Source organism: Thalassotalea sp. SU-HH00458 (assembly GCF_040362795.1).
In the GTDB taxonomy this organism is placed as follows: domain Bacteria; phylum Pseudomonadota; class Gammaproteobacteria; order Enterobacterales; family Alteromonadaceae; genus Thalassotalea_H; species Thalassotalea_H castellviae.
On record NZ_BAABWW010000008.1, the window covers coordinates 1 to 57,671 of the forward strand.

Annotated in this window: 52 protein-coding genes and 1 riboswitch (1 of these 53 running past the window's edge); of the genes, 21 read left to right on the forward strand and 31 right to left on the reverse strand. The window is 37.9% G+C overall.

What is annotated here, in order from left to right; genetic code table 11:
- Positions 1–74 precede the first annotated feature (74 nt).
- The 5 genes from gmhB to ABXH06_RS12935 all read right to left on the reverse strand — a co-directional run bounded on the left by gmhB (position 75) and on the right by ABXH06_RS12935 (position 7,378).
- Positions 75–611, reverse strand: a complete 537-nt coding sequence (gene gmhB, locus ABXH06_RS12915) for a D-glycero-beta-D-manno-heptose 1,7-bisphosphate 7-phosphatase (protein WP_353518505.1) — start codon at positions 609–611, stop codon at positions 75–77.
- Between the two features lie 115 nt (positions 612–726).
- Complete coding sequence (locus ABXH06_RS12920) at positions 727–1,488, reverse strand: SDR family oxidoreductase (RefSeq protein ID WP_311582959.1); 762 nt, start codon at positions 1,486–1,488, stop codon at positions 727–729.
- Positions 1,489–1,603: 115 nt separating this feature from the next.
- Entirely contained in the window at positions 1,604–2,740 is a 1,137-nt protein-coding gene (locus tag ABXH06_RS12925; protein WP_353518506.1) for an enoyl-CoA hydratase/isomerase family protein, read from the reverse strand.
- Between the two features lie 42 nt (positions 2,741–2,782).
- Positions 2,783–3,820 (reverse strand): oxidoreductase, encoded by a 1,038-nt coding sequence (locus tag ABXH06_RS12930; protein WP_353518507.1) that lies wholly within the window; start codon positions 3,818–3,820, stop codon positions 2,783–2,785.
- 177 nt (positions 3,821–3,997) lie between these two features.
- The gene (locus ABXH06_RS12935) at positions 3,998–7,378 is read right to left on the reverse strand and encodes a methylmalonyl-CoA mutase family protein (protein ID WP_353518508.1); all 3,381 of its coding nucleotides are present in this window, start codon (positions 7,376–7,378) and stop codon (positions 3,998–4,000) included.
- Positions 7,379–7,585: 207 nt separating this feature from the next.
- On the opposite strand from ABXH06_RS12935, the gene ABXH06_RS12940 reads away from it, so the two are divergent.
- Positions 7,586–8,506 (forward strand): AraC family transcriptional regulator, encoded by a 921-nt coding sequence (locus tag ABXH06_RS12940; protein ID WP_353518509.1) that lies wholly within the window; start codon positions 7,586–7,588, stop codon positions 8,504–8,506.
- Between the two features lie 16 nt (positions 8,507–8,522).
- Here ABXH06_RS12940 and ABXH06_RS12945 read toward each other — a convergent pair whose 3' ends face one another.
- Entirely contained in the window at positions 8,523–8,933 is a 411-nt protein-coding gene (locus ABXH06_RS12945; protein WP_353518510.1) for a hypothetical protein, read from the reverse strand.
- A gap of 132 nt (positions 8,934–9,065) precedes the next feature.
- Here ABXH06_RS12945 and ABXH06_RS12950 point away from each other — a divergent pair, with 132 nt between their 5' ends.
- On the forward strand, positions 9,066–9,743 hold the full coding sequence (locus tag ABXH06_RS12950) for a hypothetical protein (protein ID WP_311582940.1): 678 nt from the start codon (positions 9,066–9,068) through the stop codon (positions 9,741–9,743).
- A gap of 88 nt (positions 9,744–9,831) precedes the next feature.
- Here the strand turns inward: ABXH06_RS12950 and ABXH06_RS12955 are convergent, their stop codons facing one another.
- On the reverse strand, positions 9,832–11,016 hold the full coding sequence (locus ABXH06_RS12955; protein ID WP_311582937.1) for an acetyl-CoA C-acyltransferase: 1,185 nt from the start codon (positions 11,014–11,016) through the stop codon (positions 9,832–9,834).
- A 226-nt stretch (positions 11,017–11,242) separates the two neighbouring features.
- Between ABXH06_RS12955 and ABXH06_RS12960 the strand changes: the two genes are divergently transcribed.
- From ABXH06_RS12960 to ABXH06_RS13005, 10 genes are all read left to right on the forward strand, one after another.
- Complete coding sequence (locus ABXH06_RS12960) at positions 11,243–11,635, forward strand: MerR family transcriptional regulator (protein WP_311582934.1); 393 nt, start codon at positions 11,243–11,245, stop codon at positions 11,633–11,635.
- Positions 11,636–11,682: 47 nt separating this feature from the next.
- A complete protein-coding gene (locus ABXH06_RS12965) occupies positions 11,683–12,852 on the forward strand; it encodes an isovaleryl-CoA dehydrogenase (RefSeq protein ID WP_311582931.1) in 1,170 nt (389 codons plus the stop codon).
- 86 nt (positions 12,853–12,938) lie between these two features.
- Positions 12,939–14,546, forward strand: a complete 1,608-nt coding sequence (locus ABXH06_RS12970) for a carboxyl transferase domain-containing protein (RefSeq protein ID WP_311582928.1) — start codon at positions 12,939–12,941, stop codon at positions 14,544–14,546.
- Between the two features lie 8 nt (positions 14,547–14,554).
- The gene (locus ABXH06_RS12975; RefSeq protein WP_311582925.1) at positions 14,555–15,391 is read left to right on the forward strand and encodes an enoyl-CoA hydratase/isomerase family protein; all 837 of its coding nucleotides are present in this window, start codon (positions 14,555–14,557) and stop codon (positions 15,389–15,391) included.
- Between the two features lie 43 nt (positions 15,392–15,434).
- Positions 15,435–17,450, forward strand: coding sequence for an acetyl/propionyl/methylcrotonyl-CoA carboxylase subunit alpha (locus tag ABXH06_RS12980; RefSeq protein WP_311582979.1), 2,016 nt, complete (start codon positions 15,435–15,437; stop codon positions 17,448–17,450).
- Entirely contained in the window at positions 17,447–18,349 is a 903-nt protein-coding gene (locus ABXH06_RS12985) for a hydroxymethylglutaryl-CoA lyase (protein ID WP_311582922.1), read from the forward strand. The genes ABXH06_RS12980 and ABXH06_RS12985 overlap by 4 nt, the downstream gene beginning before the upstream one ends.
- A gap of 32 nt (positions 18,350–18,381) precedes the next feature.
- Positions 18,382–19,089, forward strand: coding sequence for a CoA transferase subunit A (locus ABXH06_RS12990; RefSeq protein ID WP_353518511.1), 708 nt, complete (start codon positions 18,382–18,384; stop codon positions 19,087–19,089).
- 10 nt (positions 19,090–19,099) lie between these two features.
- Positions 19,100–19,756, forward strand: coding sequence for a 3-oxoacid CoA-transferase subunit B (locus ABXH06_RS12995; RefSeq protein ID WP_311582916.1), 657 nt, complete (start codon positions 19,100–19,102; stop codon positions 19,754–19,756).
- 128 nt (positions 19,757–19,884) lie between these two features.
- Positions 19,885–19,978, forward strand: a riboswitch (cyclic di-GMP riboswitch).
- Positions 19,979–20,041: 63 nt separating this feature from the next.
- Positions 20,042–20,401, forward strand: coding sequence for a DUF3718 domain-containing protein (locus ABXH06_RS13000; RefSeq protein ID WP_303451871.1), 360 nt, complete (start codon positions 20,042–20,044; stop codon positions 20,399–20,401).
- A gap of 222 nt (positions 20,402–20,623) precedes the next feature.
- The gene (locus tag ABXH06_RS13005) at positions 20,624–21,775 is read left to right on the forward strand and encodes a patatin-like phospholipase family protein (protein WP_311582913.1); all 1,152 of its coding nucleotides are present in this window, start codon (positions 20,624–20,626) and stop codon (positions 21,773–21,775) included.
- Between the two features lie 58 nt (positions 21,776–21,833).
- Here ABXH06_RS13005 and ABXH06_RS13010 read toward each other — a convergent pair whose 3' ends face one another.
- Positions 21,834–23,801, reverse strand: a complete 1,968-nt coding sequence (locus tag ABXH06_RS13010; protein WP_353518512.1) for a monovalent cation:proton antiporter family protein — start codon at positions 23,799–23,801, stop codon at positions 21,834–21,836.
- Positions 23,802–24,060: 259 nt separating this feature from the next.
- Here ABXH06_RS13010 and ABXH06_RS13015 point away from each other — a divergent pair, with 259 nt between their 5' ends.
- Complete coding sequence (locus ABXH06_RS13015) at positions 24,061–24,951, forward strand: GGDEF domain-containing protein (RefSeq protein ID WP_353518513.1); 891 nt, start codon at positions 24,061–24,063, stop codon at positions 24,949–24,951.
- Between the two features lie 31 nt (positions 24,952–24,982).
- On the opposite strand, the gene ABXH06_RS13020 is transcribed toward ABXH06_RS13015, so the two are convergent.
- From ABXH06_RS13020 to rnm, 16 genes are all read right to left on the reverse strand, one after another.
- The gene (locus tag ABXH06_RS13020; protein WP_353518514.1) at positions 24,983–25,654 is read right to left on the reverse strand and encodes a hypothetical protein; all 672 of its coding nucleotides are present in this window, start codon (positions 25,652–25,654) and stop codon (positions 24,983–24,985) included.
- Positions 25,655–25,656: 2 nt separating this feature from the next.
- A complete protein-coding gene (locus ABXH06_RS13025; protein ID WP_353518515.1) occupies positions 25,657–26,964 on the reverse strand; it encodes a DEAD/DEAH box helicase in 1,308 nt (435 codons plus the stop codon).
- A 277-nt stretch (positions 26,965–27,241) separates the two neighbouring features.
- On the reverse strand, positions 27,242–28,645 hold the full coding sequence (locus ABXH06_RS13030; RefSeq protein ID WP_353518516.1) for an alanine/glycine:cation symporter family protein: 1,404 nt from the start codon (positions 28,643–28,645) through the stop codon (positions 27,242–27,244).
- A gap of 29 nt (positions 28,646–28,674) precedes the next feature.
- A complete protein-coding gene (locus ABXH06_RS13035) occupies positions 28,675–29,550 on the reverse strand; it encodes a 1-acyl-sn-glycerol-3-phosphate acyltransferase (protein ID WP_353518517.1) in 876 nt (291 codons plus the stop codon).
- A gap of 137 nt (positions 29,551–29,687) precedes the next feature.
- On the reverse strand, positions 29,688–31,091 hold the full coding sequence (pntB, locus tag ABXH06_RS13040) for a Re/Si-specific NAD(P)(+) transhydrogenase subunit beta (RefSeq protein WP_353518518.1): 1,404 nt from the start codon (positions 31,089–31,091) through the stop codon (positions 29,688–29,690).
- An 11-nt stretch (positions 31,092–31,102) separates the two neighbouring features.
- On the reverse strand, positions 31,103–32,638 hold the full coding sequence (locus tag ABXH06_RS13045) for a Re/Si-specific NAD(P)(+) transhydrogenase subunit alpha (RefSeq protein ID WP_353518519.1): 1,536 nt from the start codon (positions 32,636–32,638) through the stop codon (positions 31,103–31,105).
- A 292-nt stretch (positions 32,639–32,930) separates the two neighbouring features.
- Positions 32,931–34,199 carry an extracellular solute-binding protein gene (locus tag ABXH06_RS13050; RefSeq protein ID WP_353518520.1) on the reverse strand — a complete coding sequence of 423 codons (1,269 nt, stop codon included), beginning with the start codon at positions 34,197–34,199 and terminating at the stop codon, positions 32,931–32,933.
- A 12-nt stretch (positions 34,200–34,211) separates the two neighbouring features.
- Entirely contained in the window at positions 34,212–34,715 is a 504-nt protein-coding gene (locus ABXH06_RS13055; protein WP_353518521.1) for a YcgN family cysteine cluster protein, read from the reverse strand.
- Positions 34,716–34,735: 20 nt separating this feature from the next.
- Entirely contained in the window at positions 34,736–35,785 is a 1,050-nt protein-coding gene (locus tag ABXH06_RS13060; RefSeq protein ID WP_311582880.1) for a lytic murein transglycosylase, read from the reverse strand.
- A gap of 20 nt (positions 35,786–35,805) precedes the next feature.
- The gene (locus ABXH06_RS13065) at positions 35,806–36,093 is read right to left on the reverse strand and encodes a YcgL domain-containing protein (protein ID WP_353518522.1); all 288 of its coding nucleotides are present in this window, start codon (positions 36,091–36,093) and stop codon (positions 35,806–35,808) included.
- Between the two features lie 59 nt (positions 36,094–36,152).
- Entirely contained in the window at positions 36,153–37,298 is a 1,146-nt protein-coding gene (gene rnd, locus ABXH06_RS13070) for a ribonuclease D (RefSeq protein ID WP_353518523.1), read from the reverse strand.
- Positions 37,299–37,348: 50 nt separating this feature from the next.
- Positions 37,349–38,212: a 23S rRNA pseudouridine(2605) synthase RluB gene (gene rluB / locus ABXH06_RS13075; RefSeq protein WP_311582870.1), complete on the reverse strand. Its 864-nt coding sequence runs from the start codon at positions 38,210–38,212 to the stop codon at positions 37,349–37,351.
- 87 nt (positions 38,213–38,299) lie between these two features.
- Positions 38,300–38,875: an SMC-Scp complex subunit ScpB gene (gene scpB, locus ABXH06_RS13080; RefSeq protein ID WP_353518524.1), complete on the reverse strand. Its 576-nt coding sequence runs from the start codon at positions 38,873–38,875 to the stop codon at positions 38,300–38,302.
- Complete coding sequence (locus tag ABXH06_RS13085) at positions 38,862–39,677, reverse strand: segregation and condensation protein A (RefSeq protein WP_353518595.1); 816 nt, start codon at positions 39,675–39,677, stop codon at positions 38,862–38,864. Before ABXH06_RS13085 ends, scpB begins: the two co-directional genes overlap by 14 nt.
- A 93-nt stretch (positions 39,678–39,770) precedes the next feature.
- Positions 39,771–40,391 (reverse strand): L-threonylcarbamoyladenylate synthase, encoded by a 621-nt coding sequence (locus tag ABXH06_RS13090; protein WP_311582864.1) that lies wholly within the window; start codon positions 40,389–40,391, stop codon positions 39,771–39,773.
- A 12-nt stretch (positions 40,392–40,403) separates the two neighbouring features.
- The gene (rnm, locus tag ABXH06_RS13095) at positions 40,404–41,273 is read right to left on the reverse strand and encodes an RNase RNM (RefSeq protein ID WP_353518525.1); all 870 of its coding nucleotides are present in this window, start codon (positions 41,271–41,273) and stop codon (positions 40,404–40,406) included.
- A gap of 347 nt (positions 41,274–41,620) precedes the next feature.
- On the opposite strand from rnm, the gene aroF reads away from it, so the two are divergent.
- The 7 genes from aroF to trpA are packed head-to-tail and all read left to right on the forward strand — an operon-like array spanning position 41,621 to position 49,502.
- The gene (aroF, locus tag ABXH06_RS13100; protein ID WP_311582858.1) at positions 41,621–42,637 is read left to right on the forward strand and encodes a 3-deoxy-7-phosphoheptulonate synthase; all 1,017 of its coding nucleotides are present in this window, start codon (positions 41,621–41,623) and stop codon (positions 42,635–42,637) included.
- Positions 42,634–44,271, forward strand: coding sequence for an anthranilate synthase component 1 (locus tag ABXH06_RS13105; protein ID WP_311582855.1), 1,638 nt, complete (start codon positions 42,634–42,636; stop codon positions 44,269–44,271). Before aroF ends, ABXH06_RS13105 begins: the two co-directional genes overlap by 4 nt.
- On the forward strand, positions 44,271–44,969 hold the full coding sequence (locus tag ABXH06_RS13110) for an aminodeoxychorismate/anthranilate synthase component II (RefSeq protein WP_311582852.1): 699 nt from the start codon (positions 44,271–44,273) through the stop codon (positions 44,967–44,969). Before ABXH06_RS13105 ends, ABXH06_RS13110 begins: the two co-directional genes overlap by 1 nt.
- Positions 44,962–46,005, forward strand: coding sequence for an anthranilate phosphoribosyltransferase (gene trpD / locus ABXH06_RS13115; RefSeq protein WP_311582849.1), 1,044 nt, complete (start codon positions 44,962–44,964; stop codon positions 46,003–46,005). The genes ABXH06_RS13110 and trpD overlap by 8 nt, the downstream gene beginning before the upstream one ends.
- Positions 46,005–47,393 carry a bifunctional indole-3-glycerol-phosphate synthase TrpC/phosphoribosylanthranilate isomerase TrpF gene (gene trpCF, locus ABXH06_RS13120; RefSeq protein WP_353518526.1) on the forward strand — a complete coding sequence of 463 codons (1,389 nt, stop codon included), beginning with the start codon at positions 46,005–46,007 and terminating at the stop codon, positions 47,391–47,393. Before trpD ends, trpCF begins: the two co-directional genes overlap by 1 nt.
- A gap of 1 nt (position 47,394) precedes the next feature.
- Complete coding sequence (gene trpB, locus ABXH06_RS13125; protein ID WP_311582841.1) at positions 47,395–48,636, forward strand: tryptophan synthase subunit beta; 1,242 nt, start codon at positions 47,395–47,397, stop codon at positions 48,634–48,636.
- Entirely contained in the window at positions 48,636–49,502 is an 867-nt protein-coding gene (gene trpA, locus ABXH06_RS13130) for a tryptophan synthase subunit alpha (protein WP_311582838.1), read from the forward strand. Before trpB ends, trpA begins: the two co-directional genes overlap by 1 nt.
- Before the next feature lie 122 nt (positions 49,503–49,624).
- Here the strand turns inward: trpA and ABXH06_RS13135 are convergent, their stop codons facing one another.
- From ABXH06_RS13135 to ABXH06_RS13145, 3 genes are all read right to left on the reverse strand, one after another.
- Positions 49,625–50,347, reverse strand: a complete 723-nt coding sequence (locus ABXH06_RS13135) for a class I SAM-dependent methyltransferase (RefSeq protein WP_353518527.1) — start codon at positions 50,345–50,347, stop codon at positions 49,625–49,627.
- A 323-nt stretch (positions 50,348–50,670) separates the two neighbouring features.
- Complete coding sequence (locus ABXH06_RS13140) at positions 50,671–51,339, reverse strand: peroxiredoxin-like family protein (RefSeq protein ID WP_311582834.1); 669 nt, start codon at positions 51,337–51,339, stop codon at positions 50,671–50,673.
- Between the two features lie 102 nt (positions 51,340–51,441).
- The gene (locus ABXH06_RS13145) at positions 51,442–52,314 is read right to left on the reverse strand and encodes a DMT family transporter (RefSeq protein ID WP_353518528.1); all 873 of its coding nucleotides are present in this window, start codon (positions 52,312–52,314) and stop codon (positions 51,442–51,444) included.
- A 167-nt stretch (positions 52,315–52,481) separates the two neighbouring features.
- Here ABXH06_RS13145 and ABXH06_RS13150 point away from each other — a divergent pair, with 167 nt between their 5' ends.
- Positions 52,482–52,718, forward strand: a complete 237-nt coding sequence (locus tag ABXH06_RS13150) for a LysR family transcriptional regulator (RefSeq protein WP_311582829.1) — start codon at positions 52,482–52,484, stop codon at positions 52,716–52,718.
- A 103-nt stretch (positions 52,719–52,821) separates the two neighbouring features.
- On the opposite strand, the gene ABXH06_RS13155 is transcribed toward ABXH06_RS13150, so the two are convergent.
- The 4 genes from ABXH06_RS13155 to ABXH06_RS13170 all read right to left on the reverse strand — a co-directional run.
- Positions 52,822–53,391, reverse strand: a complete 570-nt coding sequence (locus ABXH06_RS13155) for a hypothetical protein (protein WP_353518529.1) — start codon at positions 53,389–53,391, stop codon at positions 52,822–52,824.
- Between the two features lie 205 nt (positions 53,392–53,596).
- Positions 53,597–55,267, reverse strand: coding sequence for a glutamine--tRNA ligase (glnS, locus tag ABXH06_RS13160; protein WP_353518530.1), 1,671 nt, complete (start codon positions 55,265–55,267; stop codon positions 53,597–53,599).
- Between the two features lie 215 nt (positions 55,268–55,482).
- Positions 55,483–56,736, reverse strand: a complete 1,254-nt coding sequence (locus ABXH06_RS13165; protein ID WP_311582822.1) for a lytic murein transglycosylase — start codon at positions 56,734–56,736, stop codon at positions 55,483–55,485.
- A gap of 153 nt (positions 56,737–56,889) precedes the next feature.
- Positions 56,890–57,671 carry the 3' portion of a DUF1835 domain-containing protein gene (locus tag ABXH06_RS13170; protein WP_311582819.1) on the reverse strand. 13 nt of this gene lie beyond the right edge of the window, so only the last 782 of its 795 coding nucleotides appear in the window; its start codon lies beyond the right edge, outside the window — the gene reads right to left on this strand; the stop codon is at positions 56,890–56,892.

Consider the following 57,671-nt stretch of genomic DNA (forward strand, 5'->3'; position numbering starts at 1 on the left):
TTTCTGCGCTCAGGTCAAGCCTTTTTTGAAGATTAATTAAAGATTTCGAACTGTTCGATTATTAAGTAAACAATTTACTTAATAAGTGAGCACGCTTGAGTGATTTTTTCAATATATTGGGCTTTTACATGTGAGTTATCATCATATTGACTGGCTAATAAAATACGATTATTTATTCCTGCAGCTGCTGCGGCCTCCATATCTGAGCCTTTATCGCCAATAAATACACTGTGCTTTAAATCTATATCATATTTCTTTGCTGCTTTTAAAATCAAACCTGGCTTAGGCTTACGACATTCGCAAACTTTTAAATACTCATTTATCCCTTTTGTCGGATGATGAGGGCAAAAGTAAACATCATCAATATCAATGTTTTTTGCTTTAAATTGATCAGTCATCCAATGTGTTAACTCTTTAAATTGGTCAACCGTATATTTACCACGGCCAATACCGGACTGATTAGTGATGACAATTAACTTGTACCCTTTATTACTGGCTTCTAAGCATAATTCGAAAATACCATCCGTAAATTCAAAGTTTTCTTTTTGATAAACATAGCCGTGATCAACATTAATAATGCCGTCTCGGTCTAAAAATAAAGCTTTATTCATATTTATATAAATTGTCTGTTTTTGTAAGGATAATAGAAAAAAGCGAGTAAAACTCGCTTTTTATGATATTAACTATTGATGTAATGTCTAAAACTAACGTTACAAAACAATAGAATTACATACATAATCCACCGTCAATTTCTACAACACGGCCGGTAAAAAATTCATTCTCAAAGATATATTTTACCGTATGAGCAATTTCATCCGCTTCACCTAAACGCCCTACTGGTTTCATTTTCTCTAAACGGTCACGCATTTCTGGTTTCATCGCATCAGTCATCGCAGTTCTGATAACGCCTGGGGCAATTGCACCAACACGTATACCATGACGACCTAATTCTCGAGCCCAAGTTACTGTCATAGCAACAACACCTGCTTTTGAAGCAGCATAATTCGTTTGTCCCATATTACCACCGCGAGCAATAGAGGACATGTTTATAATCACGCCTTTTTTGCCAGATTCGATCATATGAACAGCAGCTTCCCGACCACATAAGAAAACTCCCGACAAATTAACATCGATAACTGATTGAAACTGATCTAATGACATTTTCTTAGTTACAACGCCATCTTTTGCTTTGACGAACATTCCGTCACGAAGGATCCCTGCATTATTAATCAAGCCATCAATACCATTAAAGTCCTTGTTGATTTGTGAGAACGTTGTTTCTACGTCTTGCTCAATGGTTACATTGGCTAAATAGTATTTTGCCGATGAGCCTGTTGCTTCTACAAGGCTAACAGTTTCTTTTAATAATTCTTCATTTAAATCGATCAAAGCAAGTTTAGCACCTTGCTCTGCTAAGTTGATTGCCATCGCTCTGCCAAGGCCTTGACCACCACCAGTGATAACAATTGTTTTATCGTTAAGATTCATAACTTACTTTACCCTTTTTCTTAAATTTTTTGCCTAATTTTTTTTGTTAAATCAGACTTTATTGTTTTATCGGTTTAAATAACCTTCAATGATTAAAGATTATTGATGGCTAAATTTATTTTTCAATTGACGTAAAAAACCATGCTACTTGCTGATTATCAACCGTCTCTATATTTTTATATAACCAATTAGGCTGTTTGTCTTTATCCACCAATAGTGCTCTTACACCTTCGGTAAATTCAGAAAACTGACAACAGCGAATAGACAAATTAAACTCTTTTTCAAAACATTGTGCTAATGTTAACGTCTGACAATTCTTTAATTGCTGGTAAATAATATGTGCACTTAATGGACTACCTTGGTTTAGCTTTTGCTGAGCCTTGTTAAACCAAGCACTGCTTGTTTTTTCGTTGACAATCGCGTGGTATATATCAACGACATTATCATAAGCGGTAACCTTTTGTATCTTCCTTATTTCATTATCAATTAAGCCAACATTCTGCACTTTACTTTGCACACTATAGCTATTCAACAATGCCGAAACTCGTTGATGGTTATCACCTTCATTCATCGTTAATTCAAGCTGAAAAAGAGCATTGACTAAAACATCAATATGCTCACTATCAATAACATAGTCAGCCAGTTTTAATCGCTTTGCATCCGCGCCATTAAAAGTCATGCCCGTTAAACCGAGAAATAAGCCAACACCTTTTGGCATTTGATTTAAAAACCAACTTGCGCCGACATCTGGATATAAGCCAATGGTGATTTCTGGCATTGCCATCACTGTTTTTTCGGTAACAATACGATGACTTGCCCCTGCAACTAAACCTATGCCGCCTCCCATAACGTAACCGTTCGCTAACATTACTATCGGTTTGCTTGCATTGTGAATGAGTTGATCTAACTGATATTCTTTAGTGAAAAACTCCACACCTAAACACGCTGAAATTTCATCATCGTTTAAGGTGTTTCTTGCGTTATTTTTATGTTTAGTAATAAGGTCACGATAAACACTTACCACGTCTCCACCTGCACAAAAGGCTTTATCTCCAGAGCCTTGAAAAACAATAACAGCAACGGCATCATCAGCTAACCAAGCTTTTAATTGCGGCAGCAATAAATCAATCATAGGTAAACTAAGGGCATTTAAACTTTTACCCGCATTTAACGTAGCAAAAGCAATTTTTATCCCGTTGTCTACAATATGCTCGGTTAAAATTACAGGTAATTCATTCGAAGGCTTTATCATGTTTTACCTATCATCTTCTCTATGAATTCAATATTAAATAACTTATGCAAGCGTATCATCGATAGCAAGAACGGTTCTTCCTGTGACACTTCCTTGAACATAAGCATCAAAAGCATTCGGTAAATCAGAAAACGCGATCGTTGTTGGCGAGATCACATCAAGTTTGCTAGGTTTTAAATCAGTTGCTAAACGTTGCCACGCTTTAGTACGAACAGAAACAGGCATTTCAACAGAGTTAATACCAAGTAAACTAACCCCTCGTAAAATAAATGGCATTACGGTGGAATCTAACTTTATCCCCCCCGCTAAACCGATAGAGGCAATATTGCCCCAAATATTTGTGGTACGAGTTAGCCAAGATAGTGTTTCACCGCCGACATTATCAACAGCGCCTCCCCACTGAATACTTTCAAGTGGTTTCGTCCCCATTTCCACATCATGACGATTTAATAAACGTGATGCCCCCAGCGATGTTAAATAGTCTTTTTGCTCTGTTTTACCCGTAAAGGCCACGACTTCGTAACCAAGTTCAGCCAGCATATTGATCGCAAAACTGCCGACACCACCTGTCGCACCGGTAACAAGAATAGGACCAAACTCTGGCTTTTGGCCATTATCTTCCATGCGTTGAATGGCTATTGCCGCAGTGTAACCTGCTGTACCAAGCGCCATTGCGTCACGCAAACTTATCTCCTCAGGTAAGTTCACCACAGAATTAGCTTTTACTCGGGCATATTCACTGTAACCACCATCATATAATTCGGAAAGCTGTGCACCACAAACCAGTACTTTATCGCCTTGTATAAATCGACTATCACTTGACGTAACAACAACCCCCGATAAATCAATACCGCCAACAAGCGGATAAGTTCGTAAGATCCGCCCTTTACCTGTAGCCGCTAGCGCATCTTTATAATTAATATCAGAGTAAGCAACTTTGATAACCACTTCGCCTTCAGTTAAATCATCCAGACTTATTTTTTCAAAGCCGCTAGTTATCGTTTTGTTATCACCATTAATATTTTGATGAATACGAAAGGCCGTAAATTTTTGTGGCATGTTTTTTATCGATGGGGTCATATTCTTGCTCTCAAATAGATTGAAATTGCCAACTAACATAACCTGCCAAAAGCAACACAGATAGTCGACTTTAGTCCTAGAACCAACATTAACATTTTGTTCATGACTCACGCTAAAATTAATTAAAACATGCTTAATTATGTTTTAGCGTGAATTATTTGATTAATAGTCCACTAATTACATATTACGGCGGTACTGACCGCCCGCTTCAAATAATGAGTTAACAATTTGTCCAAGAGAACAGACTTTACAAGCGTCCATCATTAATTCAAAAATATTTTCATGATTAATTGCCGCCGTTTGTAAACGCTTTAATAATACAGTTGTTTCGACTTCATTGGCTTTATGTAAACTTGCTAACATATCAATTTGATAATTTTTTTCTTCCTCTGTCGCTCGTATTACTTCATCAGGGACAACCGTTGGAGAGCCTTTTGAGCTTAAGAAAGTATTCACACCTATAATCGGATATTCGCCAGAATGTTTTAAGTGTTCGTAATGAAGACTTTCTTCTTGAATTTTTCCGCGCTGATACATAGTTTCCATCGCACCAAGCACACCACCACGTTCGTTAATTCTGTCGAATTCCGTCAATACCGCTTCTTCAACTAAATCGGTTAATTCTTCTATAATGAAAGCCCCTTGAATTGGGTTTTCATTTTTAGATAAGCCTAATTCGCGGTTAATGATCAATTGAATTGCCATGGCGCGACGAACACTGTCTTCAGTTGGTGTTGTGATCGCTTCATCGTACGCATTAGTGTGCAAAGAATTACAGTTATCATTGATGGCATAAAGTGCTTGTAACGTTGTACGAATATCATTGAAATCAATTTCTTGTGCATGTAACGAGCGTCCAGAGGTTTGAATATGATATTTCAACATTTGCGCACGAGCATTCGCGCCATATTTGTTTTTCATCGCTTTTGACCAAATACGACGGGCAACACGACCAATAACCGCATATTCAGGGTCGATACCATTTGAAAAGAAAAAGGATAAATTTGGTCCAAATTCGTTAATGTCCATACCACGGCTTAAATAGTATTCTACAAACGTAAAGCCATTAGCTAACGTAAGCGCTAATTGCGTGATAGGGTTCGCACCTGCTTCAGCAATATGGTATCCAGAAATAGAGACTGAATAGAAATTACGTACACCTTTTTCGATAAAGTATTCTTGAACGTCACCCATTAAACGCAAGGCAAACTCTGTAGAGAAAATACAAGTATTTTGCGCTTGATCTTCTTTTAAAATATCCGCCTGAACTGTGCCTCGCACTTGCGTTAAAGTTTTAGCTTTGATCTCTTGATATATTGCTGGGGGTAGAACTTGATCGCCTGTAACTCCTAACAGCATTAAACCTAGGCCGTCATTTCCTTCCGGTAATTCGCCTTGATAAGTAGGACGTTCACAGCCTTTATCTTTATAAATTTTAGTAATCAACGCCTGAGTTTCTTTTTCTAAACCATGCTCAGTAATATAACGTTCACATTGTTGATCAATAGCCGCATTTAAAAAGAAACCTAACAACATCGGCGCCGGCCCGTTAATGGTCATAGATACCGAAGTCATAGCATCTGCTAAATCAAAACCTGAATACAGTTTTTTCGCGTCATCTAAACAACAAATAGACACACCGGCATTTCCGATTTTTCCATAAATATCAGGACGAATAGCAGGGTCATTACCGTATAACGTTACCGAGTCAAATGCGGTTGATAACCGTTTTGCCGGCATGCCTTTTGATACATAATGAAAACGACGGTTAGTACGTTCTGGGCCGCCTTCACCAGCAAACATTCTCGTAGGATCTTCACCTTCACGTTTAAAAGGAAACAATCCTGCCGTATAAGGAAACTCACCCGGCACATTTTCTTGTAAGCTCCACTTTAAGATATCTCCCCAACCTTGGTATTTAGGCATACTAATTTTCGGGATATTAGTATCAGACAACGATTTTGCATGGGTTTCGATAGAAAGTTCTTTATTACGTACTTTAAATTTAAATTCTGGATCCTTATATCGCTGAACCTTATTTGCCCACTCTTCCAGCAATAGTTTATTTTTAGGATCTAGGTCTAATTCCACCTTGGCGTATAAGGTTTCAAGTTGATGAATAAGCTGTTCTGAAACATCGGTGTCTGATTCTTTCGCCGTTTCAATCGCTTGATGAATACCATAAAGCTTTTGAGCCACCTGAGTTTGCTTTTCAACCCAAGCATCGTAACCCCGGTTATTTTCAGAAATTTCAGACAAATAACGAATGCGGCTACCAGGAATAACACTACTTTTGTTAGCCAAAGTGCCATCTATTGATAAAACATCACCAACCGTTAATCCAGCTTTATGGTTTAACTCAGTGATCACCGCATTATAAAGCTCTGTCATACCGCGATCGTTAAATTGTGAAGCTATGGTGCCAAATACTGGTACCTCATCATCGCCTGCTTCGAACATGCCACGATTACGTTTGTATTGTTTTTTCACGTCACGTAATGCGTCTAAAGCACCACGCTTATCAAATTTGTTTAACGCAATAATATCGGCAAAATCGAGCATATCGATCTTTTCTAATTGCGTTGCCGCACCATATTCTGGCGTCATCACATATAAAGATACATCTGAATGTTCTTCTATTTCTGTATCTGACTGGCCGATACCAGAAGTTTCTAAAATAATTAAATCAAAATCCGTCGCTTTTAAAATCTCTAAGGTGTCGTTGACATATACCGATAAAGCTAAGTTCGACTGTCGTGTCGCTAATGAACGCATGTAAACACGATCATTATTGACGGCATTCATCCGAATACGATCACCCAATAATGCGCCGCCGGTTTTACGTTTTGAAGGATCAACTGAAACAATTGCGATTTTACTGTCAGGCGTTGCCATTAAGAAACGTCGAATTAATTCATCCACTAATGAAGACTTACCTGCGCCGCCGGTTCCGGTAATACCAAGTACAGGTGTTTTACTCGCAGTAGAAATTTTACGAATTTTATCAAGTGCTGCTTTATTTTCTTCTGGCGCGTTTTCTGCAGCTGAAATTAAACGTGCGATGGCTTGTTTATCATTTTTTTTAAGATTGGCCACATCTTCTTTTTTAACATTGGTACCTGTTTTAAAATCACAACGTTCAAGCATGTCATCTATCATGCCTAATAAACCTAATTCACGACCGTCATCAGGAGAGTAAATACGGGTGATACCATAATCATGCAACATGGCAATCTCTTCAGGTAAAATAACGCCACCGCCACCACCAACGATACGAATATGTTCACAGCCTCGTTCTTTTAAAAGGTCATACATATACTTGAAATATTCGTTATGGCCACCTTGGTATGAAGTCATGGCAATCGCATTCGCATCTTCTTGAATCGCAGTATTAACTACTTCTTCAACACTTCTATCATGACCAAGATGAATAACTTCAGCACCACTTGATTGCAAAATTCTACGCATAATATTAATCGCCGCGTCATGGCCATCAAACAGCGAAGCTGCGGTAACAATTCTAATTTTATTCTTTAATTGGTAACGTTCGGTCGTCATAACAAACTCACTTTTGGTGTTATTTATTAATTACTAGCGCGTAAATTAGGTAATAGATAAAGCAACTAGATCTTATATTTAGTGTTTTCTTGTCAAAAATATTTACATTAGTCATATTTGAACACACTACAAACCACGTTAAAATTGATTTTATTGTTAATTTAATGGACTATATTGTTATTGATTACTTTTTAAATAACGAAGTAAATGGCTACTAGTACACCAATCATCAAGTCAACAATTATTCACCAAGATCAAAATGATCATATTCGCTTGGTAATTCCATTGTTTTTGTTGAAGAAACTTAAACTACATCCACTTACAGCAGGGCTTTATCCTTTGGCTCTGGGAAAATCAACCAGTCATAATAAACTCAATATAAAACAAAATAATGCGCATCATCACAGTTTAATTTATTGCCAATCAGGTAGTGGAATATTAGACCACAAAAGTAAAAAACGAGAAGTTAAACGAGGCGATTTAGTCATATGTTGTCCACATCAAGCTTTTACGTTCTCAACAAATACCGCAGTAAAATCACAAAAAGAAAATAGCTTTTATTGGATAAACTTCACCGGCAAGTTAGCAGATGATTTTGCTGAAAGGCTTTTGATGAAAATGGATGATGGATTAGCCCATGTAGGCTTATTAGCGAATATTGTTGAAGATTTTGATAATTTACTGGCACTAGGCACTCGAGGATATACCGCTACCAATGTCATCCATGGTGTGCATTTATTACAACAAGCATTAAGCTCTCTTGCCTTACAATTAAGACTGACAGCTTTTAATCAAAATAGTCATTTTGATATTGATGCCGTTGAGAGCTTAATGCGCAATAATATCCATCAAGAATTAAGTTTGGATACACTGGCTCATTATAGCCAACTTTCGAAGTTTCATTTTTCAAAAAAATTCAAAGAGTTAACTGATACCTCTCCCATACAACATTTCATTAATATGAAGATGCAATATGCCTGTAACGAACTTGACAATAAAAATGATTCAATAAAGCATATTGCTGAGTCACTAGGCTATGCAGATCCCTACTATTTTTCACGATTATTTAAAAAAATAGTTGGCATGTCTCCGAAGCAATATAGAGATTCACATTTTACAGAAAAATAAGTCGTGAATAAGTGATTTAAAGCTCATTAAATTTTAATTTTTTCCCGATCATGTTTAATACTTTATATAATTTTTTCTCTAACAATCCTGCCATTAATTTGGGATGTTCATCAAGCAAATGATGTTCAATCTCAGTTATTGCAACGAAACAGGTTTGAAATTGATTGTTTTGCTCTGTGGCATACAAAACATCATCAGCAAGTTCATCTTTTATCGCCGGATAATTGGAACTGATCTCTCGAAAACTTTCAGCTGTTTCAATTGAAAAGTAAAGCGAAAGTATGTTTTCTTCATCGCCATACCATCCTGCAGTCATGGTTTGAAAATTTAGCTGTGATTCTAATCGATTAGCAATGGAGTTTAACGTCGTGAATTTTTCTGTAAGTAAACTATTTACTTTTATTGAGATAGGTAACTGAGTTTCCATAAAGATAACTAGCGATGAAAAGGATAAAGAACAGTAACGTATCTAATAACAAATTCAAAGTAATTCAAGTTCCGACAAAGTTTACATTTATCCACTATACTGAAATTTATTAATGCTGATTAATAGATACAAATGAAGTTAACCCTCTATTTCGTTCTTTGCATATTTAGCCTTTTTAAACAGGCTTTTGCTGAAGAAATAAAAGCCCCCTTTATTATCAGTTATGTCGAGCATGACTCAATCATTAATTTTTATGTCCCTTTATTGGATAGAGCTTACCGTTCGATAGGCATTACACCTGAATTTATTCAAATTAATGATAAACGAGCCTTAAAATTATTAAACCAAGGTGAAATCGATGCAGATACGGCTAAATCAGGTGAGGTATTTACCCTGTATCCTAATATTATCAAAGTACCAACGCCAATCAGCAAAATTCAAGTGATGCTCATTTGTCAGTTACAGTTAAACTGTGATCTGAGTGTACTAAAATCAGCCAATAAAATGTTAGGACTTATTGCCGGAGATGAGTTTTACAGCAACTTATTAGGCAATAGTAAAATTCGTATAACGGAAGTGAGCAGTTTCAAAATATTATTAGCAATGTTTAAACAAAAAAGAGTCGATTATATTTTTATGGTTTTTGATGAAAAAGATATTGAAGCGAAAAACTCTTTTAAGAATAAATTCTTAATTGAAGAAAAAATTGGTTTTCATATTTTGCATAAAAAACACCGAAAACTGCTCCCTAGATTAGATAAGGCAATAAAATTATTATTGAATACTCCTTTCCCACAAACGATTCATTAATAACTACCTAGTTAAAAATCAACGCTAAAAAAAATCGTAAGCGGTTGAGCGCTTACGATTTTACCAAGATGCATAGCCGTATTAAAAACTATAACATTTCAACCGCAATTGCTGTCGCTTCACCACCACCAATACAAAGTGAAGCAACCCCTTTAGATAAACCTTTGTTTTTTAACGCATGAATTAATGTCACCATAATACGTGCGCCACTAGCACCTAAAGGATGCCCTAAAGCACAAGCACCACCATTAATATTAACTTTTTCAGCATCGAGTTCTAACGCTTTCATGCCCAGCATAGTTACCATGGCAAAGGCTTCGTTAATTTCAAATAAATCAACGTCCTTAGTTGTCCAACTTGCTTTATCTAACACCTTTTTCATTGCGCCAACCGGTGCAACGGTGAATTCTTCTGGTTTTTGTGCATGAGTGGCATGTGCCACAACTTTGCATAATGGCGTTAAGCCACGTTTTTCGGCTTCAGATAGCTTCATCATCACTAATGCTGCAGCACCATCAGATATTGAACTTGAATTAGCGGCAGTAATAGTACCGTCTTTTTTAAAGGCAGCTCTTAATGAAGGAATTTTATCAGGACGCGCATTACCGGGTTGTTCATCAATTTCAAATATTGAATCACCACGGCGAGATTTTATCGTAACAGGTGCAATTTCATTGATAAATGCACCCGATTCAATAGCAGCATTGGCACGAGATAAAGAACGAATAGCATATTCATCCATAGCTTCACGTGTAAAATTATTTTCATCCGCTGTACCTTGTGCAAAACAGCCCATAGCAATACCGTCATATGCATTTTCTAAACCGTCGGTCATCATATGATCTAATACTTGACCATGGCCCATTTTAATACCGGCTCTTCCCTTTGGTAATAAATGAGGAGCATTAGTCATACTCTCCATACCACCGGCAATGGCGACATCAATTGAGCCAGCAACTAAAGCATCATGCGCTTGCATGGCAGCTTTCATACCTGAACCACACACTTTATTAATAGTGGTACAAACAGTTGATAAATCTAAATCTGCCGCCAATGCTGCTTGACGTGCAGGTGCTTGTTTTAAGCCTGCAGGAAGCACACATCCCATGATCACTTCATCTACTTGATCATTTTTCAGATTTGCTTCTTCAAGTGCAGCTCGAATAGCCGTGGCCCCTAAAGTAGGTGCGGTAACGGTAGATAAACCTCCCATAAAACCGCCCATTGGCGTTCTTTTGGCAGATACAATAACAATAGGATCAACAGTAGACATAAAACTCTCCAGCGAAAATTCGCAACATAATATTTTTCAAACAGTTGTTCGACATAATACCCGAGGAACTAGTTAACGCCAACGTTAACCCGGTAGTTAATTAGTACTAGTATCAGATAAATGTACTAAATTATTGCCAGTTAATATCGCGTAAAACACAGAAAAGTTTACGTTTACGTAAACTTCATGATATCGTAAGAATATAATAATTAAATTTGAGTATTTTATGAGTAAGCATACCACCGTTTCCTACTCTATTGGCGAGTTAGCAAAAGAATTCGATATTACCACGAGAAGTATTCGTTTTTACGAAGACCAAGGACTAATTTTACCAACTCGCAAAGGTCAAACACGAATTTATAACCAAAGAGACAAAGTTAGACTAAAGTTAATTCTACGCGGCAAACGATTAGGCTTTTCATTAGCAGAAACGGGCCGACTTTTTGAACTCTACGATGCAGATAAAAGTAGTGCCACGCAATTAAAAACGATTATGGATCTTATCGCTCAGAAAAAAAATGACCTTAATCAGCAGTTAGAAGATATCCAAGCCGTATTAATAGAATTAACCGGCTTAGAAAAAAATTGTCAAGATGCGTTAAATCTCATCAAAAAATAAAACAATAATGCATCAGTAACACTAAATTATATCAATAAGGAACCGTCATGATTTCAAGTTTTTCATCTCTCAATTTTAACTTAGGCGAAACGGTGGACATGATCCGCGATCAAGTAAACGCTTTTTCGCGTGACGAAATTGCACCTCGAGCCGAGCAGATCGATCTAGATAACGAATTTCCACACGACTTATGGCGTAAATTTGGCGACATGGGATTATTAGGAATGACCGTAGATGAGCAATACGGTGGTTCTGGCCTAGGTTATTTAGAGCATATGGTGGCAATGCAAGAAATTAGTAGAGCTTCTGCTTCTGTCGGCTTAAGTTATGGCGCCATGTCTAACCTTTGTTTAAATCAACTAAACAAAAATGGTAACCACGAACAAAAACAAAAATATTTACCAAAACTGTGTACCGGCGAACATATTGGTGCCTTAGCCATGAGTGAGCCTAATGCAGGCTCTGACGTAGTAAGTATGAAACTACGTGCCGATAAAAAAGGTGATAAGTACGTTTTAAATGGTAATAAAATGTGGATCACCAATGGCCCAGATGCGCATGTTTACGTGATATATGCAAAAACTGATACGGCAGCCGGCTCAAAAGGCATCACAGCTTTTATCGTTGAGCGAGATTATCCGGGTTTTAGTCGTCATCAAAAACTAGATAAATTAGGCATGCGCGGTTCAAATACTTGTGAATTAGTGTTTGAAGATTGTGAAGTACCTGCAGAGAACATTTTAGGTGAAGAAGGTAAAGGCGTACGAGTATTAATGTCTGGCCTTGATTATGAACGTTTAGTTTTAACTGGTGGACCATTAGGTATTATGGATGCATGTATGGACCTAGTTGTCCCTTATATACACGATCGTAAACAATTTGGTCAATCTATCGGCGAATTCCAATTAGTGCAAGGAAAAATTGCCGATATGTACACTCAAATGAACGCGGCTAAATCTTATGCTTATATGTGTGCTCAAGCGGCAGATCGTGGTGAAACAACACGTAAAGATGCTGCTGGTGTAATTTTATATGCTGCAGAGCTTGCCACAAAAATGGCCCTTGATGCTATCCAATTACTCGGTGGCAACGGCTATATCAATGAATTTCCTGCCGGGCGTTTACTACGTGATGCAAAACTGTATGAAATTGGCGCTGGTACTTCTGAAATCCGTCGTATGCTAATTGGCCGTGAATTATTTAACGAATCTAATTAATTTGGCATGTTCAGTAGGCTGTAAAAAACAGCCTACTGAAATACTCATGATGATAATCACAATTTCCACAATAAAGGTAGATAGTCGTGGCGAAGATAATATCTAAAGTTAATCCCCGTAATCCTGAGTTCATCGAAAACGCTCAAGCAATGCAAGAACAAGTTCGTGACTTAAAAGAAAAACTTGCAGAAATAAAACTAGGAGGCGGTGAACGAAGCCGTGAACGCCATTTATCACGTGGTAAATTACTGCCTAGAGATAGAGTCAATGCCCTGCTCGACTCAGGTTCGCCATTTCTAGAATTATCACAATTGGCCGCTTATGACGTTTATGAAGACAATGTACCATCAGCAGGGATCATTACCGGTATTGGTCGTGTTGGTGGCCAAGAATGTATTATTGTTGCCAATGACGCTACCGTAAAAGGAGGAACTTATTATCCCCTTACGGTTAAAAAACACCTTCGTGCACAAACTATCGCCCAAGAAAACAATTTACCCTGCATATACCTAGTCGACTCTGGTGGTGCTAATTTACCAAACCAAGATGATGTCTTCCCAGATAGAGAGCATTTTGGTCGAATCTTTTTTAACCAAGCGAATATGTCAGCACAAGCAATTCCGCAAATAGCCGTTGTGATGGGCTCTTGTACTGCCGGAGGGGCTTACGTACCAGCAATGGCTGATGAGTCAATCATTGTGAAAGAGCAAGGTACGATATTTTTAGCAGGACCTCCGTTAGTAAAGGCAGCCACGGGTGAAGTTGTTAGTGCTGAAGAGTTAGGCGGTGCCGATGTACATTGTCGTACTTCAGGGGTAGCAGATCATTATGCACAAAATGATCATCACGCTTTAAAAATAGCAAAAACCGCGATTGCAAACTTAAATAGAACTAAGCCCGTTGAAATGAACATTCAACCTATTATCGAGCCGGCTTATGACAGCGAAGAAATTTACGGCATTATCCCGAAAGACTCTCGTCAACCTTTTGATATTCGTGAAATTATCGCCCGTGTTGTTGACGGTAGCGACTTTGATGAATTTAAAGCTTTATACGGAACCACTTTAGTCTGCGGATTTTCAAGGATTTTCGGTTATCCGGTCGGCATTGTAGCTAATAATGGCATCCTTTTCGGTGAATCCGCTCAAAAAGGAGCACATTTTATTGAGCTATGTGCTCAACGAAAAATTCCGTTAGTATTTTTGCAAAACATTACCGGCTTTATGGTTGGGCAACAATATGAAGCCGGTGGTATTGCCAAACATGGCGCAAAAATGGTGACAGCGGTTGCTACCGCACAAGTCCCTAAATTTACCGTGTTAATTGGCGGAAGCTTTGGTGCAGGGAATTATGGTATGTGTGGGCGTGCTTACGATCCTCGATTCTTGTTCATGTGGCCGAATGCCCGTATTTCAGTTATGGGGGGTGAACAAGCCGCCGGAGTACTAGCTCAAGTTAAACGTGATCAAAAAGAGAAACGCGGCGAAACTTGGTCAACACAAGATGAAGCTGATTTTAAACAACCCATCATTGACAACTATGAACATCAAGGTCATCCATATTACGCATCAGCAAGGCTTTGGGATGACGGCATTATTGATCCAGCAGAAACTCGACAAGTTTTAGGGTTAGCGATTTCAGCATCCCTTAATAAACCTATTGAAGAGACAAAATTTGGCATTTTTAGAATGTAGGCGACAAGATGACTCAGATAGAAAATAGTTTAAATATTGATAATACCAAGGTGCTCTTAACCATAGACAGTTCTGGAGTAGCAACCGTTACCTTAAATAACCCCGAAAAGCACAATGCTTTTGATGATGAGGTTATCACAACGCTTACCAAGATTTTTATGCACCTCAGCAAACGTGATGATGTTCGCATTATGGTGTTAACGTCAACTGGAAAAAGTTTTTCTGCAGGTGCGGATCTTGGCTGGATGAAACGTATGGCGAGTTATAGTTATGAAGAAAACTTAGCGGATGCCAATGCATTAGCCAACATGCTAAAAACTTTAAATTTTATGCCACAAACGACCATTGCTCAAATACAAGGAGCAGCTTTTGGCGGTGCGGTTGGATTAGCAAGCTGTTGTGATATTGTTATTGCCAGTAATAAAGCCAGCTTTTGCCTTAGTGAAGTAAAGCTCGGACTTATTCCTGCCACGATTAGCCCTTATGTTGTCAACACGATGGGCCAAAAAGCCAGTCGTCGTTATTTTCAAACGGCAGAGCGCTTTTTCGCTGATAAAGCCTTAAGCCTTGGTTTGGTTGATGAAGTGGTTGAATTAAATGAATTACCAGCCGCTGTTGAAAACATGATAAGCACACTTCTAAGTAATAGTCCTGCTGCAGTTAGACAAGCAAAACAGCTTGCCTTAGATGTTGCTTTTCAAGACATAGATGATGCATTACTCGATGTTACCAGTGAGCGCATCGCATCCATTCGAGTTTCACGAGAAGGTCAAGAAGGTTTAAGCGCATTCTTCGAAAAACGCGCGCCACAATGGCAACAAGAGTCTTCGAAACAAGGATCATAACATGTCGCATTCTACTAATAATCTAACCACTAGGTCTGATAAAATGTTTACCAAAATTCTTATTGCTAATCGCGGCGAAATAGCTTGTCGAGTCATAAAAACAGCACGAAAAATGGGCATATTAACGGTTGCCGTTTATTCAGATGCTGACAGTGATGCCTTGCATGTCAATATGGCTGATGAAGCCATTTATCTCGGTCCTTCACCTTCAAGAGAAAGCTATTTAGTGGCGGAAAAAGTCATTGAAGCCGCAAAACGAACTGGCGCTCAAGCGATCCATCCTGGTTATGGCTTTTTATCAGAGAATGCTGATTTTTGTCGGATGTGTGAGCAAGAAAATATTAAGTTTATTGGCCCTCCGGTAGCCGCAATTGAAGCGATGGGCTCAAAATCAGCGGCAAAAAACATTATGGAAAAAGCGCAAGTCCCACTTGTGCCTGGCTATCACGGTGAAGATCAATCCGAAGCAGTGATAAAAAAAGCAGCTGATGATATGGGATACCCTGTGCTATTAAAAGCAACTGCTGGCGGCGGAGGCAAAGGTATGCGTCAAGTTTGGAGTGAAGCCGAGTTTTCAGAAGGTTTCGCTGCGGCTAAACGCGAAGCACAATCGTCCTTTGGTGACGATACCATGTTAGTGGAAAAATATTTAACTCAACCTCGACATGTTGAAATTCAAGTCTTTTGTGATAATCATAATAACGCGGTGTATTTATTTGAGCGTGATTGCTCAGTACAACGACGTCATCAGAAAGTGATTGAAGAAGCCCCAGCATTTGGCATGTCTGAATCACTTCGTCAAAAAATGGGTGAGTCAGCCATCAAATCGGCGCAAGCAATAGGTTATCAAGGTGCTGGTACCGTTGAGTTTTTACTAGACGTTGATGGTTCATTTTACTTTATGGAAATGAATACTCGCCTTCAAGTTGAACACCCTGTTACAGAATTAATTACAGGTCAAGATCTCGTGGAATGGCAACTTCGTGTCGCCGCAGGTGAAGTACTGCCTAAAACACAACAAGAATTAGTCATAAAAGGCCATGCTTTTGAAGCTCGTATTTACGCAGAAGATGCCAATAACGATTTTTTACCGGCTACCGGCAAACTTAATTTTTTACAACCGCCAGTAGAAAGTGCTCACGTGCGAGTAGATACCGGAGTCAGACAAGGTGATGAGGTGAGTGTTTTTTACGATCCGATGATCGCAAAATTAATTGTCTGGGATGAAAATAGAGAAAAAGCCTTACAACGTCTAAGTAAGGCTCTTTCAGAATACCGTATTAGCGGTGTCACAACGAATATAGATTTCTTATATAATTTAGCCACTTGCCCTGCATTCATTCACGAAGATATTGATACTGGTTTTATCGAAAAACATCAGAACGATATTTTTCATGAGGATGAACAAACCTTGGCTGATGAGTTACCTATTGCAGCGTTATATTTAGTTTTATCGTTAGCAGATAAAGCCAAAGCAAATGCGGCAGATACTTTAGATCCATACTCCCCTTGGAACAACACAAATGCATGGCGATTAAACGAAGCTCATATCCATCAATTAACCTTGGCTCATAATGATACTGATTACCCAGTAACCGTTGAACAAAAAAGGCAAGGGAGCGACAGTTATTATTTAATCACAGTGTCAAATAAAACCCTTGATTGCCAAGGGAGAATTTCAGCTGACACCTTGTACGTGAGTATTGACGGTTACCGAAGCCATGCCACGATTGCTAGAAATGGCAATGAAATCAGCTTATATCGTCAAAATGGTGTTTTTAATTTCACTTACATTGAGCCTGAATGTGGCAATGAAGATATCAGTAATGACTTAGGTGGCTTACTTGCGCCGATGAATGGCACTATGGTTAGCGTGTTAGTAAAAGAGGGAGATACAGTTAAAAAAGATCAACCGTTAATGATAATGGAAGCGATGAAAATGGAACATACGATTAAAGCGCCCGAAGATGGCATGATTGACGCTTTATACTACGCTACTGGCGACATGGTAGACGGCGGCTGTGAATTATTAGCATTTAACGCGCAGGAAATATCATGAATCAATTCCCTCAAAGCGTAAAAATTGTTGAAGTAGGCCCCAGAGATGGCTTACAAAATGAAAAAACATTAATCACTGCGCAAGACAAAATCACATTAATAAATAAACTCGCAGATGCAGGACTTAAAACTATTGAAAGCGGAAGTTTCGTGTCACCTAAGTGGGTGCCGCAAATGGCGACATCAACCGACGTTTTTAATGGGTTAACACGCCAACACAACGTGAGTTATGCCGCGCTAACGCCAAATTTAAAAGGATTTGAAGCGGCCATTTCTGCTAAAGCCGATGAAGTCGCCATATTTGGTGCAGCTTCTGAAGGATTTAGTCAAAAAAATATTAATTGTTCCATCGCTGAAAGTTTAGAGCGATTCGAACCGGTGATGGCTGCGGCAAAGAAAGCCAATATTCCAGTAAGGGGTTATGTTTCATGCGTTATAGCCTGCCCTTATGATGGTGATATAGAGCCAGAGCAAGTTGCTGATGTTGCTGAAAAACTATTCAAAATGGGCTGTTATGAAATCTCATTAGGAGACACTATTGGTGTGGGAACAGCCGCAAGTGTACATAAGATGTTACAAGCCGTATCAGCCCGTATTCCGAGAGAAAAACTAGCCGTTCACTTTCATGATACATACGGTCAAGCGTTAACGAATATTTACACTGCATTACAAAATGGCATCACGGTTATTGATAGCGCCATTGCTGGTTTGGGTGGTTGCCCATATGCTAAAGGCGCTTCAGGTAATGTAGCTACAGAAGATGTCGTGTACTTATTAAATGGGCTAGGTATTGAAACGGGCATAGATTTAAAAAAATTACTGACCGCAGGATGGTTTATTAGTGACGTTTTAGGTAAAGCACCGGTCTCTAAAGTATCTACCGCGATTCGCGCACAATAATCATCAAATAGAATAGAGTTAAGGAGTATTACATGGCTGGATTTGACAAAGTTGTGTCAAGCTATGAAGAAGCGATGGCTGGTCTCGAAGATAATATGACTATTATTTCGGGTGGTTTTGGGCTTTGTGGAATTGCTGAAAATCTCATCGCAGAGATAAAACGAAAAGGCACTACGGGATTGACCATGGTTTCCAATAATTGTGGCGTTGATGATTTTGGTTTAGGGGTGTTATTACCGAACCGACAAATAAAAAAAATAATCGCCTCGTATGTCGGTGAAAATGCAGAATTTGAACGCCAAATGATGAGTGGAGAACTTGAAGTTGAATTAACCCCTCAGGGCACGCTTGCAGAAAAAATGCGTGCTGGTGGTGCGGGTATCCCAGCTTTTTTTACTGCAACAGGTTACGGGACCCCCGTTGCAGAAGGTAAAGAAGAACGAGAATTTAACGGCAAGCATTATATTTTAGAAGAAGCCATTACTGGTGATTTTGCGATAGTCAAAGCATGGAAAGCAGACCGATACGGTAATTTAGTGTTTCGTAAAACCGCACGTAATTTTAACCCTTTGGCCGCTACAGCAGGGAAAATCACTGTTGTTGAAGTAGAAGAAATTGTTGAACCTGGCGAGTTGGATCCTGATCATATCCATACCCCTGGTATCTATGTTAACCGTGTTATAAAAGGCACGTTCGAAAAACGTATTGAGCAACGAACTATTCGTTCTAATACTAAGTGAGGAGATAGCAATGGCATTAACAAGAGAACAATTAGCACAAAGAGTTGCTCAAGAATTACAGGATGGTTATTACGTTAATTTAGGCATTGGCATCCCAACGTTAGTCGCAAATTATGTACCGGCAGGCATGGAAGTCATGTTGCAATCAGAAAATGGTTTACTTGGTATGGGCCAGTTTCCTTCCGAAGATGAGATTGATGCAGATTTAATTAACGCAGGTAAGCAAACCGTAACTATGGCAACTGGTGCTTCAATCTTTGACTCAGCTGAGTCTTTTGCGATGATCCGTGGTGGTCATGTTGACCTAACTGTATTAGGTGCATTTGAAGTAGATGTGAATGGTAATATTGCCTCTTATATGATCCCCGGTAAGCTGATTAAGGGTATGGGTGGAGCAATGGATTTAGTGGCTGGTGCAGATAATATTATTGTTACCATGACTCATGCTTCTAAGCACGGCGTTTCAAAATTATTGCCTCATTGCACACTACCATTAACAGGTAAAGGCTGTATCAAAAAAGTATTAACAGATCTGGCATTTCTTGAAATTAAAGACGGCGCATTTCACTTATTAGAGCGAGCACCTGGTGTTTCAATAGAAGAAATTAGTCAATTAACCGCCGGAAAACTGGTAATTCCTGAAGATGTTCCTGAAATGATTTTCTAAATTAATTTATTATAACTTATTGTAAATTATATAAATTAAATTAACTCATGGTGAATGTCTTACATGAAATAATGTAATATCTCAACAGATGGTTGCATTTTTGTTTTATTTTGGTAATACTAAAAGTGACAAAGAAAAGGCAAGGTGCGCGAAAACGTACTACGCAAAACCACCGGTCTAAGGGTTTATCTTGAATAAATCTATGACAGCGGAGTTACCATGTTATTAGGTACATCCCGTGGTTTTTTCTTTTACTAACTCAATTTACTTATTAAGGTTATTAAAATGAAAAAATTATTACTAGTTTCTACAATTACTGCTTTAACATTAACGTCTGTCGTATCAGCCCCAAAAGCTGAAGCTGCTAACATAGCCCAGAGCTTATGTGAGTATGTTGCCGCCGATGACAAGAAACGCATGCGTTCATTTTTAAAGGCGAATAAATTAAAAATTCGCAGTATCTTCGATGGTATTCAATGTAATGGTAAAAACCTGTTGGTCTTTGCAGCTGATAGGGGTTCAGAAAAAACTGGCTCTTTGATGATCAACAAGCTGCCTAAGAAAGTTGTTTCAGCTAACTTGGCACTTTTGCAAAGCGGATCGCAACCGTTAATAGACGCTGCTAACGAACGCGTTAGTAGTTAAATTATTTTTTAGTAGGCGTTATTTGTTCATGCAATAAAATGTTTTACTAGTCAATAATTCTATGTCGATTTAAAAAGCCAGCTTATGCTGGCTTTTTCTTTGCTATTTTTCAGCATATTTCATCAGTCTAGTCGTAATATTTCATTTATCAAATAAATTTGTGCTGGTTTATCTTTTTAAACACATTACAATAAATTTATTGTGCTTAAATCAAAAAGTTAGATGTCAAAAAAATACAATATAAAACATAGTAAAAACGCATTAATTTTAACTGGTGGTGGCGCAAGAGCTGCTTATCAAGTTGGCGTACTTTCAGCTATCAGTAAATTTAGTCCTCGGCATTATCCAGTCCCCTTTCCCATCATTTGTGGGACATCGGCTGGTGCTATCAATGCTACCGGTTTAGCCTGCTATGCTTCGTGTTTTCAACTGGGCGTCAAAAAATTAGAATGGGTTTGGAATAGCTTAAAAACAGACAGGGTTTATCACAGTGACCCATTAAGAGTGGGAAGTCATATTCTCAGTGGTATTCTTGGAAGTTTTCAAGCTGATTATGCCAATAAAACTGCACGAAGTTTATTAAATAACACGCCGTTGCGTAACTTACTCAGTAATGTTGTGGATTATAGTCGCATTGACCAAAATATTTTAAAAGGGGATTTATCTGCGCTTTCTATAACCGCGTCGAGTTACTCTAATGGAAATTCTATTAGTTTTTATCAATCTCATGATTCAATAAAACCTTGGTTTAGAGCAAAACGCAGTGGTATTCCAACACAAATTAGTTCTGATCATTTATTAGCATCAGCGGCAATACCCTTAATTTTTCCTTCCGTTAAAATCAAAAGAAATCACTTTGGTGATGGTTCAATTCATCAATTATCACCATTAAGCCCAGCGATTCACCTTGGCGGTGAGAAACTATTTATTGTCGGTGTAGAACAACCCAAAGAAACTCTTCATATCAATGAAAACAACCCTCATCCGCCAACGACTGCTACAATAGCAGGTCACCTTCTTGATGGTATATTTTCAGATACTTTACAAAGTGATTTAGAACGTATGCACCGAGTGAATAACACCCTATCGTTGATCACAGATGAAAGTAAGCACAATAATGAAGGATTAAAAAATATTGACTCGTTAGTGCTAAATCCGAGCCATAATTTTAACTCGATGGCGGTAGAGTATTATCAAGAGCTTCCCTACACCATTCGTATGTTATTACGCGGTATAGGTATTACTAACGATCAAGAGTCGAGTATTTTAAGCTACTTATTGTTTGATAAAGCCTATTGTAAACAATTAATAAAACTTGGCTTTGACGATGCGCTTGAGCAAGAAGCAAATATCCGTCAATTTTTAAATCTTTAAAACCATCGTTTAATTTTTTCTCATTCAGGTGTTTAGCTGCACTTAATGAACGGAAAACTTATCGCCCTTCTTGCATATAGCGTTCAAAACGCTCTACACGACGAGGTTTCCCCCTAACAACTAACGTATCTTGTACCTTTAAAATAACATCGTCTTCAGGCTCTTCTATTTCAACACCATCCCTTCGCAACGCGACCACATTAACTCTTCTAGACTGAAGATTCAGCGACTTTAATGAGTGGCCTACACAAAATGAATCGTCCGTTATAATAATAGCATTAGCAAACTCAATACGATCAATAGCATCAGGACTCATATCAGTATGCTCCCCTTGGAAAAAACCATGGAGGTGATTGTAATGATTTTTCCGCTCTTTTTGCACACGGCGCATAATGCGTGAAAACGGTACGCCCGTTAATGACAATACCTGTGAAACTAACATTAAGCTCCCTTCTAAGCTTTCAGGAACAACTTGATTTGCGCCAGCTTCTTGTAGAGCATCCAGTTGATCATCGTTGCGTGTGCGAACTAAAATAGGAACATCTGGTGACATAGAACGTACTTTTTGGATCACATCAATAGATTGTTTATCTTGCCCAAAGGCTATCACCACTAACTTTGCTGTTGATAAATGTGCCGCTTCTAATAATTCATTTTGCCTTGATGAGCCAAACAATACGTTTTCACCTGCTTCTCGCGCTTTGGTTGTTCTTAAAGGATCAATATCTATGGCGACAAAATCAATCGCTTCTTGTTTTAAAAAGCGACTGACCGTTTGACCAATGCGGCCAAAACCACAAATAATGACATGGTCTTTTAATTCATTGTTATTAGGTAAAGTTGATAATTCTTGAGTATCATCAGGTTGTTCATTACTTAACCACAAGCCCATTTGTCGTGCATGATCTATCATATATGGCGTTATAGCCATACTAATAACCCCTACTCCCAGTAATAATGAGGCAATATCTGGGGGTAATATATTGACTTGTGTTGCCAAGGCGATGAGTACGAAACCAAACTCGCCCATTTGCGCTAACATAATTGCTGACGCCCAAGCATCTTTTGTTTGTTCTCCTGCTTTAATCGCTAAAGTTTTAATCACTAAAATCTTAACCAGCATAAAACCAATTAACAAACTAAACATGGTGAAAGGTGACGCAAACAAAACGGCTAAATTTAACTTCATACCCACAGTTACGAAAAACAAACCAAGTAAAATGTCTCGATAAGGCCTTATATCTGCTTCAAGTTGATGTTTATACTGACTTTCGCCAAGCATCATTCCGGCTAAAAATGCACCTAACGCCATAGATAAGCCAAACCATTGTGTTAAAGCTGAAGCAACTAATGTGACTAATAAGGTCGTTAAAACAAATAGCTCATCTGTTCTCACTTGTGCGACTAAATTAAATAACCGAGGTAAAACCCATTTACCTACCGAAAGTAAAATCCCAACGACAAAAACACCTTTAACCAAGGCAAAAAGCAATGCATAAATCATCGATGTATCAGAGTCTTGAGCAAACATCGGAATAATGATTAATAAAGGAACTACGGCAACATCTTGAAACAACAACACCGCTACAGCGATTTGACCTGATTTTCTTTTCATCGCACCAGTTTCACTTAATTGCCTGATCACAATAGCGGTTGAAGATAGAGCTAAAATTCCGCCAATGACTAATGAACTGGCAAAGCTTTGTCCTAAAAACAAGGCAATAATAAGAAAAACGATTAAAGAGATGCCTACTTGTAAACTACCAACAGCAACCACCAGATGTCGCATTGCCATTAATTTCGGCAATGAGAATTCTAAACCTAAAGTGAATAGCAAGAACACGATGCCAAGCTCGGCAAAATGTTCATAATCAACATGCTCATGCGCTAAAGCAAGACCATGCTCGCCAACTAGCATACCAGCAACAAGGTAAGCGAGAATTGCAGGTAAATGTAACCGTCTGAACAACCAAACGATAAGAACAGCACTTGTCAGGATAGCTAAAATTTCAAGATGGCTAGACACAAAACCTCTATATAAAAATAAATTAACATGATATTAATCAGTTAAGTATATCTGATAATTGAGAAAATTATTCTCAAATATAAAAAATATCTAAAGTGGCAACAATTTGCCGACATCTTTTTGACGTATAATTTCACTTTCTTTATTTCACCGCGTTAACTTAAAGCAAACAAGTATAAATTATTGATATTTTTATCAAATATTTAAGAGGCATATTTTTTGCTTTGAATAGCCAGAACAGTGGTATAAAGGTGAAGATATGCAGACATTAAATGTAGTTGAGAGTGCAAATGTAGAATTTAATGCATTTAAATTATTTGATATTCGCGATCATGAAGATAATTATCGAAAGCTAGCTTTAACTGAACAATTACAAACAAGTTTAGAATTAAAGACTTTACTTAATATATTTGCAATGGAAGCATCAAAGTTTGTCAATTTTTCTGGTTTATATTTTAAACAAGAAAGTATGTCTGCTGCCGCTCGAGGGAGTAAACCAGGAAAAAGTGAGCGTTCTTTTGAATTGAAAATTAACAATGAATATATAGGGACACTCACCTATGCTCTTAACGCCCCTATTAGTTTAACAAATAGAAGAATTCTGCAAGAACTACATCAATTACTTATTCACCCAATAAATAACGCGATAAAATACCAAAACGCGATAAAACTAGCGATGCAAGATGGTTTAACCGGCTTAGGTAATCGTCGATATTTTGATGAGCAACTTCATCGTGCTATGCATCATGCCAATCGACAACGAACGAAAGTCGGATTAATGGTGTGTGATTTAAATAAATTTAAACAGATCAATGATACGTTTGGACATGATATTGGTGATGAAATTTTAGTAAATTTTGCTAAAGCACTAACCCACTCTGTGCGAGACTCAGATAGTACTTTTAGATTCGGAGGAGATGAGTTTGCTATTATTGTTGAAGATGCCAGTGAACAATCACTAATAATTATCGAAGAAAGAATTAAATCAGCATTATCTAACAATAGTTTATTAGCAAAGTATCAGGTCGCTTGTGCGCTAGGCTATACCTTTATGAGTAGAGACGATGATGCCTCAAGTTTCTTTAAACGTGCGGATAATTTGTTATACCGTCATAAAATAATCTCTAACAAAAAATTAAGTTTGATCTAAAGATTAATACAACTGAAGATGAAAAAATTAATTATTCATCTTCAATTAAATTTTTTAATGCCGCTTTTCTTTCGTTAGGCGTTGTCCCAACTAATAAACGGCAAAATCTCACTGCATATGCGAACCTTTCAAGTCCAACAGCGACTAAAACTTCTTTAAAAAAATCTACAGGTATAAAAAATGCTTGGGCATAATGATTTATTGCATCGTCAATGCAAGGGTATTCTATATTATCAAAACTAAAGCTTTTTTCTTCACTGTATTGTAATTCTTCAATATTGATACCATCAACAATCAGAGGCCAGCCTTGAAAATTTACTCGTTTTTTCGCGACTTCATACATAAACCAAGCACTGCGTTGAAAACCGGCAAAATTTCCGCCTTCAAATTCGCTATTCGCTAGTTCTTCTTGTGTCCAATTAATGCCAATAGCGAGATCTTTCTGATATTGTTTAATAAGAAAGCTTTTTACTTCTTTAAAAACGAACCAAATAGCATTCGCTCGACTTTTATTGGCTGGTAAATAACATTCTTGGCAAGTGCGCAAGCTTAACGGGGGATGAGGACAATTGAATACATAGTTATTGCTTTGAGGGAAATGTAAAACCTTTGCTGCTGGCTCTGCACAAAACCAACAACAATTTCGAAAACTAAATGGGGTTTCAATAAATGAATAACCGTTTTCCAAAGGCTCATTAAGCATGATTACTTACGCTTTTTCTTGGCAACTTTACCTTTTTTACCTTTTTTAGCTTTGCCTTTTAAAACCTTTAACGCCGACTTTTCTTTCTTACGGGCTACTTCTTGATTTTTTTCTTGTGTGGCTTGATAGCGATTTTTCTTCACAAGCGGCTCTTCAACCTCATTATATTGTTGAGGTAAAGGTCGATTTAGTTCATAGCCGGGTACAACTATACGCTCAAATTTCCTTTCTATTAGTGCCTCGATATTTTCAAGAAAACGCTCATCTTTCGGGCTCACCAATGAAATTGCTGTACCTGATTTTCCTGCTCGACCTGTACGACCAATTCGGTGAACATAATCTTCTGCTAAAAAAGGCAAATGAAAATTCACAACATAAGGTAAGTCTGCAATATCTAATCCTCTTGCAGCAACATCCGTTGCAACTAATACTCGCACTGAGCCATCAATAAATTGTTCAAGAGCTTTGTTTCTAGCCCCTTGCGTTTTGTCGCCATGACACAACGCGGCTTTAATACCATCAAGCTTTAATTCTTTAGCAAGGATATTAGCACTTTCACGAGTCCCAGCAAAAACAAGCACTTGTTGCCAATTGTTAACGCCAATCAACTCAGATAACAGTTCTCTTTTACGCTGTTCACTCACCCAGTAAACAGATTGCTTAACTTTACCTGAGGTCGTGTTTTGTTTAGCAACTTCGATAGTTTTTGGCGTGTTAAGAATTTGATTAGCTAAACTTTTTACTTTATTAGAAAAAGTTGCTGAGAACATAAGCGTTTGATGCTTACTTTTGATCAAAGGTAAAATACGTTCTATTTCTGTTAAAAAGCCCATATCTAACATGCGGTCGGCTTCATCTAACACTAAAAAGTTTAGTTGCGAGACATCAATATGACGTAATGCTATATGTTCTAGAAGCCTACCGGGTGTCGCAACTAAAATATCTAAACCAGATTTTAATAATTTTGTTTGCGCTGGCATATTAACACCACCAAAGATTACCCCTGACTTAATCGGCATAAACTGGCTATACCTCGCAATATTTTCTGCTACTTGTGAGGCTAATTCTCGTGTGGGAGTTAAAATTAATGCTTGTAAATTACCCGTCGACTTATTTTTAGCGATCGTATCTAAAATAGGCAAAGTAAACGCAGCCGTTTTTCCTGTGCCCGTTTGCGCACTAGCGAGTAGATCTGAGCCTGAACGAATCACCGGAATTGCCCGTTGTTGTATTGGCGTTAAATTTTTATAGCCACACGCCTTTACCGCTTTTAATAAATCGGCCGACAAACCAATTGCATCTACACTCACATTATCACCTAAAATCACTCTCACACAAATTGCTGCGGATTATAGCAGCCTTATCGCGAATAAACATAAATCGCGTTAGTATTATTTACACAATTATTTTTAACTATTTAATCATACGAGCTAAACATTTAGATTACCTCATCAAGATTGGTAATTAGGGTCGCATCATCATAAAGTCATGAACAAAAAAAAGCTGACATATTGTGCCAGCCTTTAGTTGAAATAATGATTTATGCTAAATAAAGTTAATGATTATAACACCAATTTATTCACTTAATTACTTTTGCCAAATCCCTTTGGTTAAATGATATTTACTATGCTCTTTTTCATCAGGCATATATTCAGGTAACTGGCCCGCTGAGCTTTGCTGATGATAGTTTTTAGCAACATTCACAATCACTTTGGTCAGCAAAAATAACGCACAAACATTTAATACTGTCATTAAACCTGTAGATAAATCAGCTAATGCAATCACTTCAGGCAAACTCGCAACTGAGCCAAACACTAACATAGCCAAAAAACCGATACGTAAAAACCAATGTCCGGCTTTATTATCGAGCTTTAAGTATTTTAAATTGTTTTCTGCATAAGCAAAGTTAGCAACAATAGAAGTAAAAGCAAAAAGCATGATAGCAATGGTAATAAAATCACTTCCCCATTCGCCAACTTGAAAGGCTAACGCTTGTTGTGTTAATTGTATTCCTTGGATTTCGCCAGAAGCACCGTCAAACAGTAAAATTAAAAAAGCCGTACACGAACAAATAACAATCGTGTCAAAAAACACAGCCAGCATTTGAATATATCCTTGAGAAACAGGATGTGGTGGATGTGGAATGGCAGCTGCAGCAACGTTTGGCGCGCTTCCCATACCAGCTTCATTTGAATATAAACCTCGTTTTACCCCTTGAACAATAGCAGCACCTACTAAACCACTCCCCGCTTCTTTTAACCCTAATGCGGATGTAAAAATATCGGCAATAATCGCCGGAATCGCATGAATATTTAGCCCTATGACGACCAAACAGACACAAAGATATGCAACTCCCATTAGCGGAACGGTTAATTCGGCAAATCGAGCAATGTTTTTTAAACCACCAAAGATAATAAAGGCGGCTACAATTGTAATCACAATGCCTGTACTGATCGGCTCTATTCCGTAAGAACCGTAGAACGCATCGGTGATCGAATTAGCTTGAACGGAACTAAAAACAAAACCATAACCAAAAAATAAGCATAATGAAAAAGCAATCGCGAGCTTTTTATTTTGAAGCCCTTTACTCATGTAATAAGCAGGACCACCTCGAAAATTACCTAAACTATCTTTTTCTTTATATAGTTGACCTAAAGTGCTTTCAGCGAACGCCGTTGCCATACCGACTAATGCAATAAGCCACATCCAAAAAACAGCACCTGCGCCCCCCAAAGAGATCGCAACAGCCACACCCATCAAATTACCCGTACCCACTCTTGCCGCTAACGATGTACATAATGCTTGAAAAGATGAAATACCATGAGCATTTGCTTTTCGACTAGATTTCAGTAAAACAAACATGTGTGAAAACTTGGTCAGCTGAATGCCTTTTAATCTAACGGTAAACCAAATGCCACAACCTGTCAGAAGATAAATAAGCACACTTCCCCACAGGTATCCATTTATGGTACCAACCCACTGCTCAATCAATTGAATCTCCTAACAATTTTTTATTTATTCTATGCTAATGAAGGGTATAAATGAAGTAAACAACCTTTTCCTAAAAAAGTTAATTGATAACTTGCAACTCCAGTCTCTTGATCAGATAAAGTTTCTTCAACAATCCCTTTATCCACTAGAAATGCTAGAACAGAACTTGCTAGTTCTTGGCGCTTAATTTTAGTTGAAATTTCAACACAAGTGGCAAAGCCTTTAAACGAATAAAGTGCTTTCATGACTAAAGCTTCTGCATCGGTAATTTTAGGTAACGCCCCTTCATATGGGGGAAACTGCAAAGCTATAAATTTGCCTGCAACTCGTTTATAAGATGCTTGGATAGCTTGAATATCCTCTTCCTTCTCTCCTGTAATTTGAAAAGAATGAAAAACACCAGCTTCTTTTATACGGTAATCAACTTTTGCAAGAAAAATAGGAATATTACAACTTTGGGCTACGTGATAAAAACCCGTTTTCCATTTCTGTGTTTTTGAGCGAGTGCCTTCAGGGGTAAATAAAAAGAACACTTTCTTGTCCTTTTGTCGAACAACAAATTGGTTAATTAACTCAACTTGTCCTTTTCCTTTTGAAGACCGGTCAATTGGTATCGCGCCTAACCACATCATAAAATTACCGATAACAGGGATACGACACCAACTGTCTTTTATTGAAAAATAGATTTTGGTATCTTGCAAAATCGCCGCTCCTAGAGCATAAATAAAATCCCAATTAGAAGTATGAGGCGCTGCAATAGCAACTCCTGCTCCATGACTAGTTGCTTGAGTAACTTTCCAACCGGCTAGCTTAAACCAAAGTGAGAAAATCGACTTCAAAAAATACCGGGTAATTACGCCATCAAATATCGTTTGCTCACGAATGGTTAATACTTTTTTACTCATTAGAATGTCACTTTAAATTGGCTAGGAATTGGAGGATGGCAAATTTTGAAGTGTTTAATATAGCACATAAAGACAAATTTAACGTATAAAAAAGCCATAACACACGTTATGGCTGGTAAAATTTAATGGGGAAATGACTATAGCGCTTTGGAAATTTTCTCCACTGATTCTTTGGCATCTCCAAAAAGCATTTGACTATTATCTTTAAAAAACAATGGATTTTGTACCCCAGCATAACCTGTATTCATTGAACGTTTAAATACAATTACTTTTTTGGCGTGCCATACTTCTAATACTGGCATTCCGGCAATTGGACTACTAGGATCTTCACTTGCAGCCGGATTTACCGTATCGTTAGCACCAATTACTAATACAACATCAGTTTGAGCAAAATCTTCATTTATTTCATCCATGCCTAAAACAATATCATAAGGGACTTTTGCCTCTGCTAATAATACATTCATATGACCAGGTAACCTACCGGCGACAGGATGAATGCCAAAGCGCACGTTAACGCCTTTACTGATTAATTTCTGTGTTAACTCATAAACAGGATATTGAGCTTGTGCGACAGCCATACCATAACCTGGAGTGATAATAACGGATTTAGCTTGCGACAACATATCAGCGACGTCTTCCGCTTGCGCTTCGCTGTGTTCACCGTAATCTTTATCATTATCAACAACGACGTCAGTGCCAAAGCCACCTGCAATAACACTAATAAAAGAGCGATTCATCGCCTTACACATAATATACGATAAAATTGCACCAGAAGACCCAACAAGTGCCCCGGTAACAATCAGTAAATCATTGCTTAACATAAAACCAGCAGCAGCAGCGGCCCAACCTGAATAAGAATTCAGCATAGAAACAACTACCGGCATATCAGCGCCACCAATAGATGCCACAAGATGCCAACCAAATATTAATGCGATTACAGTCATAAGATATAGCGCAGCATTACCTCCACCATTTTGTACAAAGATGATCATTAAGATAAATGACACTATCCCTGCCGCTAAATTTAATTTATGACGATGCGGTAACATTAACGCGGCAGAATTTATCACGCCGCGTAATTTAGCAAAAGCAACAACAGAGCCCGTAAAAGTTACAGCGCCAATAAACACACCTAAAAACACTTCAACTAAATGGATATTAATCGCCATTTGTTGTTCTGCAGTAAAGACAATGTGCTCACTATGCCCCATACCAAAATAACTATTAAAACCTACTAATACGGCTGCTAAACCGACAAAACTGTGCAAAATAGCGACAAGCTCAGGCATTTCAGTCATTTCAACTTTTTTAGCAAGTCTTAACCCTATAAAACTACCAATAGCCATAGCACCAATAATAACAGCAACATTACTCACTCTTGGATCAGCAATGGTCGCAATTAATGCGATAAACATACCGACAATACCGTACCAGTTACCCGTTTCAGCACTTTCTTGTTTACTCAACCCTGCTAAACTGAAAATAAATAATAACGCCGCAATGATATAAGCAGCACTGATCAAACCTTGAGAAAACTCCATGATCTTGCTCCTTATTTTCTAAACATTTTTAACATACGTTTGGTAACGACAAAGCCACCAACGATATTTATTGTGGCAATTAAAACCGCAATCCCCGCTAACACTTGAATAACAGTATTATCTTGGCCTACTTGCAATAAGGCTCCGACAATAATAATCCCTGAAATAGCATTAGTAACACTCATTAACGGCGTATGAAGTGAATGACTAACATTCCAAACAACGTGATAACCAATCACACAGGCCAAAACAAATACCGTAAAGTGAGAGAGAAAATCAGCAGGTGCAACGCTGGCGATCCATGCAAATAACCCCCCTGCTGCAGCCATCCACCAATGTTTTTTACTCGGAGATTTATCTTCGTTTACTTCAGTTTTTATGCTTTGAGTTTTAGGCGCTTTTACTGGTTGTGGTGCAACACTTACTTGAATTGGCGGTGGTGGAAAGGTAATTTCACCTTGATGAACAACCGTCATATTTCGGATCACTTGATCATCAAGATCTATCTCAATATTTCCGTCACTTGCTTTTGTTAAAAGCTTCATCAAGTTCACTAAGTTATTGGCATACAGTTGTGAAGCTTGGTTTGGTAATCGAGAGACTAAATCGGTATAACCAATAATTTTAACACCGTTTACATCGGTAATTTTTCCAGCAACCGTTAACTCACAGTTTCCACCGCCACCTGCGGCTAAATCAACAATTACACTACCGGTTTTCATGGATTGAACCATTTCCTCTGTAATAAGCTTAGGCGCTGGTTTGCCGGGGATCATTGCAGTAGTAATAATGATATCAACGTCTTTGGCTTGTTCGGCAAACAATGCCATTTCCGCATCTATAAAGGCTTTACTCATTTCTTTGGCGTAGCCATCACCTGAGCCAGTATCTTCTTCTTCGTAATCAAGTTCTAAAAACTCAGCGCCCATACTTTCAATTTGTTCTTTTACTTCTGGGCGAGTATCAAAAGCGCGAACAATAGCACCTAGACTTCCGGCTGTGCCAATGGCAGCCAAGCCAGCAACACCAGCGCCAATGATCATTACTTTTGCAGGCGGTAAATTACCTGCTGCGGTGATTTGTCCTGTTAAAAAACGCCCAAAAGCATTAGTCGCTTCAATAACCGCACGATAACCGGCAATATTCGCCATAGAGCTCAATGCATCGAGTGATTGAGATCGAGTCATGCGAGGTACCATTTCCATGGCAAGGGTATTAACCGATTTTTCTTTTAATAAAGATAATAATTCAGGGCTTTGTGAAGGCGCAATAAAGCTCACTAAAGTGGCGCCATCTACTAATTGAGCGGCTTCGTCTAAAGTCGGTGCATTTACTTTAAAAATAATGCTATTTTCCCAACACTTTTTCTTAGTCACTATGTTGGCACCGGCATCAATAAATTCTTGGTCGGTGAAGCTGGCTTTCACCCCAGCACCTTTTTGTACATGGACACTATATCCAAGTTTGATAAGCGCCTTAACAGCATTGGGAGAAGTCGCAACACGGTTTTCGCCGCGAAGAGATTCCTTAGGGATTCCTATATTCATAAACCACCTTTTGATTATGCGTTTTGTATTTTATTTTTATTAGTACAATGTTTTACCACTAATAGCACAATAATCAAACACAAAAATCGCTTAAAAAACAGACTTTAAGTTATAAGATAGAAGATATGAATGTGAATAAAAATGTGCTTATTTGAAGGAAGTTAAGGAAAAAACGAGTGATATTCACTGGTAATCAATGCTTGATTAACACCCGTATTATGACTATGACAGGCTTGATATTTAAAGCTTAGATTATCAATTACTTAACAATCTAAGCTAAAAAGCGGCAGGATTATTTATCCTTTATTGAGTAATGAGCTCTTCTTTTTTGCTCTAAGAGCGTAGAGATTTTATCAACATCTTGATGGTTGATAAAATCGGAAAATGCCTTTTTCGCGTATTCTGCCATTTCAAATTCAAACTCTAAGTCAAAGTATTGGCTATGATAATGTGCCGCTTCAAAAATTTCCGCTGTTTTTTTAATAATAGGGCGTCCATCAATCCTCGCTGATTGTTTTGGAGAAAAAGTGGATAGGCGTTCATTTATAAAAACTTGTGTCTCATTGGTATTAAAAAACTGTAAAAAAGGAATTAAATGCGATTTTTTGGCGCCATTGTTAGTCAAGGCAATAACAGACATAGGTGCCAATACACTATTTTCATTCTTATCAGTGATAGTTGGAAATGGAAAAAAACCAATATCGGTTTGATTCTTGATCGGTAAACTACTCAATGAAAAACTGCCAATTAAATTAATCCCAACCACTTCGCGGTAAATTAATGGCATTAACTCATCTCCATCAAAGAAACGGTGTTGAGCAAAAAAATATTTTTTATTTAATAAATTTTTCCAATAATTAAATACTAACACCACTTCGTCAGACGTATAAGCAAGCTCGCCTTTCACTAATTGTTTGTATTTCTCAGCCCCATGTAAACGCAACATCAAGTAATCAAACCAACCTGCAATTTGCCATGGGTATTTAGTACCAAGGGCAATTGGCGCAATTTGATTCTGCTCAAGAGTATCTAATAAATGAATAAACTCAGGCCAAGTTTTTGGAGGTTTAATGCCTAAACGCTTAAATAAGGATATTTTATAGTAGAATCCCCAAATATATGACGTTAATGGAATACCATAAACTTTATTATTAAATAATACTTGTTCTTTGGAGGCATGTTTAAACTGAAAATCTAAATAGTTTTCCTGCCAATAATCATTAATATCTACGACAAAACCATTATCAACAAGCGTTTTTAAACGATTACTAGCAAACCAATTAATAACATCGACTTCATCTCTTATCGCCAGCAATTCGGCTAATAAATCAGGGTAATTTTTTGAATGTAAACGAATTAAACGGACTTTTATATTAGGATGTATGATTTCAAAATCTCGTGCCCTATCTCGATATATTTGCTCTTTGATTTTTGTATTTGCTAACACAGCAAAGTTAATAACCTGCTGCTCACTCATCGCATAAACAAGGAAAGTTTTTAGAAAAAGTACGCTAAAAAGAAGTAATGAAATAAGGGGTCTAACGTTAATTATATGAATCATCAGTTTTTAACCCTAATCAATATCGTTTAATGGCCAACTCACAATATAATCTTCAAAGAAATCTATATCAACTTCACTGTCTTTTACTATTTTGCCACGTACAGACATGCCTGCTTTATGCATCGCTGTCTTTTTCCCCTTATGAAGCAACGGATGCCAAGATGGTATTCCTCTGCCTTCTTTTAAACGACGGTAAGTGCAACTTGGCGGCATAAAAAAGATGGCGTCTAAATTATCTTGTGTCAATTGAACACAGTCAGGAACAAGTTTTGTCCGTTTATCATATTGAGTACATTGGCAACTTTTATCATTTAACAAATAGCAAGCAATGTTTGAATAACTCATTTGCTCGCCTTCTTTAATATGCGTAGTTGGCATTAATTCTGTTTCTTCGGTTGTGTCTTCGTCATCAATGAATTTATGCAAACAGCACTTAGCACAACCATCACATAATGACTCCCATTCACTGCGAGTCATCTCTGATAATGATTTAGTTTGCCAAAATTTTTCAGTCATAGTTTTAATTACTAACGTGATTAATGAATAGGAGGAAATTTAATACGATCAGAAAGATGTCCCACTGAACTAACAAAGTAATACGATAAATTCCAATGCATTAAGCTTTTATAGTTATCATAGGCTAAATATACGCGGCCTTTTTCATCATCAGGAAAAACCAACGCTGCTTTTACATTTACTAAAGGTAAATTCGTGCCATCTGCTCGTCTAACACCTAACGCTTGCCATTCACTAAGTGATTTTTCACGGTTACTCCAGGCTTTTAACCAGTTTTTTCGACTTCCGGTATTTTTAGGTATTGCCAAATTAACATCGAAATTTGCGGGTAATTTAACTTGTCTTCCCCATGTTAAAGCGTCATTCCACCCTTCTTTTTTGAGATAATTTGCCATAGAAGCAAAAACATCATGAAGATTACCCCAAATGTCTTTTTTACCATCCCCATCACCATCAACCGCATAAGCTAAAAATGACGTCGGCATAAATTGGTTTTGTCCCATAGCACCCGCCCAAGAGCCTTTCATTGCTTCGATCGTGATATGCCCTTCTTGCAATATTGTTAAAGCTGCCCACAATTGCTTTTTAAAAAAGGCTTCTCGGCGACCTTCATAGCTTAGGGTAGTTAACGCAGAAATCACGTTATAATTCCCCATTATTTTGCCGAAATTCGTTTCAAGCCCCCACAAAGCAACAATAAAACGTGGTTGAACATTATATTGTTCGGATACTTTTTCTAAAATACCAAGGTGTTCTTTATATTGGCTGCGGGCTTTGTCGACTTTCCATTGAGGGACTCTTTTCGGTAAATACGTGTCTAATGTTTCCACCTTTTCTGGCTGATTTCGATCGGCAGCAACCGCACGTTGATGAAACTTAACATGTGAAAAGCTTTGCTCAATAAAATCTTCGCTGTAGCCCTTTTCTTGTGCTTCTTTTTTCAACTCAACAACATATTGCTCAAAACCTGCTTGGCTAAGCTCTTTACTTGCAAAAGCTAAGCCTTGGCTTGAATAACTTATCAAAAAGATGAAACAACTAACAAAAGTGCTTACTTTAACTAAATTCATAAAATACCTAATAATGTCCTTTATACTTGTTGAGATTTAAGCTTCATTTGCTCTTTGTGTTCTTTCAAAAGATCTTCTTGCGGTGGAGGTAACTGTAGATAAAACCCTTGATTATTAAGATTTTCCCTCACTTTATTGATATCAGCTAACGCCAGTTTATCTTTATTATCTAAATTGATAATCGTCACCAAAGTAGGGATACCAAACATCGCCATCAATGCTTCAGGCACATCCTCAAATTTGTCTCTTTGTTTAATAAATAAATATGTTTGTGCCTTTTTAGGGCTTTTATAAATAACGCATAGCATAATACAGGCCTATCTTTTGTAACTGAAAAATCGTAACTGAAAAGTGTTACTGTAATAAATTATAGTTGTGAAAAGTTGGATTTTGCTTCGGCCAATAATTTTTCACCAAAAATGTTCAAGCGCCAATCCCTAAGCACATCAATTTTATCGGCTGGAGTTGTGTCAGTATTCAATTGATAATGCCAAGATAAAAATTGATTAATTTGTTTTTTAGAAGCAAACACTTCAACTTGCTGTTGATGCTGTTTCGCAATATTAGCAATAAACGATTTAATTTTTTTAAAAGTCTGTTTATAACCAGGGTATTCATCTAGCCGTTTAATTTTTTCAGGATAGTGTGTTTCATCAACTTGTTCAGCTTGCTTTAGTACGGCTAACATCGCTTTGCCTTTATGACGAACATCTAACACATCAACCCCTTCAATATTGGCCATGACGCCGACATTTTTAGGTAAGGTTTGCGCAACACCAATAATGGTATGATCTTTGGCGACAAAACTAATAGGCAAATCTCTTTTCTTTGCCTGTTGATAACGCCACTGGCTTAAAAATTTCAACGTATTAAGTTGCTTAGCATTTAGCCGCCAGCTCATTTTTACGTTTAAGTATAATTGGCTATCATCAATCGGAGTAAACTTACGCTCTATCATTAACTGAGTTTCTTGCTGCGCCGCTTCTAGCCAAGGCGTTTGCATTAACTCTTTCTTTAATAAAGGGTAAACTTGATATAAATACTCAACATCAGCGCCGGCATATTCAATTTGACTTGCCGTGAGCGGACGTTTCGTCCAATCGGTTCGTGAATCTGATTTATCGAGTTCTATGTCTAAATAATGTTTTACCATCGCTGCGTAGCCAATCGATAAACCATGTCCCAAAAATGACATCATAATTTGACTATCTATCAAATTATTAGGGCGACAATTAGCTTGCGTTAAAAACACTTCGAGATCTTCAGAGCATGCATGTAACACTTTTTCAATATTTGCATCGGTCATTAACGCCCAAAATGGCGATAAATCATTAATAGCTATCGGGTCAATTAAGGCAACGACTTTACCATCGCATACTTGTAATAAACCTAATCGAGGATAAAGAGTGCGAGTTCTAACAAATTCAGTATCAATCGTTAATACATTAGCTTGAGATAATTGATGACATAATGAAACTAAACTCTCATCATCTTCAATATATTGATTTTGCAAAAAAGTTTCCTTTTATTGATGAACGACAAATCAAACAGCGAATATGCGAGTTAACTTCTACGTCTTCTAGTTGCTTGCTGGTTACGATGTTGATGCTTTTTCACGGAACGGCGAATGCGTCGGCTTTTCGCGTTGTCCATCGCTTTTTCATCCACTTTGACTTTACTTTGCGTTTCAAGAGGAAGTTTCACTAATTTGCGATAGTAATTCACATCCTGCAGATTTAACTCTGTCCAACCACCCGATGGCAGTTGACGTTTCAATTCCATATCGCCATAACGGACACGGATCAAACGGCTTACTTGTACGTCTTGGCTTTCCCATAAACGACGAACTTCGCGATTTCGCCCTTCAGACAATACCACATGAAACCAATGATTACGCCCTTCTCCGCCACGATAAGTGATTTTTTGAAAACGCGCTGGGCCATCTTCTAATTTAACGCCAGCTCTTAACGTTTGTAACATGGCTTCTGTCACTTCTCCAAACACTCGAACAGCATATTCCCGTTCAACTTTTTGTGATGGATGCATTAAACGATTCGCTAATTCACCATCAGTTGTAAAAAGTAACATACCCGAAGTATTTATATCTAATCGTCCTACGGCTATCCAGCGACCAGATTCAAGTTTAGGCAAACGATCAAAAACCGTTGGACGCCCTTCAGGATCTTTACGGGTACACATTTCACCTTCCGGTTTGTTGTACATTAATACCCGACACAACTCATCTTCTTTACTTTGTAGACTCACCGAATGGCCATCTATTTTTATTTGTTCATTACCCTCAACACGATCACCTAAATAAGCAACCTTGCCATTCACGGTAACGCGTCCCGCACTGATGAAAGTTTCCATTTCTCGACGTGAACCTTTACCCGCACGGGCTAATACTTTTTGTAACTTTTCAGACATAGGTCTAACTCTCTTCCGTCAGTAACATCACAACGGCCAGCATTGGCCAATTTTATTGCTTAGTTTCTGTCTCTATTGATTGAGTAATCATTCATTACTCGCCATTATATCTTGCATCGTACCATTAACGATAGAAGATTCTTCTATTGGTATTAATTCTGGTAATTGTTCTAACGACTTTAAAGAAAAATAATCTAAGAACGCTTTAGTTGTTCCATACATAGAAGGCCTGCCGGGAACTTCTTTATGCCCTAATACTTTTATCCATTCGCGTTCAATTAGTGTTTTAATAATTTGACTACTGACAGCTACGCCGCGAACATCTTCAATTTCACTTCGTGTAATAGGTTGTTTATAAGCAATGAGTGCTAAGGTTTCTAATAAAGCTCGTGAATATTTTTGCGGTTTCTCCTCAGTAAGTCGCGCAATATCTTCGTTATGTTCCCCCTTAATTTGAAATTGGAAACCTGATGCAACTTCAACCAAATTGACACCACGAGACTGATAGTGCTTTTCAATATTTGTTATTGCTTGTTTAATGACTGGGTTTGAAACCTCATAATGAGCAAGTAATTTTTCTTTAATATCTTTTACAGATAATGGTTTCACCGAAGAAAATATCGCCGCTTCAATAAGTTGTTCAAGATGTTTAGTGCTGATCATAACTGCTCTCAGCCCCTTTTAATCGAACATGGATCTGCCCTAGATTTTGTACTTGCTGACATTCTATCAGTTGTTCTTTTAATAACTCTAACACGGCTAAAAACGTGACAACAACGCCATGTCGACCTTCACTAACCTCGAACAATGATTCAAATTCAATAAAATGTGTTGTTTTAGTATCTGACAAGCGAGCTAATATCTCACTCATTCGCTGACGAGTTGACAAGGTTTCTTTTGCGATATGATGATGTTCAAAAGCTTGTGTTCTTTTTAATACGCCTTGGAGTGCCGTGACTAAATCGGCTAAATCAACCTCTGCCGCTTGTGTTTTATAAGTAAAAGTATTTGAAAAACTCGCATTTGCAATAGCGATATCACGCTCTAAACGGGGGAGTTCATCGATATTTTGTGCCGCAAGCTTGATCACTTCATACTCTTGTAAGCGACGTACTAACTCAGCACGAGGATCTGCTTCTTCTTCCTCCACTTGCTGCTTAGGTAATAATAAGCGTGATTTAATTTCCGCTAAAATTGCCGCCATGACTAAGTACTCAGCGGCTAATTCCAGTTTGACATCTTTCATCAACTCCACATAGCTCATGTATTGCGTGGTAATGGGAGCTATTGGCAAGTCCAAAATATCAAACTTTTGCTTTTTTATAAGGTATAAAAGTAAATCGAGCGGCCCTTCAAATGACTCTAATATAATTTCTAAAGCATCTGGTGGGATAAATAAATCTTGCGGCTTTTCTACCACGGCTTCACCTCGAATGAAAGCAAACGGCAGTACTTGCTGCTGCATTTCACCCGTTTGTAAATTATCTGTGGTGAGATTATTTATCTGGTCATTTTTAGCGCTATTTTGCATAAATATTGAAACGTTAAGTAAAATGAATTATTCAAAAGGTGCAGGATCGCCCTCTCCTATGCGAATAACTTGTGCATCCCCTTCGGAATAATCGATCACCGTGGTAGGATGCTCGCCTAAATGACCACCATTGATGATCAAATCAACTTGATGTTCTAACATATCACGGATATTTTCAGGATCATATTCCGCCATACTTTTACCCGGCATAATTAAGGTTGTTGACATAATAGGTTCTTCTAGCGCCGCCAATAAACCATGAACAATGGCATTGTCTGGTACTCGAATACCGATAGTGCGTTTTTTCGGATTTAATAATCTTTTAGGCACTTCTTTACTGGCTTTGAAAATAAAAGTGTAAGGCCCTGGGGTATTGTTTTTTAGTGCTCGAAAGGCACTATTATCTACGCGAGTATATTCTGAGAGTTCGGATAAATCTTTACAAACAAGAGTAAAGTTATGATTTTTATCAATATCTCGAATGCGACAAATTCTATCAAGCGCTTTTTTATCGCCAATATGACAACCTAATGCATAACCAGAATCGGTAGGATAAACAATCACTCCGCCTTGACGAATTATCTCAGCGGCTTGTTTCATCAAACGGCCTTGAGGATTATCAGGGTGAACATAGAAAAACTGACTCATAAGTGATTCCTTTTAAAATAACTGCCAAATAGGCGAAACACCTTCTAGCATCACTAAATTTCGACCTAAATCTGACCATTTACTCGGATAATGAAAATCAGAGCCCATCGAAGCATGTAATTCATATTCTAAACAAAAGCTTAGCATTAAACGGCGTTGTTCGTTATTCATTTGTGGTAAAACTATCTCTAAACCATCACCACTAGCTTCTTTAAATTGTACGACGAGTCGACGCAACCACTTTGTCGATAAATCATAACGAATAGGATGAGCCATAACGGCTCGGCCACCTGCCTGATGTATGACATCCACCGCCTGTTCAATCGAGCACCAGGTCGGTTTTACATAGGCACGTTTACCTTTGCCAATATATTTATCAAACGCCGCCTGCATTTTTGGCACACTGCCTTGTTGTAATAATACTTTGGCGAAATGAGCACGAGTAATTGAGCCCTCACCGGCTATCGCCTTTGCTTTTTCATACACGTTGTCAAAACCACATTTAGCAAGCTTGTCTCCCATTGATAACGCGCGGTTTTCTCTGGCTGTTTGTTGTTCTGCAATTAATTGTTTTAACGCCGGCGAAGATTTATCAATATTTAAACCAACAATATGAATTTCAAATCCTTGCCAAGCCGTTGAGATTTCAATTCCTTCGATGAGTTTTATTGGATGATTTTTTTCTACAATATACGCTTTAGCAATATCAAGTGCCGCGGTAGTATCGTGATCTGTAATTGCAAGTACATCAATTTGAAAGTTAACCGCCCGTTCTATCAACTCTTCAGGCGTGAGGCCTCCGTCGGAGCATTTTGTATGACTGTGTAGATCAACACGGCGATTTTTAAAATCGGAAAAATTTTCGGTTGACATCAAAGGCATAATAAGTTCTTCTATAGAGGATTTTTTCGCAAACTCATTTTACTCAGGTTAATAAACGAATGATACCAGTAAAACAAACTAATTCATTAATTTGGTGGTGGCATAACTCTACTTAAGTGGGTTGTGATGGTTTGCTTTTCATAAAAGAAATCGCAAAAATTTTCTGAAAACCCGCTTAGTCACTTAAGCGGGTTTTTCTTTTTAAGACTTTTAAAATTTATAACACATTCAAAATATAAGGGTTAACAATGTTAACAACACGAGTAAAAAGTTGGTTTATATGGTGGCTTCAGCCTATTTACGCTGGTTGACCGAACTTAATAATTTAACAGATTTAGGAAATAATCATGATCATCATATTAAAACCCCAAGCGTCTGAACAAGATGCCAATGAAATTTTAGATAAAATATCCAGCCTTGGTTTAAAGCCTCTTTATATGCCAGGTATTGAGCGCACCGTACTAGGTGCATTAGGCGACGAACGCGTGTTACGTCAACTTCACCTTGATAGCTACCCTATGGTAGATGAAATTAAACCAGTACTTAGCCCCTACAAATTGGTCAGCAGAGAACTTCAAGCTCACGACTCTATCGTCTCTATTGGTGGCGTAAAAGTTGGTGGTGGCAATTTCACTGTCATTGCGGGCCCTTGCTCAGTAGAAAGCCAAGCGCAATTATTTGGCGTCAGCGAGATGATAAAACAACAAGGTGTACCTTTATTACGTGGTGGTGCTTTTAAACCAAGAACTAGCCCATACAGTTTTCAAGGTTTAGGGCTTGAAGGTTTAAAATTACTTAAAGCGGCGAAAGAAAAATATGATCTTCCGGTAGTCTCTGAAATTATCGATCCTAATGATGCTAAATTAATGCATGAATACGTTGATTGTTATCAAATTGGTGCGCGTAACATGCAAAACTTTCGTTTACTCGAAGCCGTTGGTGAACAATCGGACAAAGCCGTTTTATTAAAACGCGGCATGAGTGCAACACTTGAAGAATTATTACTTGCGGCCGAATATATTATCAATGCTGGTAATCCGAATGTCATTTTATGTGAACGTGGTATTCGTACCTTCGAAACCGCCACTCGAAATACCTTAGATTTAAACGCGGTAGCTTATTTAAAAGAGAAATCTCATTTACCTGTGTTTGTCGACCCTTCACATGGTACAGGGGTTAAATCATTAATTAATCCACTTTCTCGTGCTGCTGTTGCGGTTGGTGCTGATGGTATTATTGTGGAAGCGCACTTAAACCCTAAAGAAGCTTTATCAGACGGTCATCAAGCACTGACCGCAGACGACTTTGCGACTTTAATGGCAGATATTAAACCTTTTGTTTCAGCGGCAGGTAAAACATTATGAAGGCAATATTTGACCCTACAGCCCATACTGAAATTGGTTCGGTAAATACCTTATCAAGCAAAGCAAGTTATCAATCAGACCCATTAACGTTGTTTAAAAAACTGTGTGGTAATAAAAGTAATAACCTTTTATTAGAGTCGGCTGAGATTGATAAAAAACATCAATTAAAAAGTTTACTGTTAGTTGATGCGGCAGTGAAAATTGTTTGTCATGGAAACCAAGTCAGTTTTACACCGCTAAGTGTTAATGGTGAAGCCGCGATCAGCTTTACAAAGCAACAATTAGAGAAACATGCAACCGTCACAATTCAGGGTAATAATTTACATGCTAGTTTTGCTGAAACATCACAAAACCTTGATGAAAAATCTCGATTATTGGCCACAAATCCGTTTCATAGTTTACGTATATTTCAACAACTAAAAAATGAAACACATCACCCTTTTGCGGTTTTTCTTGGCGGAGCGTTTGCCTTCGACATGATCACCATGAGCGAGCAATTACCCGCCGTTAAAGACGGTGATAACACTTGCCCTGACTTTGTTTATTATTTAGCTGAAACCTTAGTTGTTATTGATCATGAAAAACGTTCAAGTGAAGTGATTGCCAATGTATTTTCAGGACCACAACAACAAAAATGTCATTTTGAAATTGCCAGACGATTATCCGCAATTAAGGCGTTGGTAGAAAGTGATATCGCTCCACCACAAACAGAATATATAGACTCAGTTGCCCCCTCAGAAGTGACCTGCGACATCAGCGATGAAGAATTTTGCAAAACTGTTATTACTTTAAAAGAACATATAAAAGCGGGTGATATTTTTCAAGTGGTACCATCACGCACTTTCAGTTTGCCTTGTGAAGATACCTTTAATGCTTATTTAGCATTGCGAGAAAGTAATCCAAGCCCGTACATGTTTTATTTTCAAGATGAAGACTTTTGCATGTTTGGTGCTTCTCCTGAATCTGCAATTAAATATCAGCAACACAATAGACAAGTAGAAATTTATCCTATCGCAGGTACTCGACCGCGTGGTTATAAAGCCAATGGTGACTTTTCATTAGATCTAGATTGCAGAATAGAATTGGAATTACGCCAAGATAAAAAAGAACTGTCAGAACATATAATGCTCGTAGACTTAGCACGAAATGACGTCGCTCGCGTGAGTAAAGCAGGCACCCGACATGTTGCCGATTTACTTAAAGTTGATCGTTATTCTCACGTTATGCATTTAGTCTCAAGAGTTTGTGGCACGTTAAGTGATGACTTAGACGCCCTACATGCTTATCAAGCCTGTATGAATATGGGCACGTTATCTGGTGCACCAAAAGTAAGAGCCACGGAATTAATTCGACAGTTTGAAGGAAAACGGCGAGGCAGTTATGGCGGAGCAGTTGGATATTTAACAGGCGAAGGTGATATGGACACCTGTATTGTAATTCGTAGCGCATTCGTTAAAAACCAAATGGCGCATGTGCAAGCAGGGGCTGGCGTTGTATTTGACTCTAACCCACAAGCAGAAGCGGACGAAACACGTCAAAAAGCACAAGCGGTGATCAATGCGATTAAAAAAGCGGCTAGGATGAAAAACCTAAGCTCCAATAAACATACCAACAATAAACAGGAGGCTAAGTAATGTCGCTATCCTCTAATCCATCGCATAACGATGCCGAACAAGTAAAAATTTTTATGTTGGATAATTTGGACTCTTTTACCTATAACCTCGTTGATGAATTTCAATGTCTAGGGTTCGAGCCAACTATTTATCGAAATACCATTAGTGCTGACTATATTTTCGAACAAATACAAGCATGTACTACGCCTGTGTTATTGGTGCTATCACCAGGTCCCGGTGAGCCAAGTAATGCCGGTTGTTTAATGGCGTTAATTGAAAAAACGGCTGGTAAATACCCAATATTGGGCATTTGTTTAGGTCATCAAGCATTGATTGAACATTACGGTGGCGAAGTGGGCCGTGCTCCTGAAATAATTCATGGTAAAGCGTCAAATGTACAACATGATGGTAAAAACGCGTTTCATAATATACAGCAGCCCTTGCCGGTTGCGCGCTATCATTCTTTGGTAGCAACGACTATGCCCGACGTACTAACGATGAGTGCAGAATTTACCACAACCGATGGCGTCGTTTTACCTATGGCGATTGAACATAAAACAGATCGCGTGATAGGTTTTCAGTTTCATCCTGAGTCAATTTTAACCACCTATGGCAGTAATTTATTAGCACAAGCCATTGAGTGTTTAACGTCAAATGATGTACAAAGCAGTCAATTGCAAGAAAATATCCAGCAAAACACAGGGAGTACTTATGAGTAATGTATTGCAACAATTAGTTGATGGCCAATCGTTAAGCCAAACGCAAGCTCAAACGTTTTTTAGTGAAGTAATGCAAGGAAATATTGCCCCTGAAATGCTTGCTTCAGTATTAACCGCCTTAAAAATAAAAGGCGAAACACCAGAAGAAATTGCCGGCGCTGCGGTAGCGGTAAGAGATTATGCAACCGACTTTCCCTTGCAAGAAAATGGTGTTGCTGATTGTGTGGGTACTGGTGGCGACGGCGCTAATACTATTAATATTTCAACGACCGCAGCAATACTTGCCGCCGCGTGTGGTTTAACCATGGCCAAACATGGTAACAGAAGCGTTTCAAGTATGTCCGGCTCAGCTGATTTACTGGAAGCATTTGGTGTCAACCTAATGATGCCACCAACAACGGCTAGCAAGTGTTTACAAGAAACCAATTTATGTTTTTTATACGCTCCAGCTTATCACCCTGGTTTCAAATATGCCGGCCCCGTTCGTAAAGCGATGGGCATTCGGACATTATTTAATATACTTGGCCCATTGGTGAATCCAGCAAAACCAGAAATTATGCTACTTGGCGTGTATACACCTGAGCTCATACCAACCATGGCAAAAAGTTTGATCTTAACTGGCGTTAAGCGTGGTTGGGTTGTCCATGGCAGTGGCTTAGACGAAATAGCTTTACACGGCGAAACGCAAGTCACTGAAATAATCAATGGCCAGCTTACTGAACGTACTATCACCCCTGAAGATTTTGGTTTATCTCGTTATACCTTAGAAGATATTAAAGGTGGCACTCCACAAGAGAATGCCGATATCATTAAGGCGATCTTATCTGGAAACGGACAACCTGCGCACAATAGCGCCGTGATTATAAACTGTGCCGCGTTGCTCTATTTACACAATAAAGCTGCAGATTTAAAATCAGCAGCGCAGCTTGCCAGCGAAGTATTAGCATCAGGTCAAGGTTTAGGGACATTAGAAGCGATGGTTGCGATCTCCAATAATGAAGTAAATCAAAAAGAACAATCAGGAAACAATCAATAATGGCAAACGTATTAGAAAAAATTGTTGCTGATAAACGCATTGAAATTGAACGCTTAAAACAAGAAAAGCCACTTAATACTTTTATTGATGAGCTAACACCAACAAAAAAAGACATGTATGCGGCCCTTGATCGTAAACAAGGCAACAATCATGCTGGCTTTATTTTAGAGTGTAAAAAAGCATCTCCATCAAAAGGGTTAATTAGAGCGGATTTTGATCCCAAAGCTATTTGCCAAATATACGATAAATATGCAGCAGCAATATCAGTATTAACCGATGAAAAATATTTTCAAGGTAAGTTTGAATACTTAAAAATAGTTACGGATACCGTGAGCTGCCCTGTATTAAATAAAGACTTTTTTGTTGATGTTTATCAAGTGCATCTTGCCCGTTATTATGGCGCTGACGCTATCTTATTGATGCTAAGTGTCTTGTCTGATGATGAATATCAAGCACTAGAAGCAGTTGCTACACAATACAACCTAGCGATATTAACAGAAATATCTAATGAAGAAGAACGTGATCGCGCAGTAAAATTAGGCGCTAAATTAATTGGTATTAATAATCGCGATCTACGTGATCTTTCCACTGATATTGCTCGTACTTTTGATTTTGCACCTACATTACCTGATGACAGAATTATCATCTCTGAATCCGGTATTTACACCAACGATCAAGTACGAGAGTTAGCTCCGGCTGTTGATGGTTTTTTAGTGGGAAGTTCAGTGATGGCGCAAGATGATATTGACCTTGCTTGTCGCACATTAATTTATGGCAACAACAAAGTCTGTGGTTTAACAACCCCCGAACAAGCGCAAATGGTTATAGACGCTGGTGCTCAATACGGTGGATTAATTTTCGCGGAAAAGTCACCACGATGTGTCACTTCTGAGCAAGCATTAGCCATGGTTAATCATGCTAATTCACTGAATTATGTTGGGGTATTTGTAAATCATAAACGTCAAGAAATCGCTGAACTTGCACAGCAATTAAACCTTTTTGCTGTGCAACTGCATGGCGATGAAGATCAAGTATATATCGACAAATTAAAACAACAATTGCCTAAAAATTGTCAAATATGGAAAGCAATCGCTGTTGAGCAACAAGTGCCAGCGCTTACCGTTAATGCACAACAATTTGTTTTAGATGGTAAAAATGCTGGTAGCGGCCAAGTATTTAACTGGCAAGCGTTAGCCAATAGTGAGCAAGACTTATCATGCTGCTTTTTAGCTGGCGGCTTAAATAGCGATAACATTGAAAACGCTATAGAACAGTTAACCACACAAGAATTATTTGGTTTGGACTTAAACTCAGGTGTTGAGCAAAGTCCGGGCATAAAATGTCGTGAAAAACTACAACAAGTATTCACGCAAATACGGAATTACTAAGATGACAAATAAAACAGTAGAAAATATGTCAGCAGAAAAACAAACGTTACCCGCTTATTTTGGTGAATTTGGCGGTATGTTTGTTGGCGAATTATTAGTCCCTGCCCTTGAACAACTTGAGCAAGCCTATATTGAATCACAACAAGATCAAAGCTTTCTCGACGAGTTTAATGATTTATTAACGAACTATGCTGGTCGACCAACCCCCTTAACGCTCACAAGAAATTTATCTAAAAACCCGTTAGCTAAAATTTATTTAAAACGTGAAGATTTATTACATGGTGGAGCGCATAAAACGAACCAAGTGTTAGGCCAAGCATTACTCGCTAAACGTATGGGTAAGAAAGAAATCATTGCAGAAACTGGCGCTGGTCAACATGGTGTCGCTACCGCTATTGCCTGTTCACTTCTTGGCTTGAAATGTCGGGTTTATATGGGCGCAGTAGATTGCCAGCGTCAACAGCCTAATGTCTTTCGTATGAAATTAATGGGAGCAACTGTTATTCCAGTAACGGCAGGCTCAGGTACATTAAAAGATGCAGTAAACGAAGCATTACGTGATTGGTCAGCAAACTATGATAATGCTCATTACTTGCTAGGCACTGCGGCAGGCCCTCACCCTTTCCCGACCATTGTGCGTGATTTTCAAAAAATGATCGGTGAAGAAGCCAAACAACAAATTTTAAAACAAGAAGGTAAATTACCTGATTATGTGATTGCTTGTGTTGGTGGTGGTTCAAATGCTATTGGCATGTTCAATGATTTTATCCATGAAGAATCAGTCAAATTAATTGGTGTAGAAGCTGGTGGTAAAGGTATAGACACCGACAAACACGGTGCAACCCTTGCTGCGGGCACTAAAGGTATGCTGCACGGAAATTACACTTATATTATGCAAGATCAATATGGTCAAATTGAAGAATCATACTCAGTGTCTGCTGGCCTTGATTATCCTGCGGTAGGACCTCAACATGCTCATTTAAAAGAAACAGGCCGTGCACAATATGTGCCTATTAATGATGATGAAGCCCTTGCCGCTTTTCAAACATTAGCAAGTACCGAAGGGATTATTCCGGCATTGGAATCATCACACGCGCTGGCTCAAGCATTAAAAATGGCAGAAGCCGCGACGGAAGAAACAGTGATTTTAGTCAACCTTTCCGGACGAGGCGATAAGGATTTAGCTCACGTTCACACCGTTTTACACCCCGAAGAAGCGACTGCTGAAAAGGAGAATAAATAATGACTCAATCAACAGTTGATATTACAAATAAGCCAGGACAACGTTATCTCGATTGTTTTGCTACGCTTGCTGAAAAAAATGAAGGGGCATTTATTCCTTTTGTCGCGATTGGCGATCCTAATCCAGAGCAGTCTTTAGCGATCATCAAAACGTTAATTGATGCTGGTGCAGATGCGTTAGAATTAGGGATCCCATTTTCAGACCCAAGTGCTGATGGCATCACCATACAAGAAGCGGGAAAACGTGCATTAGCAACTGGCACAAACACTGACGTTTGTATTGATATTTTAAAACAAGTGAGAGAATATGCACCGCACATACCTATCGGTTTATTACTTTACGGCAACTTAGTGTTTGCCAGAGGCATCGATAAATTTTATCAAGATATGGCCGATGCTGGCGTTGATTCAGTATTGATCGCTGATTTACCTATTCGTGAAAGTGAAAAATTTAGACAAGCAGCATTAGCAGCAAATGTGGCACCAATATTTATTGCTCCCCCCAATGCGAGTGATGAAACATTGAAAAAAGTTTCATCATTCAGCCACGGTTACACTTACGTGTTGAGCCGTGCAGGCGTTACAGGAGTTGATGTTGTAGAGAGCAAACAATCTAAGAAATCAACCAGCACATTAGCAAATGAGTTAATTGCTACACTAAAAAGCTATCAAGCCGCGCCTGCGGTCATTGGTTTTGGAATATCACAACCACAACAAGTCAAAGATGCGCTAAATGCAGGAGCTTCGGGTGCCATCAGTGGCTCTGCCGTTGTTAAAATTATCGAAAATAATTTAGCCGATCATGATGCAATGCTAACAGCATTAAATCAATTTGTGAGTCAAATGAAAGCAGCAACACTCAGATAAATATTCACGTGTAATAAAAAAACCTGTTATTAAATAACAGGTTTTTTTAATCATTTACTTTACCTAGGTAATCACAAATTGGTGATAATAAACTTAAGCATTTATCCTCAGCGTTACATCAATTATAGTTTTTTAAAAAATGTCCATAATGTGTAAGCACATTTGATTTCTTCTTTATCAATTTTTGCATCAATACTGGGAAGATCGTAAACGGATGCGTATTCCCCATCAGAGTTAAAATAATTCTCGACGACAAAAGAAGGGACTCGACTAACAACCGTAAACTCATTTTCGAGTAACGTTTCTAATTCACCTGTTTGGCTATTAAAGGGCCGTAGGTTTTTAGCCATTACCGCAGGGTTATTACGGTAGTAATTATTAAAATTTTCATTAATATCGAGAATAAATACAATACCATCATTTTTTAATACCCGAGATAACTCTTTACTGACTTTGCCTATATCTTTATCTTCATTAAAGCAATCAAATAAGCCAGAGCATATAATGAGATCGAAAAAATTATCTTCGTAATGCATATCCATTACTGAGCCTACATCAAAATTCATTGCTGCAGGTGACCACTTCTGACAGATTTCTATCGCCTTTTCACTAATTTCTAATCCGTAACAGTTTTCAGGTGGAACTCTAAATTCACTAAAAAATCGCAACTTGCTCCCATTGCCGCAGCCTGGCTCTAATACTTTGCATTGAGGCAAATCAGTTTTGCCAAGCGAGACTAATAATTCAATGATGAATTTATAAACACGATTATCATTAAATAGTTTAAATAGATCTGCTTTACTTAACGGGACAGGATCTTCGTGATGATATTTAAATGTTTTCATTCCGTGTGTTTTCCTTAGAAACAGAGATTCTTTAGTTCATGCAACTTTCAATTTCGCAATATTATTTATATGGCAAAACAAAAATTATTAACAGCAAGATATAAAGTTAATAACAATGTATTTACCAAGAATAAATGAATTATTTACCGAGTTGCAAATTTTTCACGGCATGATGCTTTAAAATGTTGTCAACTATAGGCACTGTTAGCGAATATTTCTGTTTTTCTTTTCAGAAAGCGTAAGGTTAATGATAAATAACTCAAAATATTTTAACGCGGATTATCTTGGTGAACATCATTGTGACCTACGCTTATCCATGATTCTTATTTAACTAACTCGGCAGCTTTTAAAAGTAAATCAGAATGTAATCGTACTTTATAATTAGGATTGACATAATTAAATTGTACTAAGCCTTTACTATCAATAACGTAAATTGCTGGCACAGGCAAAACTAATCTTTCATCCCCTGCCTGATTTTTTTGAAGTGGATTTTTTAAATTCATTTTTGCTAAATAGCGTTTGGTAGTTTGTTCAGAAGTGAAAAATGATAAACCAAATGCAGAGCTCACTTTCGATTGATAATCAGATAACAAATCATAAGACAACTTACGTTTATCAATGCTTTTCTTTAAATCGTCAGGCGCATCAGTAGAAATACCAACCAGTTTAAAGCCTAATTTTTTTAACTGTCCTTCAACGGCTTGTAATTGGCCCATTTGAGTATTACAAAATGGACACCAGCCACCACGGTAAAAAAATAATATTGTTTTTTGACCATTTAAATAATCTGCTAACTGAACATTATTTCCTTCTACAGTTGTCACTGCGATATCAGGGATCATTTGACCATTTAATAAAGGTGAAACTTGATCTGCGGTTTCCGCAACTTGGCTTTTAACGGTTTGCTCCATTGCATTTGTTTTTGCTTGTAATGCAGTAATTTGAAAAAGTGATAATAAAAGTAATGCACTAGAAATAATGGTTTTGTTCATAGGTCCCTGCTTTTTTTAATAACGAAAAAAGGATAATTAATGTGAATATCAATAGACCCGAACAAGCAAAATTTTCATTCAAAAAAATTAAATTTTTCTTGCTTAAGGGGCTACAATATTTCTCGTTGGTTTATTTACGACATAAACACTGATAGCACATAACACCATACCTAATATACTTGAAAGCGCCAATTGCTCATCAAACAAAAACCAAGCTTCTAGCGCAGTAGCAGGTGGCACTAAATAAAAATAAGCGGTTACCTTGGATGAATCTCCTCGTTCAACCATATACATGAATAACAAAATAGCGGTAACCGAAAGCGCTAAAACTAGCCAAGCCAGACAGAGGATAAACTCAATATTCCATGTGATAGGTTGGGTGTCGTTTACAAAAACAATAGGCAGAAAAATCAACAAACTAGCAATATACTGCCAACAAACCGAAGGTAATAATGGCTGATTTTGACAAAATCGCTTTTGGTATAAGGTTCCAAAGGTAATACCCAGTAAAGCAATAAAAGCCAGTAACAAAGCATTTTTCGAGACATGTGTAATTGCTAAACTCGCAGAAACTACTAAAATTAAACCGCTCATCCCTAAAATTAATGCCAACCATTGCCAGTGATTAACTTTTTCTTTAAAAATAAACACCGCTAACATCGCCGTAAATAACGGTTGTAACCCGACAATAATAGCCGTTAATCCTGCTGGAATACCGTATTCAATTGCACCAAACACGCCACCTAAATAAGCCCCATGGATTAGTAAACCTGTGACCATAGCATGACTAATTTGCTTAACAGTCAGTTTTGGTTGCTTTAAAATCACAATTAACAAAACAAACACCGCAATATTAGCCATTGTTCTTATGGATAAAAAATCACCGGTAGCAGCATAAGGTAATCCGTATTTAGCACCAATAAAACCCGTGCTCCACAGCAAGACAAAAAGAAAAGGGATCAGTTTTTTCAGCATAATTAAACTTTATGAAAATTTTCAATGAGTTTAAAAAGTTTGCTTGGCTAAAAACAGCTACACATTTAAACAAACTGATACTACACAGTTTGTTTAAATGCCTTCGTTTTTAACTGAGTATTTTGAAACGTTTACCCTGCTAAAAATATCAAATAAGGGCATATCGAATGTTTTTAAATGTAGCGGTTGCGACTCAAGCGGCTGTGGATGGTCTTGGAATAATTCCTATGTATAGACCGCTTGCTGATCCCCTTTTGCAAGAAGGTAAACTCATTGTTGCAAATGATTATATGGCACTGAAAGAAGAATCTTATTACTTTGTTTGTCCAGAAACGTATAGAGACGATCAAGCAATCAGTCGATTTCGAGATTGGATAGTTAACGAATCTAAAAATTCGCAATAGCAGCTCATATTAAAAGATAGATATTTATAATAGTAAGCTGCTGGAAGTTCAAACTGCGTAGCAGGCTAAAAATTCCCACTTATAAGAAGTCTTCACCGAAACGTTATTGGTTATTCGCTATGCCAGTTGGCATAATGCTCATTAGCCACATCATGTTTTCTTTCATAAATGCAATATCTTCATCACTCGCACTTTTTGCTAATGTGGCCATACTGTCGATATTCGCTTTTTGCTCAGCCATCTCTTTTTCCATTTTGCTGATCATTTCACTCGGCATACCGCTTTTTTTCATCCGCTCAATGGTACTGTTTAACATTGCACCCATCGACTCAACGCTGTCAGGCATCTGTTGCATTTGCACCGCAAACATACTCGACATGATACGATAAGATTGCTGATAGAATTGTTCAAAATTATCATATCCTGCTGCTTTCACTATCTTTTCAATGTCGCTGTAAGCTTGCATCCCTTTAATTTTATCAATTGCTGCACTGGGCGTCATTTGCAACACATTTTCAAACTCAGACTCCATTGCAGGGTATTTGTCTTCAAGTACTTGAAATTTTTCAATCGTTGAAACATATTGCTCTAATAATGGTTTCGACAACGATTGCTCTGCGAAACTTTGAATTGAGAGTATCAATAAGCCAAAGCCTACCATGATGTATTTCATATTCTTCTCCTTAAGATTTTAATTTTTAACTAATTAATAATGATAGTCATAAAAAAGGTGTAAACTAATCAATGTTAGCTTACACCTTCAAAACCGATTTGTTTAAAACTTTCTTAGCTAATTTAGCAGATTTAAACGTTTTCGATTCAATACTTGGTTTACCCTAGCTTACAACCTGGTAAACTTCGTATGTAATTAAGCCATGCTAACTTGAGATTTTCGCCCACGTATCACGTAAACCAACAGTGCGATTAAACACGAGTTTATCTGCTGTCGCATCCTTGTTATCTAAACAAAAATATCCTTGGCGTTCAAATTGGAATGCTTGCTCAGCTTTTGCATTTTTTAATGACGGCTCAACTTTCGCGTGTTCAATAGTAATTAACGACTCAGGGTTAATTACCGATTGAAAATCACTTTCTGCTGCGGGGTTTGCTACGGTAAATAAACGGTCGTATAAACGTATTTCAGCATCGACACTTTGCTCTGCCGCCACCCAATGAATAACGCCTTTTGGCTTAGTACCATCTTCAGGATTTTTACCTAACGTATCTTCATTGTAGGTACAATAAACTGTGGTAACTTTACCTTCGGCATCTTTATCGCATCGAACAGCTGTGATCACGTAAGCACCACGTAAACGTACTGCTTTATCAAGTACTAAACGTTTGTACTTTTTATTTGCTTCTTCACGAAAATCTTCCGCTTCAATATAAAGTTCACGAGCAAATGGTACGATGCGCGTGCCTTGGCTTTCATCACTTGGATGATTCTTCACCGTTAGCTCTTCCACTTGCCCTTCTGGGTAGTTTTCAATCACGAGTTTAATCGGATCAAGTACCGCCATGGCACGTGGTGCGTTATCATTTAAATCTTCACGAATACAGGCTTCTAGAACCCCCATTTCGATGGTGTTATCCATTTTAGTCACACCAATACGTTTACAAAACTCACGGATTGACGTTGGCGTATAACCTCGGCGACGAAATGCTGCAATCGTAGGCATACGCGGATCGTCCCAGCCGCTGACTAAGTTTTCATCAACCAAAGTATTGAGCTTACGTTTACTCATCACGGTATATTCAAGGTTTAAACGTGAAGATTCGTACTGATGAGGTGTTACATCAATCGACACATTTTCAAGTACCCAATCATATAAACGACGATTGTCTTGGAATTCAAGTGTACAAAGTGAATGGGTGATCCCTTCAATGGCATCTGATAAACAATGGGTAAAATCGTACATAGGATAAATACACCATTTATCACCCGTTTGATGATGATGAGCGAATCTCACGCGGTATATTATAGGGTCACGCATACACATAAAGCTTGATGACATATCAATTTTTGCTCGTAGTGAACATTCCCCTTCTTTAAACTCGCCATTTTTCATTTTTTCAAACAAGGCTAAATTTTCTTCAACGGAAGTATCACGGTATGGGCTATTTTTTCCCGGCGCTTTTAATGTGCCACGGTACTCTTTTGCTTCTTCACCATTAAGAAAGCACACATAGGCTAAACCTTTTTCAATGAGTTCAATGGCAAAGGCATGTAAGCGATCAAAATAATCTGATGAATAATGAATATCACCTGCCCATTGAAAACCTAGCCACTTCACATCTTCTTGGATCGATTTTACGTAATTGATGTCTTCTTTTTCAGGGTTAGTATCATCAAAACGTAAATTACATAAGCCGTTATAATCTTCAGCAATACCGAAGTTTAAGCAAATAGCCTTCGCATGACCGATATGAAGAAATCCATTAGGCTCAGGCGGAAAACGCGTCTGCACACTGGTGTGTTTACCACTTGCCAGATCAGCATCAATGATTTGGCGTATAAAATTAGTTGGACGGTTTTCAACTTCCGACATCCACAGAACCTCGATAAAATAGAATATTAATGGCCGGCATTATATCAAGTGTTTTTCTTGGAGAATAGCTAGGAAAAGCTTTATTGTTGAATATTATTTAATTAAGTGACAATGGCCGATTATCACTTAATATTTCAACTCAATAAACAGATTAACCACATGAAAATATTATAAAAATACAATCAATAATGATGATAAACAACATTCCGTAGTGGTTAGCTTTGTGTAAGACCTAGTGAATTAAAAACTTCTTGGTTAGGAAATCCATCGGCGATCAGATTTTTTTCCAGCTGAAACGCTCGAATTGCTTTGCGACTATTCGGCCCCCAAATACCATCGGGCTTACCGGTTTCAAAACCTAACTCATTAAGCTTTGTTTGTAGTTGCTGCATTTGCACACGACTAAATTGCAATGGTTTAGCGGCTTTCACTGAGCTAACGCCTTTTCCGCCAACGAGTTTATCCGCTAAAATGCCAACAGAAAGTGCATAATTTTTTGATAAATTCCACTTCATGATAACGTCAAAATTACGATAAACTAAAAATGCATGACCTTGATGCCCGTTCGGTAACACTAACTCAGCGTGAATATCATAATCAGGCAAAGCTTTGCCATTACTTTGTTTCACCCCAAGTGTTTTAAAAATAGATAATGGGTATCGTTTATCATAAGCGATGGCACTAAAGTCAAAATTTTCGGGTAATTTTACTTCTCTTCCCCAGCGCTCTTGTTTATTCCAGCCTATTTTGTTGAGGTAATTTGCCGCAGTTGTTATCGCATCCGCTTCGCTTTGCCAAACATCTACTTTACCGTCACCATCCCCATCAATAGCATATTTACGATAAGCAGAAGGCATAAATTGCATATGCCCCATTGCGCCAGCCCATGATCCTTGTAATTGTTCTACCGCTACACGCTGCTCATCAATCATCGAAAATAAATCGAATAACTCAGAGGTAAAGTACTCACTACGGCGATTATCACACGCTAATGTCGCAATAGAATTTAAAACCGACATTTTACCTTTATGTTTACCAAAAACTGTTTCTAGTCCCCAAAATGAAACAAGGTATTGTGGAGGAATACCGTACTTAGCCTGTAATTGATTAAATAATTCAGCATGTTTATTTAATAAACGCTTACCATTTTTAATATGATAATTAGATACTCGTTTATTGACATATTGCGCAAAACTTTCGGCAAACTCAGCTTGATTTTTATCTAGTGTTAACACGCGTTTAATTGGGGTTAATTGATGAATAATTTCGTTAATATCGTCACTAAAACCTTGCTGCTTTGCTTGCTCTAGAAAGCGATCTTGGCATTGTGCAAAAGTTGGTTTTACTGTTAAATCTGAATGTAAAGCGGAAGATTCTGCTTGCTCATCAGCATACGAAGAAGAGAGAAAGAAAGTACTGAGCATACCTGTAAAGATAATTTTATTAACGGTTGAAACCGACTTCATCATGGTTTGTATCCTAAACATCATAATTATTTTGAGAACAAATTACGGAGAAATATCGCTGAATAAATTGATTCTATGTAATACCAATGGAAATGTCAGTACCCAAATGAAAGTTTGTCCAGCTGTTTAATGGTATTCGTTTATCATTTCTTAGATTTACTTTGCATTCATTAAACGGTCATACATCACTTTCACTTGTAAATCACCAAAACTATATAATGACATTCGTTGATGAAATACACGAAACACGGTTTTAAAAGTAGGTGTTTTTTGTGCGTTAATAATTTCAAGCAGTACGCGTTCTGGATAACCCAAGCCATTTTCGTCTGGCGTTCTGGCAATATGCGCGTTAACAGCGGGTAATAAAAAAGGAAAGTGATCTTTAAGTCTTTTGGCAATATCGCGCAGTTTATCATGATCATTGTTTTGATAGTTTGGCCAAAGCTCTCTTAACATTGCTACCTGTTCGGCAGAGATAAGCCTTCTATTGTTAAAAGCTTCCGTTAACTCTGATAGTGACATATGACCAAAACTATATTCATTACCTTTATTCGGTCTAGCTAAAAAAATACGGTATTCACGCTCAGTGTTTTTTTGCGATAATAAAAATAATACGTACCAAAAATTAGCCTGACAAAACAAGTCATCCTCAAACCAACAAGTTATTTCACTGCCTGAATTTAGCGAGATAATTTTCTTGAATTCAGGTACTGTCTTTACATAATAGTCCTCAGGCGTACACTCAGGAAACTGACCAATAAAGTTAGCTCTATTATTCATCAGCGAGTCAAAATCATGGCCTTGCACATTACCATCAACTAAACATTCTCGAGCAACAATAATTTCTCCCCCTATTGTTCGAGGAAATTGTAACTTTAGCGAATCACCATTTAGAATGTGGTATTGAGACTTAAATGCTTGAGAAGCGCCAATAGGAT

Bases quoted from the DNA above. Each gene is read 5' to 3' on its own strand.
- ABXH06_RS13020 (WP_353518514.1), bottom strand. From the start codon at position 25,654: ATGCTTAATGAGCCTTTGGAAAACGGTTATTCATTTATTGAAACCCCA.
- ABXH06_RS12980 (WP_311582979.1), top strand. From the start codon at position 15,435: ATGTTTACCAAAATTCTTATTGCTAATCGCGGCGAAATAGCTTGTCGA.
- ABXH06_RS12930 (WP_353518507.1), bottom strand. From the start codon at position 3,820: ATGACCCCATCGATAAAAAACATGCCACAAAAATTTACGGCCTTTCGT.
- trpA (WP_311582838.1), top strand. From the start codon at position 48,636: ATGACTCAATCAACAGTTGATATTACAAATAAGCCAGGACAACGTTAT.
- ABXH06_RS12960 (WP_311582934.1), top strand. From the start codon at position 11,243: ATGAGTAAGCATACCACCGTTTCCTACTCTATTGGCGAGTTAGCAAAA.
- trpB (WP_311582841.1), top strand. From the start codon at position 47,395: ATGACAAATAAAACAGTAGAAAATATGTCAGCAGAAAAACAAACGTTA.
- rluB (WP_311582870.1), bottom strand. From the start codon at position 38,212: ATGTCTGAAAAGTTACAAAAAGTATTAGCCCGTGCGGGTAAAGGTTCA.
- ABXH06_RS13155 (WP_353518529.1), bottom strand. From the start codon at position 53,391: ATGAAATACATCATGGTAGGCTTTGGCTTATTGATACTCTCAATTCAA.
- ABXH06_RS13060 (WP_311582880.1), bottom strand. From the start codon at position 35,785: ATGAATTTAGTTAAAGTAAGCACTTTTGTTAGTTGTTTCATCTTTTTG.
- ABXH06_RS13105 (WP_311582855.1), top strand. From the start codon at position 42,634: ATGAAGGCAATATTTGACCCTACAGCCCATACTGAAATTGGTTCGGTA.
- ABXH06_RS12955 (WP_311582937.1), bottom strand. From the start codon at position 11,016: ATGTCTACTGTTGATCCTATTGTTATTGTATCTGCCAAAAGAACGCCA.
- ABXH06_RS12935 (WP_353518508.1), bottom strand. From the start codon at position 7,378: ATGACGACCGAACGTTACCAATTAAAGAATAAAATTAGAATTGTTACC.
- trpD (WP_311582849.1), top strand. From the start codon at position 44,962: ATGAGTAATGTATTGCAACAATTAGTTGATGGCCAATCGTTAAGCCAA.
- ABXH06_RS12985 (WP_311582922.1), top strand. From the start codon at position 17,447: ATGAATCAATTCCCTCAAAGCGTAAAAATTGTTGAAGTAGGCCCCAGA.
- ABXH06_RS13005 (WP_311582913.1), top strand. From the start codon at position 20,624: ATGTCAAAAAAATACAATATAAAACATAGTAAAAACGCATTAATTTTA.
- ABXH06_RS12925 (WP_353518506.1), bottom strand. From the start codon at position 2,740: ATGATAAAGCCTTCGAATGAATTACCTGTAATTTTAACCGAGCATATT.
- ABXH06_RS12975 (WP_311582925.1), top strand. From the start codon at position 14,555: ATGACTCAGATAGAAAATAGTTTAAATATTGATAATACCAAGGTGCTC.
- rnm (WP_353518525.1), bottom strand. From the start codon at position 41,273: ATGCCTTTGATGTCAACCGAAAATTTTTCCGATTTTAAAAATCGCCGT.
- ABXH06_RS12995 (WP_311582916.1), top strand. From the start codon at position 19,100: ATGGCATTAACAAGAGAACAATTAGCACAAAGAGTTGCTCAAGAATTA.
- ABXH06_RS12920 (WP_311582959.1), bottom strand. From the start codon at position 1,488: ATGAATCTTAACGATAAAACAATTGTTATCACTGGTGGTGGTCAAGGC.
- pntB (WP_353518518.1), bottom strand. From the start codon at position 31,091: ATGGAGTTTTCTCAAGGTTTGATCAGTGCTGCTTATATCATTGCGGCG.
- glnS (WP_353518530.1), bottom strand. From the start codon at position 55,267: ATGTCGGAAGTTGAAAACCGTCCAACTAATTTTATACGCCAAATCATT.
- ABXH06_RS13050 (WP_353518520.1), bottom strand. From the start codon at position 34,199: ATGATTCATATAATTAACGTTAGACCCCTTATTTCATTACTTCTTTTT.
- ABXH06_RS13055 (WP_353518521.1), bottom strand. From the start codon at position 34,715: ATGACTGAAAAATTTTGGCAAACTAAATCATTATCAGAGATGACTCGC.
- ABXH06_RS12950 (WP_311582940.1), top strand. From the start codon at position 9,066: ATGAAGTTAACCCTCTATTTCGTTCTTTGCATATTTAGCCTTTTTAAA.
- ABXH06_RS13145 (WP_353518528.1), bottom strand. From the start codon at position 52,314: ATGCTGAAAAAACTGATCCCTTTTCTTTTTGTCTTGCTGTGGAGCACG.
- aroF (WP_311582858.1), top strand. From the start codon at position 41,621: ATGATCATCATATTAAAACCCCAAGCGTCTGAACAAGATGCCAATGAA.
- ABXH06_RS13150 (WP_311582829.1), top strand. From the start codon at position 52,482: ATGTTTTTAAATGTAGCGGTTGCGACTCAAGCGGCTGTGGATGGTCTT.
- ABXH06_RS13015 (WP_353518513.1), top strand. From the start codon at position 24,061: ATGCAGACATTAAATGTAGTTGAGAGTGCAAATGTAGAATTTAATGCA.
- ABXH06_RS12940 (WP_353518509.1), top strand. From the start codon at position 7,586: ATGGCTACTAGTACACCAATCATCAAGTCAACAATTATTCACCAAGAT.
- ABXH06_RS13035 (WP_353518517.1), bottom strand. From the start codon at position 29,550: ATGAGTAAAAAAGTATTAACCATTCGTGAGCAAACGATATTTGATGGC.
- ABXH06_RS13140 (WP_311582834.1), bottom strand. From the start codon at position 51,339: ATGAACAAAACCATTATTTCTAGTGCATTACTTTTATTATCACTTTTT.
- ABXH06_RS13090 (WP_311582864.1), bottom strand. From the start codon at position 40,391: ATGAGTCAGTTTTTCTATGTTCACCCTGATAATCCTCAAGGCCGTTTG.
- ABXH06_RS13135 (WP_353518527.1), bottom strand. From the start codon at position 50,347: ATGAAAACATTTAAATATCATCACGAAGATCCTGTCCCGTTAAGTAAA.
- ABXH06_RS13045 (WP_353518519.1), bottom strand. From the start codon at position 32,638: ATGAATATAGGAATCCCTAAGGAATCTCTTCGCGGCGAAAACCGTGTT.
- scpB (WP_353518524.1), bottom strand. From the start codon at position 38,875: ATGATCAGCACTAAACATCTTGAACAACTTATTGAAGCGGCGATATTT.
- ABXH06_RS12945 (WP_353518510.1), bottom strand. From the start codon at position 8,933: ATGGAAACTCAGTTACCTATCTCAATAAAAGTAAATAGTTTACTTACA.
- ABXH06_RS13085 (WP_353518595.1), bottom strand. From the start codon at position 39,677: ATGCAGCAGCAAGTACTGCCGTTTGCTTTCATTCGAGGTGAAGCCGTG.
- ABXH06_RS13065 (WP_353518522.1), bottom strand. From the start codon at position 36,093: ATGCTATGCGTTATTTATAAAAGCCCTAAAAAGGCACAAACATATTTA.
- ABXH06_RS13165 (WP_311582822.1), bottom strand. From the start codon at position 56,736: ATGATGAAGTCGGTTTCAACCGTTAATAAAATTATCTTTACAGGTATG.
- ABXH06_RS13000 (WP_303451871.1), top strand. From the start codon at position 20,042: ATGAAAAAATTATTACTAGTTTCTACAATTACTGCTTTAACATTAACG.
- ABXH06_RS13110 (WP_311582852.1), top strand. From the start codon at position 44,271: ATGTCGCTATCCTCTAATCCATCGCATAACGATGCCGAACAAGTAAAA.
- trpCF (WP_353518526.1), top strand. From the start codon at position 46,005: ATGGCAAACGTATTAGAAAAAATTGTTGCTGATAAACGCATTGAAATT.
- ABXH06_RS12990 (WP_353518511.1), top strand. From the start codon at position 18,382: ATGGCTGGATTTGACAAAGTTGTGTCAAGCTATGAAGAAGCGATGGCT.
- ABXH06_RS12965 (WP_311582931.1), top strand. From the start codon at position 11,683: ATGATTTCAAGTTTTTCATCTCTCAATTTTAACTTAGGCGAAACGGTG.
- gmhB (WP_353518505.1), bottom strand. From the start codon at position 611: ATGAATAAAGCTTTATTTTTAGACCGAGACGGCATTATTAATGTTGAT.